Source organism: Cryobacterium frigoriphilum (assembly GCF_004403305.1).
In the GTDB taxonomy this organism is placed as follows: Bacteria; Actinomycetota; Actinomycetes; order Actinomycetales; family Microbacteriaceae; genus Cryobacterium; species Cryobacterium frigoriphilum.
This window is the reverse complement of the sequence record NZ_SOHE01000072.1, coordinates 1-54,663: the sequence shown is the minus strand read 5'-3', so window position 1 is coordinate 54,663 and position 54,663 is coordinate 1. Positions and strand designations below refer to the sequence as shown.

Annotated in this window: 52 protein-coding genes and 1 riboswitch; of the genes, 34 read left to right on the top strand and 18 right to left on the bottom strand. The window is 68.3% G+C overall.

What is annotated here, in order from left to right:
* Window positions 1-64: 64 nt before the first annotated feature.
* The 5 genes from E3T55_RS17040 to E3T55_RS17020 form a co-directional block, all read right to left on the bottom strand.
* Window positions 65-1,039, bottom strand: coding sequence for an o-succinylbenzoate synthase (locus E3T55_RS17040; protein WP_174775486.1), 975 nt, complete (start codon window positions 1,037-1,039; stop codon window positions 65-67).
* A 94-nt stretch (window positions 1,040-1,133) separates the two neighbouring features.
* Window positions 1,134-1,403: a hypothetical protein gene (locus E3T55_RS17035; RefSeq protein ID WP_134520743.1), complete on the bottom strand. Its 270-nt coding sequence runs from the start codon at window positions 1,401-1,403 to the stop codon at window positions 1,134-1,136.
* Window positions 1,400-1,744 (bottom strand): DUF7882 family protein, encoded by a 345-nt coding sequence (locus E3T55_RS17030; RefSeq protein ID WP_134520742.1) that lies wholly within the window; start codon window positions 1,742-1,744, stop codon window positions 1,400-1,402. The genes E3T55_RS17035 and E3T55_RS17030 overlap by 4 nt, the downstream gene beginning before the upstream one ends.
* A gap of 85 nt (window positions 1,745-1,829) precedes the next feature.
* Entirely contained in the window at window positions 1,830-2,885 is a 1,056-nt protein-coding gene (locus E3T55_RS17025) for a sigma-70 family RNA polymerase sigma factor (protein WP_134520741.1), read from the bottom strand.
* Complete coding sequence (locus E3T55_RS17020; protein ID WP_134520740.1) at window positions 2,882-3,100, bottom strand: hypothetical protein; 219 nt, start codon at window positions 3,098-3,100, stop codon at window positions 2,882-2,884. The genes E3T55_RS17025 and E3T55_RS17020 overlap by 4 nt, the downstream gene beginning before the upstream one ends.
* 314 nt (window positions 3,101-3,414) lie before the next feature.
* On the opposite strand from E3T55_RS17020, the gene E3T55_RS17015 reads away from it, so the two are divergent.
* Together E3T55_RS17015 and E3T55_RS17010 are read left to right on the top strand one after the other, a co-directional pair.
* Window positions 3,415-4,572: an AMP-binding protein gene (locus E3T55_RS17015; RefSeq protein ID WP_166791820.1), complete on the top strand. Its 1,158-nt coding sequence runs from the start codon at window positions 3,415-3,417 to the stop codon at window positions 4,570-4,572.
* Window positions 4,573-4,625: 53 nt separating this feature from the next.
* The gene (locus E3T55_RS17010) at window positions 4,626-5,648 is read left to right on the top strand and encodes a 1,4-dihydroxy-2-naphthoate polyprenyltransferase (RefSeq protein ID WP_420898016.1); all 1,023 of its coding nucleotides are present in this window, start codon (window positions 4,626-4,628) and stop codon (window positions 5,646-5,648) included.
* A gap of 209 nt (window positions 5,649-5,857) precedes the next feature.
* Here E3T55_RS17010 and E3T55_RS17005 read toward each other — a convergent pair whose 3' ends face one another.
* Window positions 5,858-6,190: a DUF4229 domain-containing protein gene (locus E3T55_RS17005; RefSeq protein WP_134520739.1), complete on the bottom strand. Its 333-nt coding sequence runs from the start codon at window positions 6,188-6,190 to the stop codon at window positions 5,858-5,860.
* Between the two features lie 170 nt (window positions 6,191-6,360).
* Here E3T55_RS17005 and E3T55_RS17000 point away from each other — a divergent pair, with 170 nt between their 5' ends.
* Together E3T55_RS17000 and menD are read left to right on the top strand one after the other, a co-directional pair.
* Window positions 6,361-6,825 carry a PLD nuclease N-terminal domain-containing protein gene (locus E3T55_RS17000; RefSeq protein ID WP_134520738.1) on the top strand — a complete coding sequence of 155 codons (465 nt, stop codon included), beginning with the start codon at window positions 6,361-6,363 and terminating at the stop codon, window positions 6,823-6,825.
* Window positions 6,818-8,548, top strand: coding sequence for a 2-succinyl-5-enolpyruvyl-6-hydroxy-3-cyclohexene-1-carboxylic-acid synthase (menD, locus tag E3T55_RS16995; RefSeq protein ID WP_134520737.1), 1,731 nt, complete (start codon window positions 6,818-6,820; stop codon window positions 8,546-8,548). The genes E3T55_RS17000 and menD overlap by 8 nt, the downstream gene beginning before the upstream one ends.
* A gap of 138 nt (window positions 8,549-8,686) precedes the next feature.
* Here the strand turns inward: menD and E3T55_RS16990 are convergent, their stop codons facing one another.
* A complete protein-coding gene (locus tag E3T55_RS16990; protein ID WP_134520736.1) occupies window positions 8,687-9,754 on the bottom strand; it encodes an enoyl-CoA hydratase/isomerase family protein in 1,068 nt (355 codons plus the stop codon).
* Window positions 9,755-10,012: 258 nt separating this feature from the next.
* Here E3T55_RS16990 and E3T55_RS16985 point away from each other — a divergent pair, with 258 nt between their 5' ends.
* The 12 genes from E3T55_RS16985 (at window position 10,013) to E3T55_RS16930 (ending at window position 29,518) form a co-directional block, all read left to right on the top strand.
* Window positions 10,013-12,391, top strand: coding sequence for a trehalase-like domain-containing protein (locus E3T55_RS16985; protein WP_134520735.1), 2,379 nt, complete (start codon window positions 10,013-10,015; stop codon window positions 12,389-12,391).
* Between the two features lie 178 nt (window positions 12,392-12,569).
* Entirely contained in the window at window positions 12,570-14,387 is a 1,818-nt protein-coding gene (locus tag E3T55_RS16980) for a ribonucleoside triphosphate reductase (protein ID WP_198418596.1), read from the top strand.
* Complete coding sequence (locus E3T55_RS16975) at window positions 14,384-15,103, top strand: anaerobic ribonucleoside-triphosphate reductase activating protein (protein ID WP_134520733.1); 720 nt, start codon at window positions 14,384-14,386, stop codon at window positions 15,101-15,103. Before E3T55_RS16980 ends, E3T55_RS16975 begins: the two co-directional genes overlap by 4 nt.
* Before the next feature lie 34 nt (window positions 15,104-15,137).
* A complete protein-coding gene (locus E3T55_RS16970) occupies window positions 15,138-15,764 on the top strand; it encodes a hypothetical protein (RefSeq protein ID WP_134520732.1) in 627 nt (208 codons plus the stop codon).
* 81 nt (window positions 15,765-15,845) lie between these two features.
* Window positions 15,846-16,802 carry a helix-turn-helix domain-containing protein gene (locus tag E3T55_RS16965; protein ID WP_134520731.1) on the top strand — a complete coding sequence of 319 codons (957 nt, stop codon included), beginning with the start codon at window positions 15,846-15,848 and terminating at the stop codon, window positions 16,800-16,802.
* A gap of 51 nt (window positions 16,803-16,853) precedes the next feature.
* Window positions 16,854-19,733, top strand: a complete 2,880-nt coding sequence (locus E3T55_RS20345; RefSeq protein WP_241993119.1) for a multicopper oxidase domain-containing protein — start codon at window positions 16,854-16,856, stop codon at window positions 19,731-19,733.
* A gap of 123 nt (window positions 19,734-19,856) precedes the next feature.
* Complete coding sequence (nhaA, locus tag E3T55_RS16955) at window positions 19,857-21,236, top strand: Na+/H+ antiporter NhaA (protein ID WP_134520730.1); 1,380 nt, start codon at window positions 19,857-19,859, stop codon at window positions 21,234-21,236.
* A gap of 206 nt (window positions 21,237-21,442) precedes the next feature.
* A complete protein-coding gene (locus tag E3T55_RS16950; protein ID WP_134520729.1) occupies window positions 21,443-25,162 on the top strand; it encodes a nitrate reductase subunit alpha in 3,720 nt (1,239 codons plus the stop codon).
* Entirely contained in the window at window positions 25,162-26,910 is a 1,749-nt protein-coding gene (gene narH / locus E3T55_RS16945; protein WP_134520728.1) for a nitrate reductase subunit beta, read from the top strand. The genes E3T55_RS16950 and narH overlap by 1 nt, the downstream gene beginning before the upstream one ends.
* Window positions 26,907-27,524, top strand: a complete 618-nt coding sequence (gene narJ / locus E3T55_RS16940) for a nitrate reductase molybdenum cofactor assembly chaperone (RefSeq protein ID WP_134520727.1) — start codon at window positions 26,907-26,909, stop codon at window positions 27,522-27,524. Before narH ends, narJ begins: the two co-directional genes overlap by 4 nt.
* A gap of 3 nt (window positions 27,525-27,527) precedes the next feature.
* Window positions 27,528-28,280: a respiratory nitrate reductase subunit gamma gene (gene narI / locus E3T55_RS16935; protein ID WP_134520726.1), complete on the top strand. Its 753-nt coding sequence runs from the start codon at window positions 27,528-27,530 to the stop codon at window positions 28,278-28,280.
* Entirely contained in the window at window positions 28,280-29,518 is a 1,239-nt protein-coding gene (locus tag E3T55_RS16930) for an MFS transporter (RefSeq protein WP_420898015.1), read from the top strand. The genes narI and E3T55_RS16930 overlap by 1 nt, the downstream gene beginning before the upstream one ends.
* Window positions 29,519-29,608: 90 nt before the next feature.
* Here E3T55_RS16930 and E3T55_RS16925 read toward each other — a convergent pair whose 3' ends face one another.
* Window positions 29,609-30,064: a GNAT family N-acetyltransferase gene (locus tag E3T55_RS16925; RefSeq protein ID WP_134520725.1), complete on the bottom strand. Its 456-nt coding sequence runs from the start codon at window positions 30,062-30,064 to the stop codon at window positions 29,609-29,611.
* 80 nt (window positions 30,065-30,144) lie between these two features.
* Window positions 30,145-31,101, bottom strand: a complete 957-nt coding sequence (locus E3T55_RS16920) for an AraC family transcriptional regulator (protein WP_134520724.1) — start codon at window positions 31,099-31,101, stop codon at window positions 30,145-30,147.
* A gap of 217 nt (window positions 31,102-31,318) precedes the next feature.
* Between E3T55_RS16920 and E3T55_RS16915 the strand changes: the two genes are divergently transcribed.
* The 4 genes from E3T55_RS16915 (at window position 31,319) to E3T55_RS16900 (ending at window position 33,585) form a co-directional block, all read left to right on the top strand.
* Window positions 31,319-31,822: an anthrone oxygenase family protein gene (locus tag E3T55_RS16915; protein WP_134520723.1), complete on the top strand. Its 504-nt coding sequence runs from the start codon at window positions 31,319-31,321 to the stop codon at window positions 31,820-31,822.
* Between the two features lie 85 nt (window positions 31,823-31,907).
* A complete protein-coding gene (locus E3T55_RS16910) occupies window positions 31,908-33,116 on the top strand; it encodes an FAD-binding domain-containing protein (protein ID WP_198418595.1) in 1,209 nt (402 codons plus the stop codon).
* Window positions 33,113-33,205 carry a transcriptional regulator gene (locus tag E3T55_RS20875; protein ID WP_241993118.1) on the top strand — a complete coding sequence of 31 codons (93 nt, stop codon included), beginning with the start codon at window positions 33,113-33,115 and terminating at the stop codon, window positions 33,203-33,205. Before E3T55_RS16910 ends, E3T55_RS20875 begins: the two co-directional genes overlap by 4 nt.
* A 98-nt stretch (window positions 33,206-33,303) precedes the next feature.
* Window positions 33,304-33,585 carry a type II toxin-antitoxin system RelE family toxin gene (locus E3T55_RS16900; RefSeq protein ID WP_134520722.1) on the top strand — a complete coding sequence of 94 codons (282 nt, stop codon included), beginning with the start codon at window positions 33,304-33,306 and terminating at the stop codon, window positions 33,583-33,585.
* A 56-nt stretch (window positions 33,586-33,641) separates the two neighbouring features.
* On the opposite strand, the gene E3T55_RS16895 is transcribed toward E3T55_RS16900, so the two are convergent.
* Together E3T55_RS16895 and E3T55_RS16890 are read right to left on the bottom strand one after the other, a co-directional pair.
* Window positions 33,642-34,640, bottom strand: coding sequence for a heparan-alpha-glucosaminide N-acetyltransferase domain-containing protein (locus E3T55_RS16895; protein ID WP_134520721.1), 999 nt, complete (start codon window positions 34,638-34,640; stop codon window positions 33,642-33,644).
* Window positions 34,641-34,817: 177 nt separating this feature from the next.
* Entirely contained in the window at window positions 34,818-35,279 is a 462-nt protein-coding gene (locus tag E3T55_RS16890; RefSeq protein ID WP_134520720.1) for a winged helix-turn-helix transcriptional regulator, read from the bottom strand.
* Between the two features lie 66 nt (window positions 35,280-35,345).
* On the opposite strand from E3T55_RS16890, the gene E3T55_RS16885 reads away from it, so the two are divergent.
* From E3T55_RS16885 to E3T55_RS16835, 11 genes are all read left to right on the top strand, one after another.
* A complete protein-coding gene (locus tag E3T55_RS16885) occupies window positions 35,346-36,551 on the top strand; it encodes an MFS transporter (RefSeq protein WP_241993117.1) in 1,206 nt (401 codons plus the stop codon).
* A gap of 179 nt (window positions 36,552-36,730) precedes the next feature.
* Complete coding sequence (locus tag E3T55_RS16875; RefSeq protein ID WP_166791819.1) at window positions 36,731-37,774, top strand: hypothetical protein; 1,044 nt, start codon at window positions 36,731-36,733, stop codon at window positions 37,772-37,774.
* A 240-nt stretch (window positions 37,775-38,014) separates the two neighbouring features.
* Entirely contained in the window at window positions 38,015-38,806 is a 792-nt protein-coding gene (locus E3T55_RS16870) for a transglutaminase-like domain-containing protein (protein ID WP_134520718.1), read from the top strand.
* Between the two features lie 48 nt (window positions 38,807-38,854).
* Window positions 38,855-38,998 (top strand): hypothetical protein, encoded by a 144-nt coding sequence (locus E3T55_RS20340; protein ID WP_166791818.1) that lies wholly within the window; start codon window positions 38,855-38,857, stop codon window positions 38,996-38,998.
* 138 nt (window positions 38,999-39,136) lie between these two features.
* A riboswitch (TPP riboswitch) is annotated at window positions 39,137-39,246 on the top strand.
* Between the two features lie 3 nt (window positions 39,247-39,249).
* Entirely contained in the window at window positions 39,250-40,098 is an 849-nt protein-coding gene (gene thiM, locus E3T55_RS16865; RefSeq protein WP_420898013.1) for a hydroxyethylthiazole kinase, read from the top strand.
* Window positions 40,099-40,100: 2 nt separating this feature from the next.
* Window positions 40,101-41,072 carry a thiamine phosphate synthase gene (thiE, locus tag E3T55_RS16860; protein ID WP_241993116.1) on the top strand — a complete coding sequence of 324 codons (972 nt, stop codon included), beginning with the start codon at window positions 40,101-40,103 and terminating at the stop codon, window positions 41,070-41,072.
* Window positions 41,069-42,586: a bifunctional hydroxymethylpyrimidine kinase/phosphomethylpyrimidine kinase gene (locus tag E3T55_RS16855; RefSeq protein ID WP_134520716.1), complete on the top strand. Its 1,518-nt coding sequence runs from the start codon at window positions 41,069-41,071 to the stop codon at window positions 42,584-42,586. Before thiE ends, E3T55_RS16855 begins: the two co-directional genes overlap by 4 nt.
* A 125-nt stretch (window positions 42,587-42,711) precedes the next feature.
* Window positions 42,712-43,086, top strand: a complete 375-nt coding sequence (locus E3T55_RS16850) for an HPF/RaiA family ribosome-associated protein (protein ID WP_134520715.1) — start codon at window positions 42,712-42,714, stop codon at window positions 43,084-43,086.
* A 207-nt stretch (window positions 43,087-43,293) separates the two neighbouring features.
* The gene (locus E3T55_RS16845; RefSeq protein ID WP_134520714.1) at window positions 43,294-44,361 is read left to right on the top strand and encodes an ATP-binding cassette domain-containing protein; all 1,068 of its coding nucleotides are present in this window, start codon (window positions 43,294-43,296) and stop codon (window positions 44,359-44,361) included.
* Entirely contained in the window at window positions 44,358-45,188 is an 831-nt protein-coding gene (locus E3T55_RS16840; protein WP_134520713.1) for an ABC transporter permease, read from the top strand. Before E3T55_RS16845 ends, E3T55_RS16840 begins: the two co-directional genes overlap by 4 nt.
* Before the next feature lie 48 nt (window positions 45,189-45,236).
* Window positions 45,237-45,629 carry a VOC family protein gene (locus E3T55_RS16835; protein WP_134520712.1) on the top strand — a complete coding sequence of 131 codons (393 nt, stop codon included), beginning with the start codon at window positions 45,237-45,239 and terminating at the stop codon, window positions 45,627-45,629.
* A gap of 40 nt (window positions 45,630-45,669) precedes the next feature.
* Here the strand turns inward: E3T55_RS16835 and E3T55_RS16830 are convergent, their stop codons facing one another.
* Window positions 45,670-46,506, bottom strand: coding sequence for a LysR substrate-binding domain-containing protein (locus E3T55_RS16830; RefSeq protein WP_134520711.1), 837 nt, complete (start codon window positions 46,504-46,506; stop codon window positions 45,670-45,672).
* Window positions 46,507-46,629: 123 nt separating this feature from the next.
* On the opposite strand from E3T55_RS16830, the gene E3T55_RS16825 reads away from it, so the two are divergent.
* Window positions 46,630-47,094 (top strand): DUF5997 family protein, encoded by a 465-nt coding sequence (locus tag E3T55_RS16825; protein WP_134520710.1) that lies wholly within the window; start codon window positions 46,630-46,632, stop codon window positions 47,092-47,094.
* A 596-nt stretch (window positions 47,095-47,690) separates the two neighbouring features.
* Here the strand turns inward: E3T55_RS16825 and E3T55_RS16820 are convergent.
* A complete protein-coding gene (locus E3T55_RS16820) occupies window positions 47,691-48,347 on the bottom strand; it encodes an alpha/beta hydrolase (protein WP_134520709.1) in 657 nt (218 codons plus the stop codon).
* Window positions 48,348-48,473: 126 nt separating this feature from the next.
* On the opposite strand from E3T55_RS16820, the gene E3T55_RS16815 reads away from it, so the two are divergent.
* Entirely contained in the window at window positions 48,474-49,058 is a 585-nt protein-coding gene (locus tag E3T55_RS16815) for an NUDIX hydrolase family protein (protein WP_134520708.1), read from the top strand.
* Window positions 49,059-49,299: 241 nt separating this feature from the next.
* On the opposite strand, the gene E3T55_RS16810 is transcribed toward E3T55_RS16815, so the two are convergent.
* From E3T55_RS16810 to E3T55_RS16790, 5 genes are all read right to left on the bottom strand, one after another.
* Window positions 49,300-50,268, bottom strand: coding sequence for a nucleoside hydrolase (locus tag E3T55_RS16810; RefSeq protein ID WP_134520707.1), 969 nt, complete (start codon window positions 50,266-50,268; stop codon window positions 49,300-49,302).
* Window positions 50,269-50,298: 30 nt separating this feature from the next.
* Window positions 50,299-50,790: a GNAT family N-acetyltransferase gene (locus E3T55_RS16805; protein ID WP_134520706.1), complete on the bottom strand. Its 492-nt coding sequence runs from the start codon at window positions 50,788-50,790 to the stop codon at window positions 50,299-50,301.
* Window positions 50,791-50,898: 108 nt separating this feature from the next.
* Window positions 50,899-52,503 carry a DEAD/DEAH box helicase gene (locus E3T55_RS16800; protein WP_134520705.1) on the bottom strand — a complete coding sequence of 535 codons (1,605 nt, stop codon included), beginning with the start codon at window positions 52,501-52,503 and terminating at the stop codon, window positions 50,899-50,901.
* 292 nt (window positions 52,504-52,795) lie between these two features.
* On the bottom strand, window positions 52,796-53,434 hold the full coding sequence (locus E3T55_RS16795) for a DUF1684 domain-containing protein (RefSeq protein ID WP_134520704.1): 639 nt from the start codon (window positions 53,432-53,434) through the stop codon (window positions 52,796-52,798).
* Window positions 53,431-54,033: a hypothetical protein gene (locus E3T55_RS16790; protein ID WP_134520703.1), complete on the bottom strand. Its 603-nt coding sequence runs from the start codon at window positions 54,031-54,033 to the stop codon at window positions 53,431-53,433. Before E3T55_RS16790 ends, E3T55_RS16795 begins: the two co-directional genes overlap by 4 nt.
* Before the next feature lie 125 nt (window positions 54,034-54,158).
* Here E3T55_RS16790 and E3T55_RS16785 point away from each other — a divergent pair, with 125 nt between their 5' ends.
* Window positions 54,159-54,599, top strand: coding sequence for an EVE domain-containing protein (locus E3T55_RS16785; protein WP_134520702.1), 441 nt, complete (start codon window positions 54,159-54,161; stop codon window positions 54,597-54,599).
* Window positions 54,600-54,663: the final 64 nt, after the last annotated feature.

Genomic DNA, 54,663 nt, shown 5'->3' with positions numbered 1-54,663 from the left:
GGGGCGGGGCGGGGCGGGGCGCGGGGCGCGGGGCGCAGGGGGGCGGGCGGGGCGCGGGGCGGGGTTAGAGCAGGGCGTAGCAGCGTTCGAGGCGGGCGAGCCACCAGTCGCGGCGTTCGGCGGATGCCGCGTGCAGCTCGAGCAGGTCGGCATCCGGGCTGACGCGGCGCACCTCGATCGCACCGTCGACCGGCAGCAGCGGGGAGTGGGTCACGTCGGCGGCGAGCAGCGACGCGGTACCGAGGCCGCAGTCATACGGCAGCTCCGGGATCGCGGCCGCGAGATGGGCGCCCATCGACAGCCCGATCGAGGTGTCGAGTGCGCTCGAGACGACCACGGGCAGGCCGGTCTGGGCGATGATCGCGAGGGCAGCGTGGATGCCGCCGAGCGGCTGGGCCTTCAGGACCAGAATGTCGGCCGCACCGGCGCGGGCGACCAGCAGCGGGTCATCCGCTTTACGCACGCTCTCATCGGCGGCGATCGGAACGTCCATGTAGGCGCTGCGGCCACGCAGTTCAATGAGTTCGTCGACGCTCATGCAGGGCTGCTCGACGTATTCGAGGTCGAACTCAGCGAGGGCGTGCAGGGCGTGCTCGGCCTCGTCCATGTTCCAGAGACCATTGGCGTCGACGCGGATGCGCCCTTCCGGGCCGAGCACGCTGCGCACCATGCGCACGCGGGCGACGTCGTCTGCGAGGGTCTGGTCGGCGCTGGCCACCTTGACCTTCGCGGTGCGGCAGCCGGGGAAGCGGGCGAGAATGTCGGGCACCAGGGCGGCGTCGACGGCGGGCACCGTCGCGTTCACGGCGAGGCTCGTGCGCAGCAGAGTCGGGGTCTGGTTCCAGCCGAAGTCGATGGCTGCGCGCAGCCAGGTGACGGCCTCGGCGTCGTCGTACTCCACGAAGGGCGAGAATTCGGTCCAACCGGCCGGGCCGGGAAGCAGCAGTGCTTCGCGGTGGTCGATGCCGCGAAAGCGGGTGACGAGGGGGAGGGAGACGACGTGTGCGGAATCGAGCAGGTCCGAGAGCGACGGCGTCATCAGTGAGGTGAGCATGACCCCAGTCTGCCAGAGAGCCCGGTGTGCCAGCGTGCGCAGCGGGCCGGCGTCGGCCGACACGGGGGCCAACGTGCCGTCAGAGCATCTCGCGCTTGAAATCGGCGGCGGCGTCCGCTTCGTCGGCGGCGGTGCCGTCACCGTTGGGCTTGACGTTGACCATCGCGAGCGGAATTCCGGGGGCGATCAGCAGGTAGGCATCCTCGTAGCGGCCTTCGCCGCTGTTGACCTTGATCCAGTACGGAACACCCGCGGCGATCGCTGCACCGATTTCGTCCTGAATCGACGTGATGCTGCGGCCGCCGAGGGAGTACGGTTTGCCGCCATAGACAATATCGATTCTGTTCACGAGTCGTCCCTGCTCGAGGATGGGGATGAATGGTTGTTGCCGGTGCCGCGAGGCTCCGGAACGACCTGCAGGCCCCCCGAAGAATTCGCGGTGACCATCAGCGCCTCGATCCACTCCCGGTTGAGGCTCGGCTGCCGGCTGCCGAAGTACTTGTACGCGATCGGGATACTCGGGTGCAGCCAGATGGTGCTGCGGCCGTCGCCGGATTGGGGGTCGTCACGCCAGTTGAAGTAGAACGATTCACCGCGGCGCAGTTTTGCTCCGATAACCACCTGAATGTGAGCCAGGATGCGGTCGTCGAAGTCGGCGGTCAGGGACGAGTCGTAGGTCAGTTTTCCCATATCCACCACTCCAAGGTTTCGGTTGGTGTGACACTAACCTGAATTTGTCTCGGGTCCCCGAAAATCTTGGGCAAGCTGAAGTCATTCAATCCCGAAGGTAATGTTCGAGGCGCGGCACCTGCAGCAGCGCGAGCGCACGCTTCTCGATCTGACGCACGCGCTCGCGGGTGACCCCTTCGATATGCGCAATCTGATCGAGAGTGCGGGGCTCGTCACCGTCGAGTCCGAACCGAGCGCGCAAAATCGTGCGTTCGCGCACCGGCAGGGCATTGAGAAAGAAGCGGATGTCCGCGGCCCGCAGTGCGAGCGTCGCGTATTCGTCGGGCTGGGGCAAGTCATCGTCGATGATGAGCTCGGCCATATCGCCGACGCCGTCACCGACCGGAGTGTGCAGAGAGATCGGTTCATTGTCGTACTGCAGCAGCCGCAGCACATCGCGAGTGGGGATTTGGGCGGCGTCGGACAGCTCCCGGGCGGTGGGTTCCCGGTCGAGGGTGCTGGTGAGGTCTCGCCGAATGCGCTTGATCTTGTTGAGTTTCTCGGCGGTGTGCACGGGAATGCGAATCATGCGGGACTTGTCGGCCATGCCGCGGTGAATGGCCTGACGGATCCACCAGGTCGCGTAGGTGGAGAACTTATACCCCGTCATGAAATCGTACTTTTCGACCGCGCGCACGAGCCCCATGTTGCCGTCTTGTACGAGGTCCATGATCGGCACCCCACGCCCCGAGTAGTGCTTGGCGATGCTCACGACGAGACGCAGGTTCGCTTCGATGAAGTGGTTCTTGGCGCGACGGCCGTCGTGCATGAGCCAGTTCAGCTCGCGCTGCTCGCTCGGATCCGGGGTCTCGTGCAACAGTCGAGCTTCGGCGAGCAGGCCGACCTCGATGCGCCGGGCCAGATCGACCTCTTCTTCGGCGTTGAGCAGGGGACCCTTGCCGATGCGCCTCAGGTAGTCGCCGAAGGCATCCGTCGAGGCCCGACTGTACCTGGCAGCGGGCGCGATGCTGGCGGCCGCACCTCGCGCACGACCGGCGGGAGCAGGAGCCGCCACCGCCACCGCCGCGGTCGCGACGAGAGACGAAAGCTCGGCCGCTTCGGGCGGGCGGGCGCTGACCGCTGCCTGAATCGTGCGAGTCATGCGAGTACCGATCGCGGGTCGAGGCTCGCCGCGGCGCGTTCGAACGAGGAATAGTAGCTGCGCTCTCGCAGGTGAATCAGGCTCGTGACCTCGTAGGCCTCGCCGACGCGCTGGATGAAGCCGAGCACCCGGGACGCATCATCGTAGGGTCGCAGCGCATCGACCACGCGCCATTCGGTGGGGGAGAGTTCGGTGAGCCCCAGGTTCGTCTTCATCGCACCGGACAACCCCGCATCGGACAACCCCGTACCGATCAACACCGCGGTCACACTGGCTTCACGTGGAGTTGATTCGCGGAGGGTACTATCCCCCTTGTCACGTATCTTCATGACTACCTCCCGTCGTTTCCAATTCCCAAGTAGACATCTCGCAGCCGCCCCCCTTCAAGGGGTTGACTTGGTGCGTTTAACCCGGTAAATCAGTACGTATCGCGCCCGAATGGCCCGCCGCATCCGGCCTCAACTAGGCTGTCAAGATGACCGTTTTGGTGTCTGGCACCCGATGAGAGACCCGCGATGAGAGACCCGCGATGAGAGACCTCCGATCCGTCTCGGCCGAGAACCCCGCTGAACTCCTCGCCGAGATTCGCCAGGCGCTGACGGCGAGCGGTGACGCGATTCTGCCGCTGCCGGCAGCCGTGCCCGTTCCCGCTCCGGGTGGCCGCTCCGTGCCCAAGCCGGTCGCGGTCGTCATCGAGACCTCCGGATCCACGGGTGTACCCAAGCAGGTCATGATCAGCCGCGATGCGCTGCTGAGCAGCGCCGCGGCATCCGCAGCCCTGCTGGGCGGCCCCGGCCAGTGGCTGCTGGCCCTGCCGGGCCACTACGTCGCTGGCGTGCAGGTGCTCGTGCGGTCGATCGCGGCCGACACCACCCCGGTGCTGCTGCCGCCCGGGCACTTCGACCCGCTCGTCTTCACCGAGTATGCGGAACGGCTGGTCGAACCACTGCGGTACACCTCACTCGTGCCGGTACAGCTGGCGCGGCTGCTCGATGCGGTACCCGACAATCCGCGGGTCGTGGCCGTGCTGCGACGATTCACGGCGATTTTGGTCGGAGGGCAGGCGATCGCGCCGGCACTGCTGCGCCGGGCGGAGGACCTCAACGTGAACGTCGTGCGCACCTATGGCTCGTCCGAGTCCGCCGGAGGCTGCGTCTATAACGGAGTACCGATCGGCAATACGGTTGTGCGGGTCGTCGACGGCGAGCTCGAAATCTCGGGATCGGTGCTCGCTGAGGGCTACCTGCACGACCCGGATCGCACGGCAGATCGGTTCATCATCGAGCACGGGGTGCGCTGGTATCGCACCGGAGACCTGGGTGAGATCGACGAGCGCGGCCTGGTGCGGGTGCTCGGGCGCGCCGACAACGTGATCATCTCGGGTGGCGAGAAGGTCTCGCTGGATGCCGTGGAACGGGTCGTGCAGGGAGTTGCCGGATTCGCCGCCGCCCTCGTCGTCGCGGCCGATGATGCCCAGTGGGGGCAGGTTCCGGTGGTCATCAGACCGGATGCCGGCCCCGCGGCCGACGGCGACCTCGCCTCGGTGGCGCCGGCTGTGGCATCCGCCCTGGGGCGCGCAGCACGCCCCGCGCGCGTGATCACGGTACCGAGCATTCCGCTGCTGCACTCGGGCAAGCCCGATCGCCAGGCCCTGCGGATGCTTGCGGCCGCCCCGCTGCCCCGCTAACGGCCAGAGTGTCCCCGGCCGGCGACGACCTCGCGGCCGGTACGCTGGAGGGCGTGGCACAGGGAGCGCGGCCGAACAGGCCCCAACAACAGACGACATCCGGCTCGAAGACCGGTGCGAAGAAGAAGACGCACGGAGCTTCGGGCAACCCGGCTAAACGCAACGGCCCCGCCCGGCGCGGCCCGGCCGCGGTGAAACCCGCGACCGCCGCCGACTGGGTCTCCGGCGCCCGGCTGCGCACGCTGCCGCTCGCGATCGCCCCCGTCTTTCTCGGCACCGGCGCGGCGATCGTCGCGACCGGCGCGGGACAGTTTCACTGGGTGAGGGCGCTCCTTGCACTGATCGTGGCCTTCTGCCTGCAGATCGGCGTCAACTACGCCAACGACTATTCAGACGGCATTCGCGGCACCGACAACAACCGGGTCGGCCCGGCGCGGCTGACCGGAAGCGGCGCGGCCGCCCCGCGCACCGTGCTGATCGTGGCGCTGTCGTTCTTCGGTCTCGCCGCCGTCGCGGGCCTGCTGCTGGTCATCGCGACCCAGCAGTGGTGGCTGCTGCTGGTCGGCGCGGTCGCGATCGCCGCGGCCTGGCTCTACACCGGCGGCAAACGGCCCTACGGCTATCTCGGCCTCGGCGAACTGTTCGTCTTCGTGTTCTTCGGACTCGTCGCCACGCTCGGCACAACTTACGTGCAGGCCGGAACCGTGAACCTCGAGAGCTGGCTCGCCGCCATCAGCATCGGCTTCATCGCCTGTGCGGTGCTCATGGTCAACAACCTGCGCGACATCGTGCCCGACAAGGCCTCCGGCAAGCGCACGCTCGCCGTGCTGATCGGCAGCACCGCCGGCCGCGCCGTGTTCTGCGTCTTCCTGCTCGCGCCGTTCCTCACCGTCGGGTTCTTCTCGCTCTTCTACCCGCTGGCCTTCTTCACGTTCTTCGTGCTGTTGCTCGCGCTGCCGGCCTGTCTCATCACGGTGACCGGGCGCACGGCGGGCGAGCTGATTCTGGCGCTCAAGCTCACGAGCTTCGCGGGGCTCGGCTATGGCGTGCTGCTGGGGCTGGCCTTCGCGCTCTGACCGACCCGGCAGCATCCGTCGCCGTGTTTCCGCCTTACTCGCGGCCGGTGCGGTGGCGAAATCAGGAAATCCAGGCGAAAACCGGTCGAAACCGTTCCCTGTCGCCGCGAATGCCTCGTTCTTCCTGATTTAGCCACGGCAACGGATGCGACGGCCCGCCAGAGGTGGGGCGGGGTCAGAGGTGGGGCGGGGTCAGAGGTGGGGCGGGGTCAGAGGTGGGGCGGGGTCGGGCCGTCGTGGCGCACGACCGGCTCGGTTTTCGCGGCGAGCTCGGCCGCTTCGGCGCGCTGGATGGCCGCGTCTTCGGTCTCGGCATCGACGTTGACGAGGGGCTTGTCGCGGTGACGGGCTTCGTACAGGTCGCGGGCGAGACCCTCGCGGGGCCGGCGCAGCAGCAGATAGGAGACGCAGAGCCCGATAATCGCGGCGAGCAGAGCGGCGAGCCACGGTTCGAGGCGCAGGGCAAGCAGCACGACCAGCGGAATCACAAACAACAGCACTCGGAGCACCGAGTAATACACCCACACGGGAACAGTCTTCATGCGGTTAGTTTAAGGCGCTCAACTGGGCACCCGCCCGTCATCAGCTGGACACCCGAACTTCACCCCGGGCGGGCGTCGTCGCCGTACGGTTGAACGCGTATCGGGCGATCCGCAGGTGGGGGTCAGCACGCGCTCACCTGACTCACGGCTCAGCGGCCTACAATTGCGACATGCCCCGCCTGTTGTTTGGTCTTGGATTGATCGTGATCATCCTCACCGTCTATGCCCTGGTCGACTGCGCCCTTTTTGATCGCTCACGAATCCGCGGCCTGCCGCGCTGGGTCTGGATTTTCGTGATTATTCTCGTGCCGGTCATCGGCCCGCTGCTCTGGCTCTTCGTCGGTCGTGGCCGCAAGCGTGCTCCCGTTGGGCGGATGCCCCGCACGAGCGCCCCCGACGACGACCCCGAGTTTCTGCGGGGCCTGGACCGCGAGAAAAAGGAGCGGGAGCGCATCCGTCGTCTGGAAGACGAATTCGCCAAGCTTGATGACGCCGACGGCAAGTCCGACGGCAAGCCCGGCAAGCCCGGCAAGCCCGGCCCGTCGGGAGCGACCGGTTCTGCCGGAACGACCGGTGTCGACCCGAAGAAGTCCGACCCCGGTGAGGGCGACCTCCCCGGCCGGCGGGATGCCTGAGCTGCCAGCAAGCCAGCAGCACTCGAGCGGCAGCCCGGCGACTGATTTCAGCGTTGCACTGCTCAGTGCCTTTGTACGACTCGGGGTGCGGCACGTTGTGCTCAGCCCCGGCGCCAGATCCCAGGCCCTCGCGCTCGCCGCGGCGGAGCTGGAACGCCTTGACTGCCTGCGGCTGCATGTACGCCTCGACGAACGCAGCGCCGGCTTTCTCGCGCTCGGTCTCGCGGTCGAAACGGGCATGCCTGCCCTCGTGATCATGACCAGCGGCACCGCGGTCGCCAACCTGCACCCGGCCGTGCTCGAGGCCCACCACTCCGGGGTGCCCCTGATCGTGCTGAGCGCCGACCGACCGGCCGAGCTGCGTGGCATCCGCTCGAATCAGACCACCGTGCAGCCCGGAATCTTCGGCGTGGCCACCCGACTCTGCGAAGACGTACCGGCTCCGGAGGGCGCTCTCACGGAGGCCGCCGATGCCACCGATCGTGCACGGCGGGCGACGGATGCCGCGCTCGGCCTGCAGACAAACGATCCCGGCCCCGTGCAGCTCAATCTCGCATTTCGGGAGCCGCTGTCGGCTGCGATCGAGCTGAGCGCTGCCGCGTGCGCCGCGGCCGCGCCCGTGGCCGCGCCCGTGGCCGCAGGGGGCGCGCTGGACGCAGCGACCGCGATCGATCCCGCAACCGAAACCGTCGTCATCGCCGGCGCTGGAGCCGGCCCCGAGGCGGAAGAATTCGCGCGTGCCGGCGGCTGGCCGCTGCTGGCAGAGGTCGCCAGCGGCGCCCGGTTCGGCCCGAACCTCGTGGTCGCCTACCGCGAGTTGCTGAGTGAGCCCGAGTTCGGTGGGGTCGTGCGCCGCGCGATCGTCTTCGGCCACCCCACCCTGAGCCGAGAGATTCCGTCCCTGCTGCAACGCGACGGGGTCGAGGTGATCGTTGTCGCCCCCTTCGGCGCCGAACGCTACAACCCGGGACACCGGGTACACCGGTTCGAACGGGCGGTCGTGGCATCGGAACGCTCCGTCACCGCCGCGCGCTCGAGTGAGGCCCGCCGCTGGCGAGGCCGCTGGGTGATCACCAGCCGCGAGCTGCTCGCAGACGACCCCGAGGCCGCCGCTCCCGCGATCAACGCGCGGGGCATCACCCGCTCTGAACTGGCTTTCTTGCGCGCGCCGATCACGCGCCCGATGCTGGCGGATGCCGTCTGGGCGGCGTCCTGGCCGCACGACCGGTTGGTCTTCGGGGCCTCGAGGCTCATTCGAGAGGCCGATCGCCGGGTGCCGGGCAAGAAGATCTCGGTGCACTCCAACCGGGGCCTGGCCGGTATCGACGGTACCGTCGCGACCGCGTTCGGCATCGCCATGGCCAGCCAGGGCGGAACCGAGCCGCGCTCGGCCGGCACGACCCGGCTGCTGCTGGGCGACCTGACCCTGCTGCACGATGTGGGCTCGCTGCTGCTGACGCCGGGGGAGCCGCGGCCACGCCTGCAGGTCATCGTCGGCGTCGACGGCGGTGGCAGCATCTTCGACGGTCTGGAGGTAGCGGCGACCGCGCCGGCCGACGCCCTCGACCGGGTGCTGTTCACCCCGCGCCACGTCGACCTGGCGGCGCTCGCCGCGGCCTACGGCTGGGACTACGCCCGGGCGGAGACCCGCACCGAACTCGAGCACGCCCTCACGGGGGCTCCGACCGGGCCGACGATCCTCGAAGTGCCGCTCGCCCGCTAGCGCCTGACACCGCCCGCCCCGCACCGCGAGAGCGGGTGAATCGTCGGTCTGGCCCGGTCAGAGCGACGCGTCACCCGCTCTCGCGGAGAGCTCGACACGATCCTCGACTCCTGGGCGTGGCTCTAGCGCCGGCTGGTGTCAGCTCGCGGCTTCGGCGAGTGCCAGACCCAGCTCCCGCTCGCCAAGATCGGCGAAGTGTGCCTCCACCTCGGCGTCGCTGACCTCGGCGAGAGTGGCCGGGTTCCACCGTGGCGCCTGGTCCTTGTCGATGACCCGCGCACGAATCCCCTCCCGAAAGTCGGGCCGGTCGAGGCTGTGCTGCGAGACTCGAAACTCCTGCTCGAGCACTGATTCAAGGCTCGGCAGCAGGCGCGCCCGCCGAAGCGACGCGAGCGTCACCTTCACCGCCGTCGGCGAGTTGGAGCGGATGCTGGCTGCCGCCGCCACGGCACCGGCCTCGGTGCTCGCATCGAGCCGGCCGAGAATTGCCTCGACGGTGTCGACCGCGTAGCAGGCATTGATCCAGTGTCGCTGCTGCAGCAGCGGTGCCGGCGGTGCCGGCTCGGTGACCGCCGCGAGAACCTCCTGCAGCTCCTGGGTGGCGAGCCCGGCCACGAGCTCCGGTATCCGCGCGCTGCGCAGAAACCGGTCGGCGAAGCCGAGGGCGATGGCGTCGGGGCCGGTCATCGTGTCGGCCGTGAGGGCGAGGTGGGTGCCCAGCTCGCCGGGTGCCCGGGACAGTAGCAAGGTGCCGCCGACGTCGGGTACGAAGCCGATGGCCGTCTCCGGCATGCCGATCGTGGAGCGTTCGGTCACCAGTCGCACCGCAGCGTGCGCGGAGAGTCCCACGCCGCCGCCGAAGACGATGCCGTCCATGAGCGCCACGATCGGCTTCGGGTAGCCGGCGATGAGCGCGTTGACCGGGTATTCCGCGGCCCAGAAGCTGGCCGTTTGGGTGCCGCCGGCCTCCGCGTCCCGATGGATGCCGACGATGTCGCCGCCCGCGCACAGGCCACGCTCGCCGCTTCCGGTGATCAGCACAACGTGCACCGCGTCATCCGTCGCCCATTCGGTGAGGGCGCGGCCGATGCTCTGCACCATCTCGGCCGTCAGCGCGTTGAGCGCCCGGGGCCGGTTGAGCACCAGATGCCCGAGGTGGCCGTCGTGATGCACCAGGACCGATGCCGGTTCTGCGTCGTGAGTCATGCGGCACTCGCTTTCCGTGCCCCATCAGCGAGACACCGGCCGAGGCGTCAGCGCCGGTCGTCTGCCTCACGATACACACCGGCGGAGCGGGCGCCGCAACGTTGCGGGCCCGTGAACGGGAACTGGCAAACCGGCCCGAAGATCCGTTCAATTCTTGATCTGGCCGAACAGGTGACAACATCAAGTTTGGGGAACTTTGCGAAGTGGCGAATAACCCGTTATTCCTGCCCTGCAGAACCCTTCGCTAGGAACCACGCCATGACCCAACGCCTGACCCGCTCGAGCCGAGCCGCCCGCCCGAACCTCGGCGTCTCAGACCAGCTGCTGCAGGACCTGCAGCAGCTCGCTCGCACCCCGTCGCTGCTGGTCGCCTGCAACTACGGCGGAACCCTGTCGTACCACGGCGCCTCCGACGTGCCGTCGAAGCTGCTGCCCGAGTCGGCGACCGCCCTGCGCGCCCTCGCCGCCCTGCCCAACACGCACACCGCGGTCATGAGCGGCCGCACCCTGCGCGACCTTGCCGCCGACTCGCGCCTGCCGCGCGAGGTGCACCTGGTCGGCTCCAATGGCGCCGAGTTCGACTCCGAATTCTTCGGTACGACCACCCCGGAGGCCGCACCGCGTGCCGAGGACTCCGGCGTCGCCCTCGACCGCCTGCGCAACCGCCTCGGGGCGAGCGCCGCGTTCTTCGCCGGCGACGCGAGCAGTGACGAGTTCGCCATGGCCACCCTGCACGGCCCTGACATGGGCGTGCGAATCGGTGACGGTGAGACCAAGGCCGCTCACAGCATCACCGGCCCCGAGACGCTCGCGTCGCTGCTCGCCCTGCTGTTTGAGCTGCGCAAGGACTGGCTGTTCGGGCAGGACGTCGTGGCCATCGAACGTCATTCGATGCTCGGCGACGGCACCTCGACCGCCCTCGTCACGCCGGAGGCCCGCATCTGCTGGATGACGCATCCGCAGCCCGATTCGGGCTCGCTGTTCGCGAGCATCCTCGGCAGTGAGGAAGCCGGCCACTTCAGCATCGACCCGGTGAAAAAGAGCCGCGTGCTCGGCCAACGCTACGTGGACAACACGATGATCGTCGAAACCCGCTGGGCCGACGTGACCGTGACCGACTATCTCGAGCCCTCCGCGCTCGGCATCACCAACCTCGTGCGGGTGCTGACCGGTACCGGCCGCGCGAAGATCGTTTTCGCACCGCGGCCCGACTATGCCGCCGCCTACTTCAACATGCATGCGGATGCCGTGGGTGTGCACATCACCGGATCGCGCGATCCGATCACCCTCACCGCCCCCGGGGTTGAGTTCACGGTCACGTCCGACGGCCGCAACGAGACCGCGACCGCCATCGTCGACCTGTCGCAGGGGCCGATCGTGCTGAACCTGCGCTGCGGCGACACCGATGCCTACGTGCCCGATGTCGCGGCCGAACCCGCGCGCCGGGCCGCGATCGCGGCCTCGAGCCGCGAGTGGGTCAGCCGTCTCGACCTGCCGGGCGTCAAGAAGTCGCTCGTGGGCCGCTCGGCGCTCGTGCTGCGTGCGCTCTGCTACGAGCCGACCGGAGCGGTGCTCGCCGCGTCGACGACGTCGCTGCCCGAGGGCATCGGCGGCACCCGCAACTGGGACTACCGGTACTGCTGGCTGCGTGACGGCTCGATGACCGTCAAGGCGCTCGTCGACCTCGGGTCGACAGTGGAGGCCGAAGGGTTTTTGCACTGGCTCGACGGTATTCTGCAGGTGTCCCCGGGGGCCGAGTGGCTGCATCCGCTCTATTCGATCACCGGTTCGTCGCTCGGTGCCGAGGCCAGCCTCGAGTCGTTGCCCGGGTACGCCGGCTCGCGCCCGGTGCGTATCGGCAACGCCGCCGACAACCAGGTGCAGCTCGACGTCTTCGGCCCGATCGCCGAGCTGATCGATACGCTCAGCGCCCGCAACGACGAGGTCACCGAGTTTCAATGGGGACTGCTCAGCCAGATGGTCGATGCCGTCGCGAGCCGCTGGCAGGAACCCGACCACGGCATCTGGGAAGCGCGCCGCAGCCCGCGCCACCACACCTACACGAAGACCATGTGCTGGGTCACCGTGGACCGCGCGCTGCGCGTGGCCGCGCGCCACGGCCGCACGGCTCCGCCCGAGTGGGAACTGCTCGCGCTCACGATTCGTGAAGACGTGCTGCGCGAGGGCTGGGACGACGACGTCAAGTCGTACACCGTGGCCTACGACAGCCCCGACCTCGACGCCGCCGTGCTGCATATCGGGCTCAGCGGACTGCTCGACGTGAACGACCCCCGGTTCGCGCAGACCGTCAGCGCGGTCGAGCGTGAACTGCGCGTGGGCCCGACGGTGTTCCGCTATCGCTACGACGACGGCCTGCCGGGCCTCGAGGGTGGTTTTCACATCTGCACGACCTGGCTGATTGAGGCCTACCTCGCCACCGGCCGGTTCGACGAGGCCGAGGCCCTGTTCAACCAGCTGATCGCGCTGACCGGGCCGACCGGGCTTCTGTCGGAAGAATTCGACCCGGCGACCGAGACGCACCTGGGCAATCACCCGCAGGCCTACTCGCACCTCGGGTTCATCCGCTGCGCTCAGCTGCTCGACGCGCACCGCGAGGCGGCCGTTCTCGTCGGCTAGCTGGCACTAGATGTAGTTGCACATTCGTGCATGACCACAACATGTAGTGTTTGGTGGTGCTTCAAGGGGCGTATGGTGGGGCGCAGCGACCCGACCGAGTTGCTGCGACGCAAAGGATCTACCAAGAATGCCCAGCCTCACTACAGCCCAGGACTCTGCCCTCATTTCATCCGCGAGCATGACAGCGGATGCCCGCGGGGCCCGGCCCGGCGCATCCGTCGACGTCAGCACGACCGTCGACGAGTACCTGGACCGCTCGGACTGGCGGGTCAACGCGAACGCCAACCAGGGCTACTCGCTCGGCGGGCTGATTCTGAACACGGCCGGCAAGGTGATCGCCAACTACTGGCTCGGCAACGTCTACAGCGCCGAGATCGGTGAGGCGCACCGCGCCGGCGACCTGCACATTCACGACCTCGACATGCTCGCCGGGTACTGCGCTGGCTGGTCGCTGCGCGTGCTGCTCGAAGAGGGCCTGAACGGCGTGCCCGGCACCGTCGAGTCGACGCCGCCGAAGCACTTCGGCTCGGCCGTCGGCCAGATCGTGAACTTTCTCGGCACCCTGCAGAACGAGTGGGCCGGCGCGCAGGCCTTCAGCTCCTTCGACACCTACATGGCCCCGTTCGTGCGCATCGACAATCTCGACTACACCGCCGTGCTGCAGAGCGTGCAGGAACTCATCTACAACCTCAACGTGCCCTCCCGCTGGGGAACCCAGACCCCCTTCACCAACCTCACCTTCGACTGGGTCTGCCCCGACGACCTGCGCGAGCAGGTGCCGGTCATCGGTGGCGTCGCCCAGGACTTCAGGTACGGCGACCTCGCGGTGGAAATGGCGATGATCAACCGGGCCTACATCGAGGTCATGACCGCCGGCGACGCCCACGGTCGGGTCTTCACCTTTCCGATTCCGACCTACAACATCACCGAGGACTTCGACTGGGAGTCGGCCAACGCCGAGCGCCTGTTCGAGATGACCGCCCGCTACGGCACGCCCTACTTTCAGAACTTCATCAATTCCGAGCTCAAGCCGAACCAGATTCGCTCGATGTGCTGTCGCTTGCAGCTCGACCTGCGCGAGCTGCAGAAGCGTGGCAACGGGCTGTTCGGCTCGGCGGAGCAGACCGGGTCGCTCGGCGTCGTGACCGTGAACTGCGCTCGCCTCGGTTTCGTGCACCGGGGCGATGAGCCCGGGCTGATCGCTGCCCTCGACGTGCTGCTCGAGCTGGCCCGGGACTCGCTCGAACGCAAGCGCACGGTCATCGACGGGCTCATCGTCGAGGGGCTCTTCCCCTACACGAAGCGCTACCTGGGCGCGGGGCTGCGCAACCACTTCTCGACCATCGGTGTGAACGGGGTCAACGAGATGATTCGCAACCTGACGGGCGACGAGCACGACATCACCACGGCCGAGGGGCACGCGATAGCAATTCGGCTGCTCGACCATGTGCGCGCCCGGATGGTCGAATTTCAGGAGGCCACCGGCCACATGTACAACCTCGAGGCGACCCCGGCCGAGGGCACCACGTATCGGTTCGCCAAGGAGGACCGCAAGCGGTTCCCGGCCATTCTGCAGGCGGGAACCGAGACGAACCCGTACTACACCAACTCCTCGCAGCTGCCGGTGGGGTTCACCGACGACCCGTTCGAGGCCCTCGACCTGCAGGATGAGCTGCAGACCAAGTACACCGGCGGCACCGTGCTGCACCTCTATATGTCCGAGAAGCTGTCCTCGGCCGCGGCCTGCCGTGAACTCGTGAAGCGGGCGCTCTCGACCCACCGGCTGCCCTACATCACCGTCACGCCCACGTTCTCGATCTGCCCCGAGCACGGTTACCTCGCCGGCGAACACCCGACCTGCACCACCTGTGGCGGCGAGTGCGAGGTCTGGACCCGGGTCATGGGCTACTTTCGCCCGGTCAGCTCCTTCAACATCGGCAAGAAGGGCGAGCACCGGGAGCGCACCCACTTCGTGGAATCCGCGCTCGGCCGATGAGTGCCGTGTCGACGGCCGGGGTGCTCGTGGCCGGGTCGCCGGCGCTCGGGGCTCCGGCGACGGATGCCGACGGCCTGCAGATCGCGGGCCTCGTCGCCCTCTCCACTTGCGACTGGCCCGGCAAGCTCGTGGCCACCGTGTTTCTGCAGGGCTGCCCCCTCGCCTGCACGTACTGCCACAACCCGGGCCTGCTCGACCCGCGCACCCCCGGCACCGTGACCTGGCAGCAGGTGCGCGACCTGCTCGCCCGCCGCCACGGCCTGCTCGACGGTGTCGTCTTCTCGGGTGGCGAACCGACGCGGCAGGCCGGCCTGGCGGCAGCCATGCGCGAGGTGTCCGCGGCGGGTTACGGCGTGGGCCTGCACACCGCGGGCGTCTACCCGAAACGGTTCGCCGAGGTGCTCGACCTCTGCGACTGGATCGGCCTCGACATCAAGGCCCCGGAGCAGCTGTACGGCGCCGTCACCGGGGTGGCGGCCGCGGCGGCGAAGGCGTTTGCCTGCCTGCGGTTGGCGCTGGGGGCATCCGTCGACCTGCAGGTGCGCACGACCGTCGACCCGATGGTGCTGGCCCCCGCCGATGTCGCCGAGCTGATGCGCACCCTGGCCGCGCTCGGGGTGCGCAATCACGTGCTGCAGACCGTGCGCACCGAGGGCACGACCGCGGACTTCACCGCTCGGCTCGAGGCGTTTCGTGCCCTCTCCGGGGCGAACTGAGGCTGGTGGCGGGCGTGCGTGGTACCGTGCGGGCATGAAGCAGAGAGAGTTGTTTCTTCAAGCGGATGCCGCGTTGCGCTCCGTCATCGACCGCCTCACTCCCGAGCAACTCGAGTTACCGGCCCCGGCCGAGTGGACCCGCGTGAAGAACCCACTGCTGCGCGACATCATCGCCGATCACGCCCGCGACGAGGCCTGGGTGCCGGCCGTGCTGGCGGGGCGCACGATCGAGGAGGTCGGGGAGGACTTTCCCACCAATCTGCTCGGCGACGAGGCTCCCAGCGATGACCCCCTCGGCGACTATCTGATCGACAAGTACGACCGGCTCAACGACATCGCCACGGTCGCGATGCGTGAGGATCTCGACCCCGAGCGCATCGTGCACCTCAGCTACGGGGACTATCCGCTGCGGGAGTATCTGCTGCACGTGAGCTGTTATCGGGCGTTCCAGTCCTGGACGATCGCGCGGCTGGTGGGACTCGACTACGAGATGCCTGAGGAACTCGTGGAGAATCTCTGGGAGCAGATCGTTCCGCGGCTTGACGACTGGCGCGCGATGGGGGTCTTCGGGCCCCCGGTCGAGGTTGCGGCCGGTGCCGACCGTGAGACCGAGCTGCTCGGCCTGACCGGTTTCTGGACTCCGAGCAGAGCGACCGACTGAAAACTCGTTTCACGGGGCCATCTCTGCGGGAATACCGGGGGGAATCTACCCCATTTAAGTGCACAATGTTACTGTTAATGGGTGACTGATGACCGACTCAAAAGCGAAGGCTGGCATGCCGCCCTCGCTTCGAGCACGCGCCGCCGCGTACTCGAACTTCTCGTGAAGTCCGGCGAGGCGCTGGACGCCGTCGCTGTGTCCGAGGCAATCTCCCTGCACGTGACAACGGCTCGCTTTCACCTCGAGCAGCTCGAGGTCGTGGGCCTCGTGCAGCGGGAGGTGTTGCGCGTGCCTGGACAGCGAGGGCGCCCGCGCGTGCTGTTCAGTATTCCCGCGTCGAAGCACGACGGCACGGCTCCGGGAACATCCGGCCCGCCGCAGGTCGAAATGCAGGAACAACTCAGTCGTGCCCTGATCAGCGTGCTGAGCGAAGACGCCGACGGCGGCCGAGCCCGAGCCATCCGCGCCGGCGAAAACTGGTCGACGACCCTGCCCGCGGCCGTTCAGGGCGAGACGGCGCCAGACGAGCTCGAGGCCGACCCGCCCGAAGGCGACGCGCCGACGCGCGACGCGCCCGCGTTTTCGGGGCCGGCGGTCGCCGCGACGGCGCCTGCCGAAGCGACGACTGTCGCGATGCCTCCTTCCACGCGAGACCGGGCATCGGTTGTTTCGGCCCCGGGCGAGGCGAGCCCCGTCGGGTCGGCCCGGATCGAGCAGGCTCCCGCGCCGGTCGGGCTGGGCGCAGTGCGCCGCACCGGCAGGGCGGGCCCGTACCTGACCGTGCTCGACAATCTCGGGTTCGCGCCCGAGCTGCAGGGCGAGGGCGTCGTCGCCCTGCGCGAATGCCCGTTTCGCGAAGAGGCCCGCGAGAGCCCCGGCGTGGTCTGCTCGGTACACCTGGGGTTGCTGCGCGGGGTCGCGCGCGCCCTCGGTCAGAACGAGGACGACGTGGGCCTGCGCCCCTTCGTGACGCCGACCCTGTGCCTGGTGGACCTTCCCGGGAGCCCTGGTGCCGCATCCGCTATTAAAATTGAGTAATGTCCTCTAAAATGGATGTGGACGCCTCGACCCGTGAAGGAACCGCACGCCATGAAGGACAGCACCAAACGTAAGCTCTGGCACCGCACGACCGGCATGCTCGTTCCGGCCTGGCTGTTTCTGGCACTCGTCGCCGCCGTGCTGACCCGCTCGGTCGCGTTCGGGCCGTGGCTGATGGTGCACCTGTTGCTGCTCGGCGGGGTCAGCACCGCGATTCTGGTCTGGAGCCAGTACTTCGCCGACAGCCTGCTCAAGAACACCGCGCCCGGCGGGCGGGCCAGCCTCGGCGTTCGACTCAGCGTGCACACCGTGGGTGCGGCAACCGTGATGACCGGCATCGTCTACGGCTGGTGGATTGTCGCTCTGATCGGCGGGATTCTGGTCGGCGGTAACGCGCTGCTGCACGCCGGGCTGCTGGTCGGCCAACTGCGCGGGGCGCTTCCGGCCCGATTCTCCCGGCTCGTGCGCTACTACGTTGCCTCGGCCGGCGCGCTCGCCGTGGGCGTGACGCTCGGCATCATGATGGCGCATCCCGAGAGCTCGATCATCAACACCGCGGGCGAATATTATGAGCGCCTGTACATCGGGCACCTCGCACTCAACCTGCTCGGCTGGATCGGCCTGACCGTCATCGGCACGGTGGTTCTGCTGTGGCCCACGGTGCTGCGCTCGCCGGTGGTGGCGAAGACCATCGCGGCCTCCCGCAGCACGCTGCCGATTCTCGTCGGCGGCCTCACGGTGATCACACTCGGCTCGCTCGTCGACTCGCGCTATCTCGCCGCGGCCGGTGTGCTCGTCTACCTGGGTGGCCTCGTTCGGGTGCTCGCGGAACTCATCGGCCACGCCCGCCGGCTGCCCGTCATCAGCTACGCCGGCTGGAGCCTCGGTGCCGCCGTCGTCTGGTTCGCCCTCTGCACCGCGGCCTTCGGCGTCGCCGTCGCGATCGCTCCGAGCTGGGCGGATGCCGCTGCCGGCGTCGAAGCGCTCGTGCCGTTCTTCGCGCTCGGCTTCGCGGGCCAGATCGTGATCGGGGCGCTCAGCTATCTGATTGCGGCCGTGCTGCCGGGCGGGCCGCGTGCCAAGGTCGCGATTTTCGCCGAGCTCGACCGAGCGGGCCTGTTTCGGGTCGCCGTCGTGAATGGCGGACTGCTGCTGACCCTGCTGCCGCTGTCCGAGACGGCCGTGACGCTGCTGAGGGGAGTCGTGCTCGTGACGCTCGCGTCGTTCCTGGTCTTCATGGTGCGCGCCCTGCGCGAGAGTCGCCGCATGATCACGGCACTCATGAGCGCGGGGCCGCCGGCGGGCGCCGGCCCGGGGCTGCTGCCGGTCGGCGGGCTGCCGGTGACCGGAAACCCGGCTCCTGCGGCCCTGAAACCGAGCTTGGGCCTGTCGGCCGCGGCGTCTGTACGGTCGGCCGCACCAGTGTCCGGGAGCGTGGTCGCATCCGAATCCGTTGGCACGACGACTGCAGGCACGACGACCGCACCCGCCAAGACCGCACCCGCCAAGACCGTACCCGCGAAGACCGCCCCCGCCGATGGTGCGACCACGCCGGCCCGCCGCGGCTTGGTCGCGGCCGCCGCGACGCTGGCTCTGGCGCTCGCCATCGGGGTCGGCCTCGATGCCTCGGCGATGAACCTCGTCGGCACCGGCGCAGCGGCCGGTACCGGGCACACCACCACCGTCGACGTGACCATGATTGACACCACTTTCAGCCCGGACAGCATCGATGTTCCGGTCGGCGACACCCTCATCATCAACGTCACCAACGACGACGGCATGCTGCACGACCTCGTGCTCGATGACGGCAGCGATTCCGGTCCCGTCGAGCCCGGCGACACCGCCACGATCGACGCCGGTGTGATCACGGCCGATGTCGACGGCTGGTGCTCGATCGGTGGGCACCGCCTGCTCGGCATGGTGCTCACGATCAATGCGATCGGCGCCGACGACAGCTCCGGCCCAGCGGATGCCGCCACCACAGACGATGGAACGGCCATGGATCACGGCGCGATGGGTGAGACCACCAGCACGACCGGGTCAGCCGCCGACGACCTCACCCCGGGCGCGGTGCCGGGCGACGACTTCGTGGCGCGCGATGCCGCGCTCGCGCCCGCGGCATCCGCTACCGTGCACGAACTGACGATGACCGTGACCGATGAAGAGCTCGAGGTCGCGCCCGGCGTGACCCAGACGCTGTGGACCTACAACGGCGGCGCGACCGGCCCGACGCTGCGCGGCACGGTCGGCGACGCCTTCGACGTGACCTTCGTGAACGAGGGAACGATCTCGCACTCGATCGACTTTCACGCCGGAGCGCTCGCTCCCGACAAGCCCATGCGATCGATCAACCCGGGGGAGAGCCTCGAGTATCGGTTCACCGCGACCCGCTCGGGCATCTGGATGTACCACTGCGGCACGATGCCGATGACCAGCCACATCGCCAACGGCATGTTCGGTGCGGTCATCATCGACCCCGCCGGGCTCAGCGCGGTCGACCGGGAGTACGCGCTCGTGCAGAGCGAGTACTACCTCGGCGCCCAGGGCGGCGAGGTCGACGCCGCCAAGGCGCAGGCCGGCACGCCCGACCTCGTCGTCTTCAACGGGTACAGCGACCAGTATTTGGCCGAACCGCTGACGGCCACGGTCGGGGAGACCGTGCGCATCTGGGTGCTCGACGCCGGCCCGAACATCAGCAGCTCGTTCCACGTGGTGGGCGGGCAGTTCGACACGGTCTTCAAAGAAGGTGACTACCTGCTGAAAGATGGCGGCAGCACCGGCAGCGGCGGCGCGCAGGCGCTCGCTCTGAGCCCCGCGCAGGGCGGCTTCGTCGAGCTCACGTTCCCCGAAGCGGGCACCTACAGCTTCGTGAGCCACATTATGGCCGATGCCGAGAAGGGTGCGCACGGCGTGTTCGTGGTCACCGACTGACCTGATTCGGGCCCGGCCCCGAACTAGGGGCTTTGACAGGTGCGCCGGTTAGGCTGTCTAAAAGGTGAGCCGGGAAGTCTGGTCGGCACAGACTTTTGTACGCCCGAAACCTGAGGACGAGTTATGAATCACCCCGCCCCCCTTCCCCCCTCCCCGTCTCCCGCCGTGCTCCGCCGCGGCAGCGGCCGGGAGGCCCTGCGCATCGGCGCCATCCTGCGCAAGGAGACCGTCGGCGGTGCCCTGCTGCTCGCGGCCACCGTCGCCGCCCTGATCATGGCCAACACCGGCCTCGCCGACAACTACTACGCCTTCCGAGACGTCAAGATCGGCTACGAGCCCTGGAACCTGAGCCTCAGCCTGGGTGCCTGGGCCGCCGACGGCCTGCTGGCGATCTTCTTCTTTCTCGCCGGACTCGAACTCAAACGGGAGTTCGTCGCCGGTGACCTGCGCAGCGTCAATCGGGCGATCGTGCCCGTCGCCGCCGCGGTCGGCGGCGTCATCGTGCCCGCGATCTTCTACACCCTGATCAACCTGAACTCAGGGCCAGAGGCTCTGAAGGGCTGGGCGATCCCCACGGCAACCGACATCGCCTTCGCGCTCGCCGTGCTCGCGGTCATCGGCTCCAAGCTGCCCGCCGCCCTGCGTATCTTCCTGCTCACCCTCGCTGTCGTGGACGACCTGCTCGCGATCGCGATCATCGCCTTCTTCTATACCACCGACATCCTCTTCGGCCCGCTGCTGCTCGCGATCATCCCGCTCGCGCTCTACGCGTTTCTCGCCCACAAATTCTCGTACTTCTTCGGCACCAGGGCGTTCGCGCCGTGGCTCATTCTGCTTCCGATCGGTTTCGTCACCTGGGCGCTCGTGCACGAGAGCGGCGTGCACGCGACCGTCGCCGGCGTGCTGCTCGGCTTCGCCGTGCCGGTGCTGCGCAGTGCGAAGGGCGGGGGACCGGATGCCGGACCCGGCCTCGCCGAAACGCTCGAGCACCGCATCCGCCCACTCTCCTCGGGCTTTGCGATCCCGGTGTTCGCGTTCTTCTCGGCCGGCGTCACGATCGGCGGTGCCGAAGGTCTCTACCAGGCGTTGACCGACCCGGTCGCGGTCGGCATCGTCGTGGCGCTCGTCATCGGTAAACCGGTCGGCGTGCTGCTGGCGACCGTGATCGTCACCAAATTCACCAAGGCCCGGCTCGACCCCGACCTGGCCTGGATCGACGTGGCCGGTGTCTCGCTGCTGGCCGGCGTGGGCTTCACCGTGTCGCTGTTGATCAGCGAACTCGGCTTCGGCCAGGGCACCGTGCTCGATGACCACGGCAAGGTCGCCATTCTCGTCGGCTCGCTGCTCGCCGCGGTGCTGGCCTCGGCGATCTTGATCAGCCGCAACCGGCACTACGCGAAGATCGCCGAGAAAGATGCCCTTGACGCCGACGGCGACGGCATGCCCGACGTCTATCAGACGGAGGAGTCGGACCAGGCCGAGCGGCGCGCCCCGCAGAACTAGCCCGCTCGCGCGACCTGCTGGTGCCTGACGGCCGCTCACCGGTGGCGAATTCAGGAGATTAGCCCGGGTGCAGCACCAGGGACGCCGGACCAGTCGAGTGGCCGCACCGTCACGGGGAGGATCTCCTGAATTCGCCACGCGGCCAACCAGCAGACGCGGCGAGAAAAGTTCTGGCGGGGGCGGCCGGAGCGACCTAGGATGTGCGCATGGCAGCGGGCATGACGCCTGCCGGAATGGATGGACGAGCGTCGGACACGATGCTGGCACTCGGTCGTTTCTTCACCCGGTGGGATCAGACAGATGACGGCCGCGCGGTGTTTCGCGAGGGCGGCCGTAAAGGAGACGTGTTCTACCGAGACCGGTGGAGTCACGACAAGGTGGTCAGGTCCACCCACGGCGTGAACTGTACCGGGTCGTGTTCGTGGAAGGTCTACGTGCGCGACGGCATCATCACGTGGGAAGCGCAGCAGACCGACTACCCGAGCGTTGGCCCCGACAGCCCCGAATACGAACCCCGCGGCTGTCCCCGTGGCGCGGCCTTCAGCTGGTACACCTACTCGCCCACCCGGGTTCGGTACCCCTACGCGCGCGGCGTGCTCGTCGACCTGTACCGGGAGGCGAAGGCCCGACTGCATGACCCGGTGCTGGCCTGGGCGGATGTCGTGGGTGATCCCGAGCGCCGCAGCCGCTACCAGCAGGCCCGCGGTAAGGGCGGCCTCGTGCGGATCCCGTGGACCGAGGCGATCGAGATCGCCGCCGCCGCCCACGTGCACACCATCAAGACCTACGGCCCCGACCGCTGCTCGGGGTTCTCACCGATCCCGGCGATGTCGATGGTCTCCCACGCCGCCGGCAACCGGTTCATCCAGCTCATCGGTGGCGTGATGACCTCGTTCTACGACTGGTACGCCGACCTGCCGGTGGCCAGCCCCCAGGTCTTCGGCGATCAGACCGACGTTCCCGAATCCGGCGACTGGTGGGATGCCACCTACCTCATGATGTGGGGCTCGAACGTGCCGGTGACGCGCACCCCGGACGCCCACTTCATGACGGAGGTGCGCTATCGCGGCACCAAGGTCGTGGCGATCAGCCCCGACTACGCCGACAACACCAAGTTCGCCGATGAATGGCTGCCCGCCCAGGCCGGAACGGATGCCGCGCTCGCGATGGCGATGGGGCACGTGCTGCTCAAGGAATTCTTCGTCGAGCGGCGCATCCCGTACTTCGAGGGATACGTGCGCCGCTACACCGACCTGCCGTTCCTGGTGCGACTCGAGGAGCACGCCGACGGCCAGGGCCTCGTGCCGACGAAATTTCTGACCGCGGCCGACCTGCCCGAGCACGCGCACACCGAGGGGGCCGCGTTCAAGACCGTGCTGCTCGACGCGAACACCGGCCGGCCGGTCGTGCCGAACGGCTCGATGGGGTACCGCTACGGCGAAGCCGGCGAGGGCAAATGGAACCTCGATCTCGAGGGCACCGACCCGGCGCTGAGCCTGCTGGACGGTGCGAACGGCGAGACCGCCAGCATCCGTCTGCCCTGTTTCGAAGCACCCTCGGGAGAAGGGTCGATCCTCACCCGCGGGGTTCCGGTGCGCCGGGTCGGCGGCCACCTCGTGACGACGGTGTTCGACCTGATGATGGCGCAGTACGGGGTGGGAAGGCCCGGATTGCCCGGCGACTGGCCGACCGGTTACGACGACGTGTCGACCCCGTACACGCCGGCCTGGCAGGCCGAGATCACGAGTGTTCCGGCTGAGGCCTGCATTCGGGTGGCGAGGGAATTCGCCCGCAACGCTGAAGCGTCCAAGGGTCGGTCGATGATCATCATGGGCGCCGGTATCTGCCAGTGGTTCCACGGCGACGCGACCTACCGGGCCGTGCTGTCGCTGCTGATGCTCACCGGCTGCATGGGCAGAAACGGCGGCGGCTGGGCGCACTACGTGGGGCAGGAGAAGACCCGCCCCATGACCGGCTGGATCTCGCTCGCTAACGCTCTGGACTGGAGCCGCCCACCGCGCACGATGATCGGCACCGGTTACTGGTACATGCACACCGACCAGTGGCGGTCCGACGGCTACTCGGCCGATTCGCTGAAATCACCGCTCGCCACCGGCCATTTCGACGGGATGCACACCGCCGACACCCTCGCCCAGTCTGCCCGGCTCGGTTGGATGCCCTTCTACCCGCAGTTCGACCGTAACCCCCTCGACCTCGCCGATGAGGTACAGGCCGCAATCGACCGGGGCGAGGCGACGGATGCCCCGAGCTACATCGCCGACGCCCTCACGAGTGGCCGCCTCACCCCCGCCATCGACGACGTCGATGCGCCCGAGAACTGGCCGCGCACCCTCATGCTCTGGCGGTCGAACCTGTTCGGCTCCTCGGCCAAGGGCAACGAGTACTTTCTCAAGCACCTGCTCGGCACGCACCACAACGTGCTCGGCCAGGACCACGTGAATGCCGCGCGGCCCCGCGATGTGCGGTGGCGGGACGCCGCGCCCGAGGGCAAACTCGACCTGCTGGTGTCGGCAGATTTTCGGATGACCTCGACCACGCTGCTGTCGGACATCGTCTTTCCGGCGGCCACCTGGTACGAGAAACACGACCTCTCCTCGACCGACATGCATCCGTTCGTGCACGCCTTCAGCCCGGCGATCGACCCGCCCTGGGAGGCCAAGACCGACTTCGACACCTTCCGGCTGCTCGCCGAGGAGTTCTCCCGGCAGGCCCGGGTGCATCTCGGAACCCGCAAAGACCTGGTGAGCGTGCCGCTGCAACACGACACGCCCGGGGAGATCGCGCAGCCCGGCGGCGTCGTGCGGGACTGGCGGAACGCATCCGTCGCCGCCGTGCCCGGGCAGAACATGCCGGTGTTCTCGATCGTCGAACGCGACTACACCGCGATCGCCGAGAAACTCGCGACCGTCGGCCCGCTCGCCGAACAGCGCGGATTCACGGTGAAAAACATCACGTACCGCCTCGAGCACGAGATCGAACTGCTTGCCCGCAGCAACGGGGTGATGCAGGGAGGTGCCGGCAATGGCCGGCCGGCCATCGACACCGACGCCAAATTCGCCCAGGCCATTCTGAGTTTCAGCGGCACCACCAACGGCGAACTCGCCGTGCAGGGCTTTCGCGAGCTCGAGAAGCAGACCGGCATGCACCTCGTCGACCTCGCGCTCGGCTCGGAGGAGAAACGCGTGACCTTCGCCCAGACCCAGGCGGCTCCGGTACCGGTCATCACCTCGCCGGAATGGTCGGGGTCGGAAACCGGCGGTCGGCGCTACTCCCCGTTCACGATCAACGTGGAACGGCTGAAGCCCTGGCACACCCTGACCGGGCGCATGCACTTCTTTCTCGACCACGACTGGATGATCGACTTAGGCGAAGCCCTGCCCACCTACCGGCCGCCGCTCGACATGCAGCGCCTGTTCGGCGAGCCGAAGTTCGGCCCGAACGGCACCACCGAGGTGACCGTGCGCTACCTGACGCCGCACTCGAAGTGGTCGATCCACTCGGAGTACCAGGACAACCTCTTCATGCTGTCGCTGTCCCGCGGCGGGCCGACGGTGTGGATGAGTCCGATCGACGCGGCCTCGATCGAGGTCGCCGACAACGACTGGGTCGAGTGCGTGAGCATGAACGGTGTGCTCGTGGGCCGCGCCATCGTCAGTCACCGGATGCCGCAGGGCGTCGTGTACGTCTATCACGCGCAGGAGCGCACCATCGATGTGCCCAAGTCCGAGGCCACCGGCCGCCGCGGCGGCATCCACAACTCGGTGAGCCGCCTGCTCGTGAAACCCACCCACCTGATCGGCGGCTACGCGCAGCTCTCCTACGCCTTCAACTATCTGGGGCCGACCGGCAACCAGCGAGACATGGTCTCAACCATTAGGCGACGTTCCCAGGAGGTGCGGTACTGATGCGCGTTATGGCTCAGATGGGCATGGTGATGAACCTCGACAAGTGCATCGGCTGCCATACCTGCTCGGTCACCTGCAAACAGGCGTGGACCAACCGGGCCGGCACCGAATACGTCTGGTTCAACAACGTTGAGACCCGGCCCGGTCAGGGCTACCCGCGCCGCTACGAAGACCAGGAGCAGTGGCGCGGCGGCTGGAAGCTCAACAAGAAGGGGCGCCTGGCGCTCAAGAGCGGCGGCCGCATCGCCAAACTGATGGGCCTGTTCGCCAGCCCGGTGCAGCCCGAGCTCAAGGACTACTACGAGCCCTGGACCTACGACTACAAGACCCTGATCGATGCCCCGCTCGGCGATGATTTTCCCGTCGCCCGGCCGAAATCGCTGATCACCGGTCAGGACACTCAGATCACCTGGTCGGCGAACTGGGACGACGACCTCGCCGGCGCCCCCGAGATGGGCCACCTCGACCCGATCGTCGAGAAGGTGCGGCGGGAATCAGAAGACAAGATCCAGTTCAGCTTCGAGCAGACCTTCATGTTCTACCTGCCGCGCATCTGCGAGCACTGCCTGAACCCCTCCTGCATGGCCTCGTGCCCGTCCGGCGCGATCTACAAGCGGGTCGAAGACGGCATCGTGCTCGTCGACCAGGACAAGTGCCGCGGCTGGCGGCAGTGCATCACCGGCTGCCCCTACAAGAAGATCTACTTCAACCACAAGACCGGCAAGGCCGAGAAGTGCACCTTCTGCTACCCGCGCGTCGAGATCGGGCTGCCGACGGTGTGCTCGGAGACGTGCGTGGGTCGGCTGCGCTACCTCGGCCTCTTTCTCTACGACGCCGACCGGGTGACGGATGCCGCGGCCGTCACCGACGAGAAAGACCTCTACGAGGCCCAGATGGATGTGCTGCTCGACCCGAACGATCCGGTGGTGGCGGCCGCGGCATCCGCTCAGGGAATACCCGATGACTGGATCGACGCGGCCCGGCGCTCGCCGGTGTACGCGCTCGCGAAGGTCTACAAGGTCGCGCTGCCGCTGCACCCCGAATACCGCACGATGCCGATGGTCTGGTACGTGCCGCCGCTGTCGCCGATCGTCGACCTGCTGAGTGAACAGGGCCACGACGGTGAGGACACCGGCACGCTGTTCGGAGCGATCGACTCCCTGCGAATTCCGGTCGAGTACCTCGCCGAGCTGTTCACCGCCGGCGACACCGACCGCATCACCGACGTCTTGCGCAAGCTTGCGGCGATGCGCTCCTACATGCGCGGCATCACCCTCGGCCAGCAACCGGATGTCGACATTCCGGCCGCCGTCGGAATGTCACCCGAGTCGATGTACGAGATGTACCGGTTGATGGCGATCGCCAAGTATGACGAGCGCTACGTCATTCCGAAGGCGCACGTGGAACAGGCGCACGACCTCGAGGAGATGGGCTGCTCGGTCGACTTCGAGGGCGGCCCCGGCATGTACGAGGACTCGCCGTTCGGCGAGGCCAGCGGACGGCCGACACCGGTCGCGGTGGAGAACTTCTATGCGCTGAAAGACCGGCAGACCTCAGACACCGCGAGCGGCGCGGCCACGCTGCGCAACCGGGTCAACCTGCTCAACTGGGACGGCAACGGCGCTCCGGCCGGGCTGTTTCCGGAACACCGGGATGTGCCGCGCACGGCGGCGCCGTCGCCGGCCGATCTGAGTGGGTCGGGGGCTCGCGAGGTTCCGGGCACTGACACCGGGCACGGCACACCATGATGCGCGACCGGGTGGTCTATCAGGCCGCCGGCTGGTGCCTGTCCTACCCCGACGCCGAACTGCTCGGGCGGGTCGCGCTGATGCGCGCCGCGCTCGCCGAACAGGGGCGCAAGGCGCCGAAACTCGAGGGCTTCTTCGGCTACCTCGAGGCAGCGGATGTCGGCACGCTGCAGCGGCGCTACGTGGAGACCTTCGACCTCAGCAAGCACCATCCGCTCTATCTGTCGTACTGGACCGACGGCGACACCCGCCGCCGCGGCGACGTGCTCGCCGCGTTCAAACAGGTCTACCGGCAGACCGATTTTCTGACCAACACCCACGGTGAATTGCCCGACTTTCTACCGCTCGTGCTCGAGTTCGCGGCGATCGCCGACCCGGTAGCCGGCCGGGAACTGCTGCGGCAGTATCGGCCGAGCCTCGAACTGCTTCGGCTCGCCCTCGTCGAACACGGCTCGCCCTACGGCGAGGTTGTTGCCGGAGTCTGCGCGACCCTGCCGGGCGCATCGCCGGCCGATCGGGAGGCGGTGCAGCGGATGGCCGGCTACGGTCCGCCCACCGAAACCGTGGGCCTCGAACCCTACGATCCGCGGCTGCTGCCGCTCAAGGGAGCGTAACCCGTGGACCTGCTGCTCTGGGGCGTGCTGCCCTACGTCATGGTCGCCGTGCTGGTCGGCGGTTCGATCTGGCGTTACCGTTACGACCAGTTCGGCTGGACGACGAGGTCGTCGCAACTGTACGAGAGCCGGCTGCTGCGGATCGGCTCGCCGATCTTTCACTTCGGGCTGCTCGCGGTCATCGCCGGGCACTTCTTCGGCCTCGTGATCCCCATGACCTGGACCCTCGCGGTGGGCATGAGCCAAGACTTCTACCACCTCAACGCGCTGCTCGTCGGTGGCGTCGCCGGGGTCGGCACGCTCGGCGGCATCCTGATTCTGATCTACCGGCGGCGCAAGACCGGGCCGGTGTTCATGGCCACCACCCGCAACGACAAGGTCATGTACGTCGTGCTGACCGCCGCGATCGTGCTCGGCCTCTGGACCACCGTGGCGAGTGTGTTCGAGGGTGATCATGGGCACAACTATCGGGAAACCGTGTCGCCATGGTTCCGCTCGCTGTTCATCTTCCAGCCCGACATCGCCGCGATGGCGGCGGCGCCGTTCTCGTTCCACATCCACACCCTGGTCGGCATGCTGCTCTTCACGATCTGGCCTTTCACGCGGCTCGTGCACGCCTTCACCGCTCCGCTGCACTACCTGTTCCGGCCCTATATCGTCTACCGCACCCGTGACAAGGTGCCCGGTGCGGTGCGGCCTGTCCGCCGCGGCTGGGCACCGATCGGCACCCCCGACCGCACCAGGGACAAACGCTAGTGGCGGGGCCGCCGCCGGATTCGCGCGCGCGGCTGGCCGAGCGCACCCGGGCCAGCAAGGGATTCAACCTCACCCTCGCGACGCTCGCCTCGGTCGTCTGCTTCTGGGCCTGGACGAGTATCGCTCCGCTCGGAGTGCGGTACAGCGAGGCGATGGATCTATCGTCGGCGGAGGCATCCGTTTTGGTGGCGATGCCCGTGCTCGTCGGGTCGATCGGCCGGATTCCGGTGGGGGTACTGACCGACCGGTTCGGTGGCCGCATCATGTTCACCGTCGTGCTGCTCGCCACGATTCCCGCGCTGCTGCTCGTCGCGCTCGCCGGGTCGCTCGGCGTGTTCGGGCTGTTGGTGCTCTGCGCGCTGCTGCTGGGTGTCGCCGGAACCGTGTTCGCGGTCGGAATACCGTTCGTCAGCAACTGGTACGACGTGTCCCGCCGGGGGTTCGCGACCGGGGTATTCGGCGCGGGCATGGGCGGAACGGCGCTCTCGGCGTTCTTCACCCCGAGGTTCGTGGAGTGGTTCGGATATCTGCCGACGCACCTGATTCTCGTCGCGCTGCTCGGCCTGACCGCGGCCACCGTCTGGTTCTTGCTCGGCAATTCGCCGAGTTGGGTGCCGCGCACTCAACCGTTCATTCCCCAGCTCGTCGCCGCGGCGAAACTCGGCGTGACCTGGCAGATGTGTTTTCTCTATGGGCTCGTCTTCGGCGGCTTCGTGGCCTTTTCGACCTACCTGCCGACCTACCTGCGTGACATCTACGGCTTCGACCTGACCGAGGCGGGCACCCGCACGGCCGGATTCGCGGTGGCCGCGGTACTGCTGCGACCGATCGGCGGCACCCTCGCCGACCGATTCGGGCCGAAAATCGTGGTGCTGGTGTCGCTGGCCGGCGTGGCCGTGCTCGCCTGGATCGTGAATATGCGGCCCGACGGCGAGATTCCGGCCGGGCTGACGTTCGTCGCGATGGCGTCGGCGCTCGGCCTCGGCGCCGGGGGAGTCTTCGCCTGGCTCGGCCGCAACGCGCCAGCCGACCGGGTCGGATCGGTCAGCGGTATTGTCAGCGCCGCCGGCGGACTCGGCGGCTATTTTCCACCGCTGATCATGGGCGCCACCTACAACGCGGCCGAGCAAAGCTACGCGATCGGACTGCTGCTGCTGGCCGGCACCGCGGCCGTTGCTTTCGTGTTCACGGTCTTCTTCGTGCACGACCGTTCCCGAGCCGGCCGGGCGCCCGCGTGAGCGCCGCCGGTTCGGTGGGCGGGTCGTGGTTCCACGACGCCACGGTTGAGAATCCCGCAGGCGTGCCCGGGTGACGGTGCGCGGATATCTCTACAGAAGTCGGCTCCACGCCACTTCGTGTTGGAGCTGTCCGGTTTCTGTAAAGAGCCGAACCTGATGCGTCGACGTGAGTGCGATCGCGAGTTCGTTCCTGTCTGCCGAGACGAATCCGATTTTTTGCCAGAACGGGCCGGATCGTCGGCTGAAGAGCCAGGCTCGAGTTGCTCCGGATTCGGCGGCGCGGTCGAGCGCGAAGCGCGCTAAGTGCAGGCCCACGCCGCGACCTCGGAGTGCCGGATCGACGGCAACGCTACGGATGAGAACGTGTTCGTTGTCGTCGCCGCGCTCGTAGCCCGTGCTGGCGACGATGCGTCCGGTGTCGGCGTCACGTGCCGTCCACAGTCGCACTGTGGGGGAACTGAGTCCGCTGAGCGTCAGGTCAGCGACGCGAAGGAACGCGGTCACGTCGTCGAGATCCTGGGGCGTCGTGAGTGTCAGGTCGAGCATTGCTCCACGATATCGCTCGCGTGGAACGCCTGCCGGTCACCGCTCTCTGGCCGGAATGGAATCCGTGCCGGCGTTCACGGTCAGCCGGCCTCTGTAGCCGGGGGTGTCTGTAAGCCGCGGCGATATTCGCTGGGGCTGACGCCGTGATGGCGTTTGAAGGCGGTGCTGAGAGCGAAGGGGCTGCCGTAGCCCACCTGGTGGGCGATGTCTGCGGTTGTCCGGTGGGGGTGTGACAGCAGTTCGCCGGCCAGCAGCATCCGCCAGTTGGTCAGATAAGCCATCGGGGGTTCGCCCACTGCCGCGCGAAAACGGTGCGCGAGGGTCGCTCGCGAGACGGTAAGCCGTTGGGCGAGCGCTTCGATGGTCCAGGGTGCGCCGGGTGCCTCGTGCAGCAGCTTCAGGGCATCCGACACGAGAGGATCGCGACCGGAGGCGAGCCACCCGGAGGCGGATTCAGGGTGTTCACGCGCCCAGCCGCGCAGGGCGTGCACAAGGACAACGTCGAGAAGTCGGTCGACTGCGCCGCCCTGTCCGGGCGCGTCAACGGCGATTTCATCGCGAAGGAGGCGCAGCAATGCCTCGTCGACTTGTCCCGCGGGGATGACCGCGACCACGGGAAGTGCCGCCGCGACGACGGCACCAATCTGAGCGTCAGACGCATATGTCCCAACCAGCATCGTCGTAGCCCCCGTGGGCGAGTTGCCCCACGTGCGCACGCCCTGCGCCATGCTGATGCTGACGTGCTCGCCGTCCCGGGTCGTGCAGATCTGCCCCGGGTGAATGACGACAAGCCCGTCGCGCTCGGGTTCGTCTGCCAGGCGATACGGGGCCGGGCCGCGCACGATGGCGACATCCCCGCGCTTCAGGCTGACCCGCATCCGCTCAGTGACCAGAGCTGCTTCGCCGGACAGCATCGCGATGAGAGTCAGGGGCGCGCGATCCTGAACGTCGATCGACCAGGGTGGGTCCATGACGACGCGCAACGCAAATGCCCGCTGCGCGTGCGGACCGCTGAGGAGGTGCGTGAGGGGGTCCACACCCTCATGCTAGACGATCACGAATGCAATCGACTCACTCAGCTATTCAGCATCTACTTACTGGCGTGTTGGCTATGACTATGACTATGACGAATCAACAGTCCGTGTTCTGGGTAGTACCGGCCGCACTGGCCGGGGCATCGCCGACCTGCTTTGCCGATCTTGCGCGCCGCGTTGCCGCAACTCGCCTGCGGGGCGACGGATCAGCGGTTCACTCATGACCGAGCTGTTCGGAACCGCTGCGACAGTGGCAGCGGTGGTCGGGGCCGGTGTCGCCGGAGGGGTGTACTTCACGTTCTCCGTCATCGTGTCTCCGGCCCTGCGCCGGCGTTCTGCCCCTGAGGCCGTTGCTGTGATGCAACGGGTCAATGACAATGCCGTTCGTGCCCCCTTCATGATCGTCTTCTTCGGGGGCGCTCTGGCCGCGTGCGCGGCGGCCGTCAGCGCTCTGCTGCCGGACGCTGATGTCGGCGGCGTCTCTGCTCGCGTCGCCTCCGTTCGCGTCATCGGCGCGGGCCTGACACTGGCGTCTTTTGCCACGACGATCCTGTTCAACGTGCCGCGGAATCAGGCGCTTGCCCGGTTCAGGCCATCCGATAGGGACGCCGCTGGCGCCTGGCGTTCTTTCGACGCGGGGTGGAGTCGCGCGAACACGACTCGAGCTGTGCTTGCGATCGTCGGCTCGGCGTTTCTCGCCGCGTCGCTGCTCTGGCGCGGGTAGCCACACCGTGAAGTCGCCGTCTCGCAGGCGCCGTTATGGTCGGCGGAGCTCGGCCTGAGGTCGGCCCGCAGCCTAGAATCGCCGGGTGATCATTGACCTTGCTGAGAAGTCCCCGGAAGTCGTTCTGGAACAGTATCTGTCGCACCTGGTCAGCGATGAGATCAGGGCGAGTCCCGGCATTCGCGGCGGGCAAACGGCGGCGGATGCTGCACTCGCCGCGTTCGACGTGACGCGGTATGCCGCGACGCGCAATCAGGTGCTGCCGGAATCGGATCGCGGAGCGTCGCGGCTGTCGCCCTACATTCGCCACGGTTTGCTGGGGTTGCGGGAGGTCTGGGCCGCGGCCGCCGGGCCTGCGTCGGATGTGTCTAAATTTCGCGACGAACTGCTCTGGCAGGAGTACGCTCGCCATCTCTACGCCCGCGTTGGCATGGATCTGCACCGCAACCTGCGCTTCGACGTCGCCTGGTCGGGGGAGTTCGCGCCGGAAGCGTGGCCGCGACAGATGGCCTGCATCGACTGGGCGGTCTCGAGTCTGGAACGCGACGGCTGGTTGGTGAACCAGTCCCGGATGTGGCTGGCCTCACAGTATTCGGTGCGCTCCGGAGCGGGCTGGGCAGCCGGTCAGGAATATTTCCATCGCCAGCTTCTGGACGGTTCTCGCGCCGCGAACCTGCTCGGCTGGCAATGGACGGTAGGCGCCGGAACCGGCAAACCCTACGGATTCGCGCGATGGCAGGTCGAGAGACGTGCGCCAGAGCTGTGTGCGGCCTGCCCCCTGAACCAGCATTGCCCCATTCAGGACTTTCCCCCGGATTCGCACCCGCTCCCCGTGCCGGAGCCGAGTCCTCGGCTCGTTCGAGACGACGATCTCGCCGCCACCCGAGGTCCGACCGCGGTCGTATCGAGGTCGATACCGCAATCGGTGGTGCTCACCGTCGAGTCACTCGGTGACGCGGATCCGGCGCTTCTCGCCCATCCAACGCTGCCGGTTGTCTTCATCTTCGATGAACCCGCGCTGGTGAAACTTCAGCTGTCGAGCAAAAGACTCATCTTCTTCGTTCAGACGCTGCAGGATCTGGCTACCCGGCGTGAGGTGATCGTTCACCTGGGGGACCCGAGAGACATCACTTCAAGACTTCGGGCGGCCATCACCTGGGCGCCGGTGCCGAGCTTCGCCAAATACGTCGACATCGCCGCGGAGCTGCACCCGTGGCCGTGGCTGGCGGAGCCGCATGCCCGCTCGGTGAAGAGTTTTTCGGCGTGGCGTAACAACCTCGTGCAGCCGATGTGAGCCGCGCGAATGTCTCCGTCGGCAAGGCACTCGTCGGCAAGATGCCGCGCACGCCCCTGACCCTGACCCGCCAGGGCCGCGCCGCGTGAAAGGCCCACCTCGCCGCGCTCACCGAGATCGCCGGTCAGGAGTGAGCATCCGCTTCGGGATCACGGCGTATTGACCTCGCCGATGTGATCTGGCCTGCGTGACCTACGCGATTAGATTCACCCCGTGGGCGGCGAAACAGGTCGGGAAGCTTGACCCGACCGCCGCGAAGAGGATTCGTGAATTTCTCGAGCAGAAGCTCTCCCGGCTCGACAACCCTCGGCTGCTCGGGAAGAAGCTCCTCAACGAGGATTTCTGGCGATACCGCGTCGGTGACTATCGAATTTTGACGAGCATCGACGAGGATCTCATCCTCATCCTCATCCTCATCCTCATCCTCGTCGTCGAGGTCGCGCACCGGCGTGAGGTACGGAAGCCGTAGGACTGCACCGGCCGCATCAGTTCTGAAATGGCGAATGCGGGCCTGGCCCCGGGGTGTCAGCGGGGGCGGCGGGTGGCGGCTGCGAGCATCCGCTCGAGAGGACCCTTGCCGAGGAACAGCCGCCAGAGGCTCGCGAAGAGCAGGGAAGCGAGCACCATGCCGACCAGCAGCGGCACGCCCGGGTAGTTCACGAACACGGGAACGGCAGGGTCGCCGCCGTCACGTACCGCGACGATGCCGATCAGAGCCACAATCTGCAGCGTATAAATGGTGAGCGCCATCGCTCCGGCGGCAGCGATCGGCCACAGCAGGCCGCGCAGCAGCCGGCCGAGCGAGGCGCGCTCGGGCGCGGTCAGCCAGAGCAGCACGCCGATGATCGCGATCGCGAGGCCGCCGGAACCGAGTACCTCCGCGGTCGTGCCCGAGTGTGCCTCGGCGCTGATGCCCGGCAGTACGGCGGCCGCGCCATAGCCGGCAACCGCGAAAAAGGCGCCCACCCCGATCATGAGCGCCTGGGTGCGTGGCTGGCTGAGGCCTGACCGGGCCGCAATCAGGCCGGCGAGCAGAAACGGCAACCAGATCAGGACCGGGTAATAGCCGTTCACGAAGTAGTAGTCAACGAAATAGGCGACCGTGTCACGGGACGTGTTCACGTCGCCCTGCCCGGCGCCGAGCGCCGGCGCGAGCGCGACCAGACCCAGGCCGACCGCGGCAAGCGCCCACCGTGGAAAGAACAGCACCGGGGTCAGCAGCAGAAACATGATGCCGTAGTAGTCGAGGATCACGGCGACGTCGCTGTCGAAGCTGGACAGCACGATACCGATCAGGAAGATGAAGATCGCGCGCAGCACGATGCTCACGATCCGATCCGAGCGGATGCCCCGCGGTGTCGGTCGCTCGGCCCCGGTCATGAGGCCGAGCGAGACCCCGGCGAGTGTTGCGAAGAGAATCGAGGAGCGGCCGTCCACCAGAAATTCGCCGTCGTTCACGCGCGGAGCGGCATGGGCCACGAGCATGCCGAGGATCGCGAGCCCCCGTGCCACGTCGATGCCCACGACGCGGGTGCGGGAGTCGGAGCGCGCGGAAGCGGCCGAAGCCGCGCCCGAAGCCGAAGCCGAGTCCGAAGCTGAAGCCGCGCCCGAGCCCGCGCCCGAATCAGCACGTGACCCCGAGCGCCAACCCGGGTCTGGGCCGGGCGAGGGCTGCGGGGCGGTGGCGGGGGGCAGCATCCGCTACCAGACCGTGATCGCTGCCGGGCCGGGCACGATCGCGATGCCGGGCAGCACGCGGTCGTCGGCATCCACGAAGGCAACGCGGGCGGGGGCGCCGGTGGCGGGGTCGACCAGACGGGATCCGGGGCCCTCGGAGCCGGGATTGAAGGTGTCACCCCACTGGATCAGCGCCGCTTCGACGAGGGCGAGGCCGTGCCCGGCCGGGGTGAGGTGGTAGCTCGCGCGTTCGCGGCAGCCGGGCTCGCGGTACGGGCGTTTGTCGAGCACACCGGCGGTCACGAGGGTCGCGAGGCGAGCCGTGAGAATGTCGGTCGGCACGCCGAGGCCGTCACGAAACTCGCTGAACCTGGTCTGGCCGCGCAGGGCGTTGCGCACGATCAGCAGCGACCACCGCTCGCCGACGATATCGAGCGTGCGGGCGACCTGGCAGGTGCTCGGCGTGCCGTCGGCTCGGGTGTACATGGGAACACTGTACGACTTTTTCGCATAACTTGGAGAATCCAACTCAGAGTCGGTAGGTTGGCCAGCATGATGAAACTCGGCCGCCGCGGCAGCTTCTGGTCGGCCGCGATCGTGCTCGCCCTCTGCCTGTGGGCGAGCGGGGCACCGAGCGTGCTCTACCCGGCCTACGCCGCCGAGTGGAACCTGGCCCCGGTCGTGACAACCTCGGTGTTCGGCGCCTATCCGCTCGCGCTGCTGCTCGTGCTGCTGTTCGCGGGCGGGCTCAGCGACACGATCGGTCGCCGCCGGGCGATGCTGCTCGGCATCAGTCTCATCGGTCTGTCGGCCGTGGTCTTCGCGATCGCCCCGAACGTTGGGTTTCTCTTCGTTGGCCGGGTGCTTCAGGGGGTCGGCACCGGATTCGCCCTCGGCGCCGCGAGCGCCGCCCTCGTTGAACACAATGTGTCGGGCAACCTGCGCTTCGCCGGATCGATGGCGACGGTCTCGACCTCGACCGGACTCACCCTGGCGCTGCTGCTCTCGGGCGCACTCGCCGAGCTCGCGCCGCTGCCCCTGGTCTTGAGCTTTCTCGTGTTGCTCGCCCTCAGCGCGCTCGCCTACGTGCTGGTGTGGTTCACGCCGGATGATGCACGTGAGGCCAGGCCGCGCTACCGCCCGCAGCTGCTGCGGATGCCGCCCGGCATCATGCGCGTCTTCATCGCCTCGACCCTCTCGGTCTCGGTCGCCTACGCGATCGGCGCCATGTTTCTCTCGCTCGGCGCGCAGATGGCCCGGCAGCTGACCGGCACCACCAACCTGATCGTGGTCGGCGGGCTGCTCGCGGTGTCCGCGTTTGTGATCGGGGTGACCGCGCTGTTTCTCAGCCGGGTGCACGCGCACGTCGCGATCGTGGTCGGGGCCGTGCTGTCGATCGGCGGGCTCGCGCTGATGGCCGGCACCGCGGCATCCGGTTCGATCGGGATGTTCCTCGGCTGGTGCGTGGTCGGCGGCATGGGCTACTCGTTCGCGTTCACCGGCGGCCTGCAGCTCGTGAACCGCACGGCGCCGACCGAGCACCGCGGCGCGACCCTGTCGATGATGTACCTGTTCGGCTACCTGCTGCAGTCCCTCACCGCGATCGGTGCCGGCGCGCTCGCCACGACTCTCGGCCTCGAAACGGCGATCTATCTCGCCGCGCCCGCGCTCGCCGTGTTGTGCCTGGCCGCGCTCGCCTGGGCGCTCGCGGATCTGTACATGAGACGACTCTCACAAAGAGCACAAGCCCGGTCGTAAGGCCTGATCAGAATGATTTCCTTTCGATAGCAGCGGATGCTCCGGGCGTGGGAAATACCCCCCGGTCAGCTTTCACGGAGCTTCGCAAAAGGCGCCCTGCCTAGGCTCGGGCCGTGCCCAAGTGTGGCTGGTGCGGCATCTGCCAAGCCGGTCACGAGTAATCGAAAGGAACACGAACAATGACTCAGAACCACCAGAACCGCCAGCAGAACCAGAACGAGAACCAGAACGTGAACACCTCGGCCTTCGGTTCGCCGCTCAAGAAGCGCGTCGCCGTCGGAGCCGTGACCGCGATGGCCGCCGGATCCCTGCTGGGCCTCGGCGCCGTGGGAGCCAATGCCGCTCCGCTCGACTCCTCGACCGACACGGGGTCGACGACAACGACGAACTCGTCGACCCCGACCGAGGCCGAGCAGGCCGAGGCCGCGGCCGCGCTCACCGCGCTGACCGAACAGCTGCAGGGCCAGCTGGCCGATGCGTCCGAAACTGGTGAGGCCGGCTCGAGCGACGCCGACGCTGCGCAGATCGTGACCGATGCGATTGCCGAGCACCCTGACCTCTTCCAGAGCCTGCCGGTGAACCTGCAGACCGACCTCGTGGCCCTCGGTGAGGCGAACTCCGATCAGGAGATCGCCGCCGACACGATCGAGACCACCGCCCTCAGCGGCGGTTACGGCGAGCAGATTCAGACGCTGGCCGAGGCCATTCAGCAGGACCCGGAGCATCCGCTTGCCGCGGTCTTGCAGGCCCTCGCGGCCAGCGACGCCGTCGTCGGCGACGTCGCAGCGGATGAGCTCACCGACAGCGAGAAGGGCGAGAAGGGCGCGCACGGCGATCACGATCGTGGCCTGAGCCCCGAGAAGATCGCCGCTGCGCTCGCAGAGAACCCGGCGCTGTTCGACAAGCTGCCGCAGGAGTTGCAGACCGACCTGACCGAGCTGCAGGCGACGCCCGAGGCCGACCGTGCGGCTGATGCCGACGCCATCAAGACCACCGCGCTTGAGGGCGGCTACGGCGAGCAGATTCAGACCATCGCCGAGCGCGTGGTTCAGAACTTCGCCGACGCCGACGCCGACGCCGATGCCGATGCCGAGGCCGGCGCCGCGGCGGACGTTGAGACCGATGAGGCTGACGCCGACGTGAAGACCGACGCCGACGTGAAGGCCGACTCCGACGTGAAGACCGACGCCGACGTGAAGGCGGGCGTGCACGACGCCAACTAGTCCAACCTGAACGAACACAGCGGCGTGGCCGGGAGCGACGCTCCCGGCCCCGCCGTCGTCGTGCGCCCGGACCCTGCTGTGTGGGCGGGGCGGCGCGTGGCGTGGCTAATTCAGGCTGAGCGGCCCCAGACTGCCTGTTTGGGGTAGTTTTTGACCAATTCGTGGCCTTCGTCCTGAATTCGCCACGAGGTTACCCACCGACAGGCGCAAACGGATGCCGCGACCTGCCATCATCGGGGGATGAAACGGATTTCCTCGGCACAGATGCATCTGGAAGCGATGCAGCCGGCCCGCATGGTGCTCTCGGTCGCACCGGATGCCGGCCTCGACTGCGCCGAGCAGCTGCACGTCACGCAGAATGGCCGCGACCTGCCGGTGCGCGAGATTCACGACGAATTCGGCACCCGGCTGCACCTCGTTGACGTGGCCCCGGGCCCCGTGAGCGTCGAATTCTCCGCCGTCGTGTCCGGTCAGGCCGAGCCCGCTGCTGTCACGGAGATCGACCGCATCCGCTACCTGCGGCCCAGCCGCTACTGCGAGTCCGACAGCCTCGGCGCTCTGGCCCGGGCCGAGTTTGCGGGGCTCGACGGCCGGGACCTGCTCGCCGGCGTCAGCTCGTGGGTCGGGCAGAAGCTCGTCTACGTTCCCGGCGCGAGCCTGCCGACCGATGGCGCGGTGCGCACCCTCATCGCCCGTCAGGGTGTCTGCCGGGACTACGCGCACCTCGTCGCCGCCCTGCTGCGCGCGGTCGACGTGCCGGCCAGGGTCGTCTCCGTCTACGCGCCGGGCCTGACGCCGATGGATTTTCACGCCGTCGCCGAGGCCCTGATCGACGACGTCTGGCGGGTCGTCGACGCGACGATGCTCGCCCCGCGCCAGTCGCTCGTGCGCATCGCGACCGGCCGCGACGCCGCCGACACCGCGTTTCTCACCACGATCGGCGGCGTCGTGCTGCTGCATGAACTCGCAGTCACGGCGACCGTCGATGTGCTGCCGCGCGACGACGTGCGCGAACTGGCCCTGCTGCGCTGACCTGGGCCGTCTTAGACGCGGCAGTGCATACCGCGTAGTCATGTTTGTATGACTACAGCTCAGAACATTCGGTTGCGTCGGCGCTGGCTCATCGCAGCAATCATCTACAGTCTCGTGATGGTCGGTGCGGGCATCGTTGTCGTAGCGGCGACCGGTGAATGGATCGCTTGGCCTGCGCGATCGGTCTCGTGATTATCCCGATCGGTTCGGCTTGGGTTCGCGCATGCCGATCGCGCCGCTGAGATGGCCCAAAGAGAATCGGTGCACGACGCGACGCGACGCGCGGCTGGGTTCGACTTGTCCGGGGGTGAACGCCCCGTCTAGGGTGAAAGCAGTGACACGGGGTGCGGTCGCACGGCAGATGCCGGGCGAAGGCTGAGAACACACCCGTTGAACCTGATCTAGCTCGAACTAGCGAAGGGATGTCGCGAGTGAACTCTCGCTTGTCGAACCATACTGTCCATGCTGTTTCTTCTGCGGGGGCGGTACCCGTTCCGGTACCGACTGCGGAGACGGTCGCGGCGCTGCTCACCGCGCTGCAGAGGCGTGAACCGCTCGTGCAGTGCCTCACCAACGCGGTCGTGACCAACTTCACGGCGAACGTGCTGCTCGCGCTTGGGGCATCCGCCGCCATGGCCGACCTGCCGCTCGAGGCCGGCCCGTTCGCGGGGGTAGCCTCCGGCGTGCTCGTGAACCTCGGCACCCCGCACGCCGACCACCGCGATGCCATGCGCGAGGCTGTTGCCGCGGCCAAGGCAGCCGGCACCCCGTGGGTGCTCGATCCGGTCGCGATCGGACTGCTTCCGGTGCGCACGGCGCTCGCCGCCGAGCTGCTGCTGCAGCGCCCCACCATCATTCGTGGCAACCCCTCGGAGATCATCTGCCTCGCCGGTGTCGGAATGGGCGGCCGCGGCGTGGATTCGGTCGACTCGCCCGACGACGCCCTGGCCGCCGGGCGACTGCTCGCGGCCGAGTTCGGCTCGATCGTGGCCATTTCCGGGCCGGTCGACATCGTGACCGACGGCGTCACCGACGTGCGCGTGCACACCGGCACGCCGCTGCTGACCAAGGTCACCGGCGGCGGCTGCGCCCTTGGCGCGGTCATCGCCGCCTTCTCCGCGCTCAGCGACGACCGGCTCGCGAACACCGTGGCGGCCTGCTCGGTCTACACGATCGCGGCCGAGCAGGCGGCAGCGGATGCCGCCGGCCCCGGCAGTTTCGCCGTCGCGTTCCTGGATCGGCTGGCCGGCCTCAGCGCCGAGACCGTGCTGAAGCTCGCGGTCATTCGATGAGCGTGCCTACCGCCTCTGCGGCCGTTGCCGCGGGTGAGGGTGCGGGTGCCCCCGGATCGGGAGTGCGCCCGGAACGGGTGGCCGCTACGGCCGTTACCGTAGCGGCTACCGATATCGGGCGCGGTCATGAGGAACCACCGGCCGGCGACTCGGCTGTGCGTTCGGGAGCGCGCCCGGAACGGGTGGGCGCTACGGCGGTTACCGTAGCGGCTACCGGTATCGGGCGCGGTCACGATTTCGGTGTGGGTGTGGGTGTGGGTGTGGGTGTGGGTGTGGGTGCGGGTGCGGTGCCGGCGGCCGCCGTGTGGGCGCGACCCACGGCATCCGTCGACCTGTCGACGTACCTCGTGACCGACGCGGGCCTCAGCGGGCCGCGCGGCGTGCTCTTCGTCATCGCGGAGGCCGTCGCGGGCGGGGTGACCGCCGTGCAGATTCGGGACAAGACCGCCTCGACCCGGGAAGTCTACGAACTCGTCGTCGCCGCGACCCGGCTGACCCGGGGGCGCTGCCTGCTCTTCGTCGACGACCGCGTCGACGTGTTTTTGGCCGCCCGCAGTGGGGGAGTCCACGTTGACGGCGTTCACGTCGGGCAATCCGACCTGCCGGCCGCCGCCGTGCGCCGGCTGATCGGAGCGGATGCCCTGCTCGGCCTGACCGCGAACACGCCCGCGCACCTTGCGGCCGCGCACAGCCTGCCGGTCGGCACCGTCGACTACTTCGGGGTCGGGGTGATTCGGCCGACGCTGACGAAGGCGAACCATCCCGAACCGCTCGGAGTCGACGGGTTTGCGGCCCTCGCCGCGTCGACGCCGATTGCGTGTGTGGCGATTGGGGGCATCCGCCTCGATGACACGGCGCCGCTAAAGGCCGCCGGTGCGGCCGGACTCGCCGTCGTGTCGGCGATCTGCGCCGCCGACGACGTGCGCGCCGCGACCCGCGAATTCGTCGACGCCTGGGCGGGGGCACGCGCATGAGCGCGCCCCGCATCACGCCCCGAATCGTCAACGTGCTGAGCATCGCCGGCACCGATCCGACCGGCGGTGCCGGAATTCAGGCCGACCTCAAGAGCGTGTCGGCGACCGGCGGTTATGGCATGGCCGTCGTCACCGCCCTCGTCGCCCAGAACACCCGCGGCGTGCGCTCGATCCACCTGCCACCGGTGTCGTTCCTGCGCGAACAGCTCGACTCGGTCAGCGACGACGTCACCATTGACGCCGTGAAGATCGGCATGCTGTCGAACCTCGCCGTGATCGATGTGGTCACCGAGTGGCTCGACCGGGTGCGGCCGCCGATCGTCGTGCTCGACCCGGTCATGGTCGCCACGAGTGGCGACCGGCTGCTCGACGCGGCCGCCGAGCGGGGCGTGCGTGCCCTGCTCGCCCGGGTGCACATCGTGACGCCCAATCTGCCCGAACTGGCCGTGCTCGCCGAAGCCCCGGTTGCCACCGACTGGACAGAGGCGCTCGAACAGGGGCGCCTGGTCGCCGAGCGGTACGGCGTGCGGGTGCTCGTCAAGGGCGGCCACCTCGGCGGCAGTGCCTCACCCGATGCCCTCGTCGAGCCCGGCGGCCGGGTCATCGAATTCGCGGCCGAACGCATCGACACCGTCAACACCCACGGCACCGGATGCTCCCTCTCGAGCGCCCTGGCGACCCTGCAGGCCCGGCTCGGCGACTGGGAACACTCGGTGCGGGCGGCGAAGTTGTGGCTGACCGACAGCCTGCGGCACGCGGACGAGCTGCAGGTCGGGCAGGGGCACGGACCCGTGCATCACTTCGCCGCCCTGTGGCGCGGCGACGGGCTGCCGGCCGGGAAGGCGCCGTCGGCGCCGGCTCCGCACCTGCTGCGCGACGAGTGGTGGTTCGGCATCGCCGACCTGCGCAGCGCAATCGACGACCTTGACTTCATCCGTCGGCTCAGTGACGGCACCCTGCCGCAGAGCGCTTTCTCGTACTACCTCGCCCAGGACGCGCTCTACCTGCGCGACTATTCCCGGGCTCTGGCCCGCGCCAGCCAGCTCGCGCCGACCCTCGACGAGCAGTCCTTCTGGGCCGTGAACTCCCACGGCAGCCTCGCGGTCGAGATGGAACTGCACCGCGACTGGCTCGGTGCGGCCGCGGTCGCCCCCGAGCCGAACCCGGTCACCACCAACTATCTGAACCATTTGCTGGCCGTCGCCGGGGGATCCGATTATGCAGCGCTCGTTGCGGCGCTGCTGCCCTGCTTCTGGATCTACCAGGACGTGGGGGAGCGGCTGGCGGCGGCGAACCACGCGGAGCATCCGTTCAACGCGTGGCTGTCGACCTACGCCGACCCGGCGTTCGCGGAATCGACCCGGCAGGCGATCGAGATCGTCGAGGCCGCCGCCCTGCTCGCCAGCGACGCCGAGCGGGGCCGCATGTGGGAGGCGTTCCGGGCCTCGGCGGCGCACGAGGTGGCGTTCTTCGCGATGGGCACGGCGCGCGCCGTGCAGCCCATGATCGGCTAGCAGCCAGCCCGGCGCCGGGCCTGATCGGGCGCACAATCCAGAGCAGTACGCTGATATCAGCGGATGATTTTCGGTCACGATACGCACTTCGCAGCGTGACGGATCACCGCGTGCAAAGGAGCAACATGCAGGTTCTACTGAACACCGACCACAACATCGACGGCACCGCCGGTCTGACCGAGTACGTGGAAACCACCGTGGCCGCGAGCCTTTCTCGCTTTGCCCCGCACATCACCCGCGTCGAGGTTCACCTCAGCGACGGCAGCGCGGGCCGGTCCACCGGCGATGACATCAAGTGCCTGCTCGAGGTGCGCCCCGCCGGCGGCAGCCCGATCACCGCGCACAACAATGCGTCCAACGTCGATGACGCCCTGAGCGGCTCGCTCGAGAAGATGGAACGCCTGCTCGAAACCGCCTCCGGCAAGCTCGACGACCGCCGCGGCGACCTCGCGTCGGAGATCGCGGAGCAGCTCGCCGAGAAGCAGGCCGCACAGGCCTGATGCGGCCGCTGGGTCCGGCTTCCTGAGCCACGTCTGCTGCCCGGCCCCGGCCGCGCTGCTCGTGCTCTCGAGGCCGGACAGGTGAGCCCGCTGCCCGCGCCGCCTCCGGCCGCAAGGGTTGTCACGGCTACCCTGTCTCGTTAAAATGGAAACTCGGCGTGTGAAAAGCGTACGCATGAGCTGTACTTTCGAGGCAAGGACCAGTGCATGACGATCATTGAAGCCCGCGGTCTGACCAAGACCTACAAGTCCAAGAGCGGGCCGGTGCACGCCCTCGCCGGGCTCGACCTGACCGTGCCGCGCGGCACCGTGAAGGCCCTGCTGGGCCCGAACGGCGCCGGCAAGACCACCGTCGTCAAGATGCTGACGACGCTCATCCGCCCCGACAGCGGCACCGCGCTCGTCGACGGCATCGACGTCGTCGCCAACCCCAAGGGTGTGCGCCGCATCATCGGCGTCTCGGGCCAGTACGCGGCGGTCGACGAGAACCTCACCGGCTTCGAAAACCTCGAGATGGTCGGCCGCCTGTACCACCTCGGCGGGCGCGCGGCCCGCAAACGGGCGCACGAACTGATCGACCTGTTCGAGCTGACCGCGGCCGGCAACCGCCCGGTGAAGGGCTTCTCCGGCGGCATGCGCCGCCGCATCGACCTCGCCGGCGCCCTCGTCATCAACCCCAAGGTGCTCTTTCTCGACGAGCCGACCACCGGGCTCGACCCGCGCAGCCGCCTCGCGCTGTGGGACGTCATCAAACGCCTCGTCGCCGATGGCACGACCGTGCTGCTGACCACCCAGTACCTCGAGGAGGCCGACCAGCTCAGCGACGACATCATGGTCATCGACGGCGGCAAGGCCATCGCCGAGGGCACCTCCGACGAGCTCAAGGCGCAGATCGGCGGGCACCGGCTCGTCATCGCGCTGGTCAACGCCGCCGACAGCGCGCCCGCCCGCCAGATCATGGCCCGGTACGGCTCCGGCGAACCGACAGTGACGACCGACGGCCGCGGGGTCGAGGTCGCCGTCACCGACGGCCCGGCCGGCCTGCAGCACGTTCTCGCCGAGCTCGGCGCGGCCGGCATCGACCTGCACGACGCGGGCATGCGCCGCCCCACCCTCGACGACGTGTTCCTGAAACTCACCGGCCACAAGGCCGATCTCTCCGTGACAGACGACGACGAGACGGATGCCGCGAAACCCGCGAAGGGGCGCCGCGCCCGCACCGACAACCCGAGCGATGCATCCTCTGACACGCCCCCGCGGGAGCTGGTGAAATGACCGCCATCGCCAGCACCCTGCCCGACTGGAACCCGCTGTCGCTCTGGTACAGCGACGGCTGGACCGTCACCAAGCGCAACCTGATCAAGATCAAGCGTTCACCCGACATGCTCGTCTTCGCGGTGATCCAGCCGATCATGTTCGTGGTGCTGTTCAGCCAGGTCTACGCGGGTGCGATCCAGGTGCAGGGCACCGACTACGTGCAGTTTCTGATGGCCGGAATCTTCGCCCAGACCGTGGTCTTCGGTGCCACATTCTCGGGCGCGGCAATGGCGCAAGACCTCAAAGAGGGCATCATCGACCGGTTCCGCAGCCTGCCGATGTCGGCATCCGCCGTGTTGATCGGTCGCACCAACAGCGACCTCGTGCTCAACACCATCTCGATGGTGATCATGATGGCGACCGGCCTCGCGGTGGGCTGGCGGGTGAACTCGACCGTGCCGGAGTTTCTCGCCGGGGTCGGGCTGCTGCTGCTGTTCGGCTACGCCTTCAGCTGGGTGATGGCGCTGCTCGGCATGAGCGTGAAAAGCCCCGAGGTCATCAACAATGCCTCGTTCCTGATTCTGTTCCCGCTCACGTTCATCTCGAACGCGTTCGTGCCGAGCGAGACCCTGCCGACCCCGCTGCGCATCTTTGCCGAGTTCAATCCGGTGTCCTCGCTCGTGCAGGCCGCCCGACAGCTGTTCGGCAATGAAGGTTCGGCGCCGGTGCCCGACATCTGGACCATGCAGAACCCGATTCTCACCGTGCTGATCGGTGTCGCCGTGATGCTGATCGTGTTCGTGCCGCTGTGCATCCGAAAATTTGCGTCGATCAGCTCGCGCTAACCCTCACCCATCGCTTCACCCATCGCCTCACCTATCTAAGGAGCAGCCATGACGTCACCCACCGCAACGCGCATCGGTATCGCCCACGGCTTCAGCGGCTTCGCCGTGGCCGACCTCGGGGCCACGAAGAAGTTCTATGGCGAGACCCTCGGTCTCGACATTCAGGAACAGGGGGAGATGGGCCTGCTGAGCCTCACCCTTCCGGGCGGCGCCGAGGTGATGATCTACCCGAAACCCGATCACGTGCCGGCAGTGTTCACTATTCTGAACCTCGCGGTCGACGACATTGACGTGGCCGTCGACGAGCTGACCGCCCGCGGTGTCGTGTTTTTGCGCTACGACGGCTTCGAGCAAGACGACAAGGGCATCGCCCGCGGCGGCGAACCGCAGATCGCCTGGTTCACCGACCCGGCCGGCAACATCCTCGCCGTCCTGAAGTAGCGTCCCCCGCTCTCGCGGATCAGTGGCGGGGTGGCCCGGGTCAGCGCAGGCGGCGCTTGGGGTTGCGGGTCGGGCGGGTGCGGCCGGGCGCGGCATCGTGCGATTTCTTCACGGCGGGCTTGGCCTTGGCGATCTCGGCACGTTTCGCCTTCGCGGCGGCCTTCGCCTTGTCGGTCTTCTTGGGCTTGCGCTCGGGTTTCACCGGGCGAGCGTTCTTGGCGGATGCCGCGGGGTCGGCCTCGGGGGTCGGTGCGGCCGGCGTCGGCGTGCGCGAACTCGCACTCGACCGGCCACGCACGATGCCGATGAATTCCTCGACGAGGTCGGTTGTGGCATCCGTCGGCCAGGCCAGCGCGATCTGGGTGTCGGGCACGCCGGCGACCGGGCGGCTGACGACGTCTTTGCGGCCGTACAGCCGGGCGATCGAGTGCGGCACGACGACGATGCCGACGCCGGCGGCGACCTGTTCCATGACCTCGTCCATGTCGCGCATCGGCGGCAGCGCTCGGCGGGAGCCGTCGGCGATCTCACTCGCGAGGTCGCGCCAGGCGGGCACGTCGTCGGGATCCTGCAGCAGGTGCTCGTCGGCGAGGTCGCCGACCGCAACCGGCTCGGTTGCCCCTGCCACGTCGAGGTCGTGGCCCTTGGGCAGCACGACGACCGGGATCTCGTTGTAGAGCGCGATCACGCTCAGGCCGGTCTCGTCGATGGGCAGCCGCACCAGGCTCACCGCGGCGCGCTCGTCGCGCAGCACCTCGATTTGCTCGGGCATCTCGGTGCGGAACACCTGCAGCGGCGTTTCGGGGCGGCGCTGGCCCCAGATGCGGGTCCACTTGGTGGGGGTGACACCGGCGACAAAGGCGATGGAGAATGTCATCGGTATCCGTTCATAAGAATTCAGAGGGTCTGGGAGGGGTGCGGGCACACAAAAGCGCGCCTCGGGGCGTGTTCGACCGCGAATCGCCCAGACGGGGGTCCCTTCAGGCTATACGCTTGAAGGATGAGTTCCGAGAAGAAGCCCCAGACCATGAAGCCCGCCACGGCGGCACAGAAACTCGGGATTCTGCTCGACGCGGCTCCCGCTGACTTTCAGACCGAGCCGGTGAGCCGGACCCAGCTCGCCGCCCTGATGGAAAACCCGCCGGAGTGGCTTGTGGAACTGCGCGCCAACGGCCCGCACCCCAAGCAGGTCGTCGCCGCCAAGTTGGGCGTGTCCATCTCGGGTCTGGCCCGCAGTGAGGTCACTGACCCGCTCACCACCGCCGAGATCAGCGCCCTGCTGCAGGCCCCGCCGGCCTGGCTCGTCACGGAACGCTCCACCCAGGCCGGCGTGCGCGCCGAGCAGATCGTGGTCAAGGACCGCGACGCGCACCGCGCCGCGAAGATCGCCCACGTCGCCCGTCAGGCCGCTCAGGAAGAAGCCGCCGCCGAGCGCGGCACCGGAAGCACCGGCAAGAAGCGCTAACCCGCCGCATCCTTCCACGGTCTGAGGGTCGGCTTGCCTGGTTTCGACCGCTCCTTCGTCGCGGCTCAACCGGCGGCTGCGGGGGTCTCGCTGGTTGAGTAGCGGGCACGCCCCACGCCCGCGTATCGAAACCGCGTGAGACGGCCTATGGTCTGAGGGTCGGCTTGCCTGGTTTCGACCGCTCCTTCGTCGCGGCTCAACCGGCGGCTGCGGGGGTCTCGCTGGTTGAGTAGCGGGCACGCCCCACGCCCGCGTATCGAAACCGCGTGAGACGGCCTATGGTCTGAGGGTCGGCTTGCCTGGTTTCGACCGCTCCTTCGTCGCGGCTCAACAGGCGGCGGCGGGGGTCTCGCTGGTTGAGTAGCGGGCACGCCCCACGCCCGCGTATCGAAACCGCGTGAGACGGCCTATGGTCTGAGGGTCGGCTTGCCTGGTTGCGCGCGCAGGCTCAACCGGCGGCTGCGGGGGTCTCGCTGGTTGAGTAGCGGGCACGCCCCACGCCCGCGTATCGAAACCGCGTGAGACGGCCTATGGTCTGAGGATCGGCTTGCCTGGTTGCGCGCGCAGGCTCAACCGGCGGCGGGGGTGACCGCCGGTCAGGCGGGCGGGTACTGCTCGCGCAGAAACGTGACGACGTCGCCGAGCTCGTCCTGTGAGATCGAGTGCGGCATGCCCTCGTAGATGCGCTCCGTGAGGGTGCTGTGGCCCGGCAGCCAGGCCTGGGTGCGGTCGATCGCGCTCGGCGGAATGACGGTGTCGGCCGTTCCGCGGCCCCAGAACACCGGCAGCGGATGCTCGACCAGGGTCTTGTCACCGGCCTGCGTGGCCGTCGCCACGAACCCGGACAGGTTTACCGCGAAACTGAACCGCTCGGGAGCAACGCGGAGGAGTTCGAGCGCCATGGCTCCGCCCTGCGAGAAGCCGAGCAGGCCCACCGACGTGGGCTGCTGCGGCAGCATGTCGAGCCACGCCAGCACCGCCGTGACCGCCGTGTCGACCGTCGCGGGGTCGGGGCTGCCCGGTTCGTTGATCGGAAACCAGGCCCAGCCGTCGGTCACCGGCAGGGGAGCGGGCAGCGGCGCGCGCAGCGCGGCGATCACGGGCTCGAGCGGCAGGTGTGGTGCGAGCGAAAACAGGTCGCCTTCGTGTGAGCCGTAGCCGTGCATGATGATCAACAAGGGGCGGTCGACCTGGTCGGCGCCGGTCGCTGACCAGAGCACGGCGGCGCTGTCGATGGGCGTGGTGATGGTCATGGGATCCTCCCGGTAGCTTGCGTCGCGGGGCGCGCGTACTCCCATACTTTCATTGCCGTGGTGTGGAAGGCATCCGTTTGGCGCAATCGTTGCGGGCGGAGCCTCCGCGTAAGACAGAATGGCATCATGACCGTGCGCACCCCTGACCCTGATCCGGACTGGACGCCGAAGCCCGACAACGGGGGGCCCAATATGAACCCCGGCTGGCTGAGCGATGTTGAACTGGCCGAGATTCGCGGGCGACTGCCCATTCTGTACATCGAGGCGGTGCCCGTGCGCGTCGATGGTCTCGGCCAGGTCGTCGAGGTCGGCGTGCTGCTGCGTGCCCGGCCGACCGGCGAGATGACGCGCACCCTGGTCTCCGGCCGCGTGCTCTACGGCGAGACCCTGCGCGACGCGCTGTTCCGCCACCTCGAGAAAGACCTCGGCCCGATGGCGTTTCCGCAGCTGCCGGCGAGTCCGATTCCGTTCAGCATCGCGGAATACTTTCCGATGCCCGGCATTACGGCGTACATGGATGACCGCCAGCACGCCGTCTCGCTGGCCTACGTCGTTCCCGTCACCGGCACCTGCGACCCGCGGCAGGACGCCCTCGAGCTGACCTGGATGACGCCGGCCGAAGCCGCGTCGCCGGGGGTGTCGGCCGAGATGGAGGGCGGGCGCGGTTCGCTGCTGCGTGCGGCCCTCGCATCCGTCGGCGTGCTGCGCTAGCACCCACCCAGCCACGCACCCAGCCACCCACCCAACCCGGGCGGTCCGGTTTTGCCGGCTCCCGCCGTGGCTAATTCAGGAAATCTGGTCCGGAACAGGCTGATTCGGCCCTGTGGAGCCGGAAAGTCGGCACTTTTCCTGAATTAGCCACGGTGTGGGCCGAGTGAGACCTGCAGGGGAGTCCGGCCGTGGCCGGCGTCAGGCGTCAGTCCGTCAGCCGTCAGCCGTCAGGCTTCAGGCGTCAGGCGAGGCCGAGAGTGCCGAGGAACAGGCCGGTGACGCGGGGCACATCCACGTCGAGGGCCACCTCGACGCTCTGCCACTCCTCGGCGAGGCCGTGCACGATGTCCTCGCCCGGATTGCGGCGCAGGTCCGCGAGGGTCTGGCCGCGCCCGTAGCCCGAGAGCTGAACCCGTAGCGGCAGCAGTCGGGTGCGGAGCGCCTCAGGGTCGACGAGGGCGCACACCGCGCCGGCGTCGCCGATGAGGCCCGAGTACTCGGTGTCCCCGTCGGAGCCGGCCAGCACCCGGTTGGTCAGCAGCGCGCCGACGACCCGGCCGAGCGGTGACTCGCCAACGAGCAGCGCCTCGGCCGTGGCCTCGTCGACGGCGACCCTGTTGAACACATCGAGTCCGTACATGTAGGTCGGCACGCCGCTGTCGAGCACGATCGCGGCAGCTTCGGGGTCGTGCCACACGTTGAACTCCGCCACGGCGGTCGCGTTGCCGACACTCGTCGAGCCGCCCATGAAGACGATGCGCTCGATGTTGCCGGCGAGGCCCGGGTAGAGGCGCAGCAGCAGCGCGAGGTTGGTCTGCGGGGCCAGCGCGACAAGTGTCACCGGTTCGGGGCTGGCCTCGATGAGCTGGCGCATCAGCTCGACCGAGTTGAGCGGCACGGCGCGACGCTTCGTCGCCGGCAGCACCAGACTGCCGAGGCCGCCCTCGCCGTGCACGTGGGAGGCCGCCCGGGCCGGCTCGATCAGCGGTCGGTGGGCGCCGGCCGCGACCGGCACGTCGCCGGCACCGGCCACATCGAGAATTCGCAGGGTGTTCTCGACCACTCGGTCGAGTGAGGCGTTGCCGGCGACGCAGCTGATGCCGAGCACGTCGAGCCCGGGGTGTGCGAGCGCGAACAAGATCGCGAGGGCGTCGTCGACCCCGGTGTCGACATCGAGGATAACGGGGATCGGGCGCGGGGTTGCAGACATCCGCTCAGCCTAGTTGCGCACTGAACAGGCCTAGCGCAGCAGTCGAACCTCGTGCAGCTTCTCGCCGAGCACCTCTTCGGTCTTCTCGCTGCCATCGGCCGTGTAGCCGTTGCGGGCGTAGAACGCGTGGGCGCGCGGGTTGTCGGCGGCGACCCAGAGTACCGAGGGGCCGGGGTCGACGACGGCGTCGAAGAGCAGCTGGCCGACCCCGGTACCCTGATGCGACGCCAGCAGGTACATGATCTTCAGCTCCCGCTCGGCTGTGACATCGGTGTCCGTGCGTGGTGCGCTCGCAGCGAAGCCGACGATGTCGTCGCCGTCGACGGCAACCACCTGCCGGTAGTCCCCGCCCTGTTTGGTGATGCCGCGCCACATATCGGCGAGGCGCTCCGGGCGCAGCCGCGACAGGGCGGCCTGGCTCAGCAGGTGATCATAGGTTTCGTGCCAGCAGGCGGCGTGTACGCGGCCCAGGGCATCGGCATCCGCTTCGGTAACGGGTCGAACGACAACGGTGGTGTTCATGATTCGACCCTAAGCGGCTTTGCGCGGGCACACAAAACGGGCCGGCCTCGTGAGAGACCGGCCCGTTCTTATGCGCTCAATGGGTGCTGAGCGGATGCTGCGGGGTGCTTAGCCCTGCGAGCGGCGGGGGCCTGAGCCGCGGCTGCCGCCGGTGCTGCCGGAGCCGGCGCCGCGAACGAGGCCACCGACCTGCAGGCTGCCGGCGCGTGCTCCGCCGGAGCGGCCAGCGGCCGAACCCGAACGGGCCGGAGCGGCCGCAGCGGGACGAGCCGAACGCTCGCGACGAGCGCCACCGGTCGATGCGCCGTCGCTGGAACGACCGCCATCGCGGCCACCCTGGCCACCGCGGCCACGGCCTGCATCACCGTCGCGTCCGCCACGACCGGCGTCGGCGCGGGAGTTCTCGGAGCGACCATTACGGCCACCCTGTTCGCCCTGTCCGCCACGGCCACCCTGGCCGCCGCGGCCGCCCTGCGAGCGACCACCCTGCGACTGGCGCTGCTGCTGCTGCGGTTCGACGCGGGGGAGCGGCTTGACGTACTCGGCAACGTCGCCGACGAGGGCGTCGACGGCGGGCGAGGAGGCGTCCACGCGCTGCGGGGTCACCTTGATGGCGGCCTTGCGCAGTAGCGCGTCGGTGTCGCGCTTCTGCTCGGGCAGCACGACGGTGACGACGTCACCGGCGCTACCGGCGCGGGCGGTGCGGCCCGAGCGGTGCAGGTACGCCTTGTGCTCGGCCGGCGGGTCGACGTGGATCACGAGTTCGATGTCGTCCACGTGCACTCCACGAGCCGCGACGTCGGTCGCGACGAGAACCTTGACGGTTCCGGCGCTGAACGAGGCGAGGTTGCGGTCACGGGCGACCTGCGAGAGGTTTCCGTGCAGGTCGACGGCGGGGATACCCGAGTCGGTGAGGCTCTTGGCGAGCTTCTTGGCCTGGTGCTTGGTGCGCATGAAGAGGATGCGGCGTCCGCTGCCCGAGGCGAGCTTCTGCACGAGGTCCTTCTTCGCGTCGACGCCGGTGACCTCGAACACGTGGTGGGTCATGGCGGAAACGTGGCTGTTGGCCTCGTCGACGGAGTGCAGAACCTCGTTGTGCAGGAAGCGGCGCACGATCTTGTCCACGCCGTTGTCGAGCGTGGCAGAGAACAACAGGCGCTGGCCGTTGGTCGGCGTCTTGTCGAGGATGCGGGTCACGACGGGCAGAAAGCCGAGGTCGGCCATGTGGTCGGCCTCGTCGAGCACGGTGATCTCGACGGAGTCGAGGTTCACGAAGCCCTGCTTCATGAGGTCTTCGAGGCGGCCGGGGCAGGCCACGACGATGTCGACGCCGCTCTTGAGCGCGGCGACCTGACGGTTCTGCGAGACGCCACCGAAGATCGTGGTGGTGTTCAGGCCGTAGGCCTCGGCGAACGGGGTGAGGGCGTTGGTGATCTGCGTGGCGAGCTCGCGGGTCGGCGCGAGAATCAGGCCGAGCGGGCGGCCAGGGCGGCGCTTGCCGCCGGCGAGCTTGCCGCCGAGGCGCGCGGCCATCGGCAGCGAGAAGGCGAGGGTCTTGCCCGAGCCGGTCTTACCGCGGCCGAGCACGTCGCGGCCGTTGAGGGTGTCGGGCAGGGTGTCGACCTGAATGGGGAACGGGCTGTCGATTCCCTGGGCGGTCAGAACCGCGACGAGGGGAGCCGGCACGCCGAGCGCGCTGAAAGTTTTAGACAAAGTGGTGCCTTTCGGGCATCAGACTCCTCGCCCGTTCAGCACCATCGCACGCTGCGCTTCAGGCAACGCACGGATGGTGGAACAAGGAGGATTCACGTGGCGAAGGTGCCGATGGGCACATCCGTTCGCCGTAAGAATGATTTGTTCGAAAAATCGAGCCCACCGATACCCGGCGGCTGCGATAAGAAGAGGGCGTTCTACGACGCAGCGAGCGCGTCAACGCACTCGCAGTGCTCTTACTCTAGCGGATGCTGTCAAGCCCCGCCCGCAAACCGGCGCGCTCAGGCGGTCGTCAGGCCCGGCTGCCGGGATAGAGCTCCCCGACGGGAACCTCGACGGTGACCGTGTTTCCGGGCTGTGCGAGGGGGCAGGCCCACATCGGATCGTAGGCACACGACGGGTTGTAGGCGAAGTTGAAGTCGAGAATGAGGGAGTCATCATCGGCTCCGGGGCCGAGGTCGGCGCCCTTCACGGTGTCGAGCAGGTAGCGTCCGCCGCCGTAGGTGCCGGCCGGTTTGCCGGCCAGGGCGTCTTTGATCGGCACGAAGAGACCGCCGGCATAATTCGCGATGCGCCACACATCGAGTGCGCCCAGGTAGGGCAGGCGCACGGTGCCGACGAGATCGAACGGAATGGTGCCATCCGTTCCCGTTTCGACACTCATGCGGTACGGCTCTTCGGCGCGGTGCACCTCGACCTCGAACCGCCAGTCCGGGTCGTAGCCCGAGATGGGCAGGCCGGTGAAGGCCGCGCGGTCGTCGGGCAGCAGCGGCGACGACGGATGCCCCGCAAACAGTTCGTCGCGCCCCGAACGCCACAGCTCGTGGCCGGCAGCGGGGTTCTGCACGCTGAGGTGCCGCACCCCCGCGTAAAGGCCGAACACGCGGCGACGCCAGTCGGCAATCTGCAGGGCACCCAGAGAAGAGGTCATGGGGTGACGCTAACAACACCGTCTGTGCCGTTGTCTGTGCCGGTGCCGGTGCCGGTGTCGCTGGGAGTCTCCACGTCGACGCCGAGGTCGAAGCGCCAGGTGGGTGCGAGGCGCTTGATCTGCGCCATGCGCCACTGCCAGAACACCCAGAATCCGGGCCAGACCGCGAGGGTGGCGTGGCCGGCCCGAAAGATCAGCTGGTCGCGGTAGAGCGTCTTGCCGGGATGGTCGGGGTCGGCGGCGATCGCCATGCGGTGGTCCCAGTGGGTGACGGCGGCCATCGAGCCTGAGACTCCGCGGCCGGTGTCGCGCAGGATACGCACGGTGCCCGCGCCGTTGCCCGCGGCGGTGCCGGTGCCGGCCTGCCGCAGCGTCGTCTCGCTCAGCCGGATCACCTGCATGCCGAGCGGCACGAGTCCGAGGCCGCGCATGGTGACGGGGTGCTCGCCGGGTTCCCAACTCGTGGGAAACCCGTCGGCCTCCAGGGATTCGACGGTCATGACGGGGGAACTGACCTCCCGAAAAACGGCGGGGCTGTGAATGGCGCGCCACGCGGCATCCGGTGTGCAATCGAGGGTCTCTTTCAGCAATACGCGCATGTGTCCAGTCTGGTCGGCGGCGCGGTGTTCGACAACCGCGGTGTTCGACGAGCCCGGTGTTCGGCGAGCCCGGTGTTGTCCGGCCCGGTGGCTGGCTCACGGCCGGGCTGCTGTAACAATGAGGGGTGGCAATTCGGTTCTGGCTCGGTGTGGCGCAACGCGACCGCGTGCTGCGCGGCGTGCAGATGGGTATGGCCCAGGCCACCGAGGGTGCCCGAACCGTGCTCGAGAGCATGAATGAGTCCGACGGGCTCGTCTATTACTCGCCGCGCGACACCTGGGAGGGCGAGGCCCTGCGCGAGTTCACCGCGATCGGACGCATCGCTCCCGGGCCGGCCTTCCAGACCGGTGACTCGTACTCTGCCTACAATCCGTGGCGTCGCCGCACCGATTACGACACGGATGCCGTGGCCGCCTCGATCCGCCCCCTGCTGTCGGTCCTGGACCTCAGCAGGGGCAATCCCGACTGGGGCTACCAGTTGCGGCGAGGCCTCATCGAAATCTCCCGGCACGACTTCGAGCTCATTCGCCAGCAGATGCGCCGGCCGAGCGCCGACGACCGCTAGCCGGCCCGGTTCGGCGCGGGTCGGCAGGCCGGCTCGGCGCGGTGCGGCGCGGCGCGGCTCGGCC

Coding starts and splice junctions, on each gene's coding strand:
- E3T55_RS17040 (WP_174775486.1), bottom strand. CDS start 1,039: ATGACGCCGTCGCTCTCGGACCTGCTCGATTCCGCACACGTCGTCTCC.
- E3T55_RS17030 (WP_134520742.1), bottom strand. CDS start 1,744: ATGGGAAAACTGACCTACGACTCGTCCCTGACCGCCGACTTCGACGAC.
- E3T55_RS17025 (WP_134520741.1), bottom strand. CDS start 2,885: ATGACTCGCACGATTCAGGCAGCGGTCAGCGCCCGCCCGCCCGAAGCG.
- E3T55_RS17020 (WP_134520740.1), bottom strand. CDS start 3,100: ATGAAGACGAACCTGGGGCTCACCGAACTCTCCCCCACCGAATGGCGC.
- E3T55_RS17015 (WP_166791820.1), top strand. CDS start 3,415: ATGAGAGACCTCCGATCCGTCTCGGCCGAGAACCCCGCTGAACTCCTC.
- E3T55_RS17005 (WP_134520739.1), bottom strand. CDS start 6,190: ATGAAGACTGTTCCCGTGTGGGTGTATTACTCGGTGCTCCGAGTGCTG.
- E3T55_RS17000 (WP_134520738.1), top strand. CDS start 6,361: ATGCCCCGCCTGTTGTTTGGTCTTGGATTGATCGTGATCATCCTCACC.
- menD (WP_134520737.1), top strand. CDS start 6,818: ATGCCTGAGCTGCCAGCAAGCCAGCAGCACTCGAGCGGCAGCCCGGCG.
- E3T55_RS16990 (WP_134520736.1), bottom strand. CDS start 9,754: ATGACTCACGACGCAGAACCGGCATCGGTCCTGGTGCATCACGACGGC.
- E3T55_RS16985 (WP_134520735.1), top strand. CDS start 10,013: ATGACCCAACGCCTGACCCGCTCGAGCCGAGCCGCCCGCCCGAACCTC.
- E3T55_RS16980 (WP_198418596.1), top strand. CDS start 12,570: ATGACAGCGGATGCCCGCGGGGCCCGGCCCGGCGCATCCGTCGACGTC.
- E3T55_RS16975 (WP_134520733.1), top strand. CDS start 14,384: ATGAGTGCCGTGTCGACGGCCGGGGTGCTCGTGGCCGGGTCGCCGGCG.
- E3T55_RS16970 (WP_134520732.1), top strand. CDS start 15,138: ATGAAGCAGAGAGAGTTGTTTCTTCAAGCGGATGCCGCGTTGCGCTCC.
- E3T55_RS20345 (WP_241993119.1), top strand. CDS start 16,854: ATGAAGGACAGCACCAAACGTAAGCTCTGGCACCGCACGACCGGCATG.
- nhaA (WP_134520730.1), top strand. CDS start 19,857: ATGAATCACCCCGCCCCCCTTCCCCCCTCCCCGTCTCCCGCCGTGCTC.
- E3T55_RS16950 (WP_134520729.1), top strand. CDS start 21,443: ATGGCAGCGGGCATGACGCCTGCCGGAATGGATGGACGAGCGTCGGAC.
- narH (WP_134520728.1), top strand. CDS start 25,162: ATGCGCGTTATGGCTCAGATGGGCATGGTGATGAACCTCGACAAGTGC.
- narJ (WP_134520727.1), top strand. CDS start 26,907: ATGATGCGCGACCGGGTGGTCTATCAGGCCGCCGGCTGGTGCCTGTCC.
- E3T55_RS16925 (WP_134520725.1), bottom strand. CDS start 30,064: ATGCTCGACCTGACACTCACGACGCCCCAGGATCTCGACGACGTGACC.
- E3T55_RS16915 (WP_134520723.1), top strand. CDS start 31,319: ATGACCGAGCTGTTCGGAACCGCTGCGACAGTGGCAGCGGTGGTCGGG.
- E3T55_RS16890 (WP_134520720.1), bottom strand. CDS start 35,279: ATGTACACCCGAGCCGACGGCACGCCGAGCACCTGCCAGGTCGCCCGC.
- E3T55_RS16885 (WP_241993117.1), top strand. CDS start 35,346: ATGATGAAACTCGGCCGCCGCGGCAGCTTCTGGTCGGCCGCGATCGTG.
- E3T55_RS16875 (WP_166791819.1), top strand. CDS start 36,731: ATGACTCAGAACCACCAGAACCGCCAGCAGAACCAGAACGAGAACCAG.
- E3T55_RS16870 (WP_134520718.1), top strand. CDS start 38,015: ATGAAACGGATTTCCTCGGCACAGATGCATCTGGAAGCGATGCAGCCG.
- E3T55_RS20340 (WP_166791818.1), top strand. CDS start 38,855: ATGACTACAGCTCAGAACATTCGGTTGCGTCGGCGCTGGCTCATCGCA.
- E3T55_RS16855 (WP_134520716.1), top strand. CDS start 41,069: ATGAGCGCGCCCCGCATCACGCCCCGAATCGTCAACGTGCTGAGCATC.
- E3T55_RS16850 (WP_134520715.1), top strand. CDS start 42,712: ATGCAGGTTCTACTGAACACCGACCACAACATCGACGGCACCGCCGGT.
- E3T55_RS16845 (WP_134520714.1), top strand. CDS start 43,294: ATGACGATCATTGAAGCCCGCGGTCTGACCAAGACCTACAAGTCCAAG.
- E3T55_RS16840 (WP_134520713.1), top strand. CDS start 44,358: ATGACCGCCATCGCCAGCACCCTGCCCGACTGGAACCCGCTGTCGCTC.
- E3T55_RS16835 (WP_134520712.1), top strand. CDS start 45,237: ATGACGTCACCCACCGCAACGCGCATCGGTATCGCCCACGGCTTCAGC.
- E3T55_RS16830 (WP_134520711.1), bottom strand. CDS start 46,506: ATGACATTCTCCATCGCCTTTGTCGCCGGTGTCACCCCCACCAAGTGG.
- E3T55_RS16825 (WP_134520710.1), top strand. CDS start 46,630: ATGAGTTCCGAGAAGAAGCCCCAGACCATGAAGCCCGCCACGGCGGCA.
- E3T55_RS16820 (WP_134520709.1), bottom strand. CDS start 48,347: ATGACCATCACCACGCCCATCGACAGCGCCGCCGTGCTCTGGTCAGCG.
- E3T55_RS16815 (WP_134520708.1), top strand. CDS start 48,474: ATGACCGTGCGCACCCCTGACCCTGATCCGGACTGGACGCCGAAGCCC.
- E3T55_RS16810 (WP_134520707.1), bottom strand. CDS start 50,268: ATGTCTGCAACCCCGCGCCCGATCCCCGTTATCCTCGATGTCGACACC.
- E3T55_RS16805 (WP_134520706.1), bottom strand. CDS start 50,790: ATGAACACCACCGTTGTCGTTCGACCCGTTACCGAAGCGGATGCCGAT.
- E3T55_RS16795 (WP_134520704.1), bottom strand. CDS start 53,434: ATGACCTCTTCTCTGGGTGCCCTGCAGATTGCCGACTGGCGTCGCCGC.
- E3T55_RS16790 (WP_134520703.1), bottom strand. CDS start 54,033: ATGCGCGTATTGCTGAAAGAGACCCTCGATTGCACACCGGATGCCGCG.